Below are 56,660 nucleotides of genomic sequence, written 5' to 3' on the forward strand. Positions count from 1 at the left end.
CGCTTGATGAGGTCTTCGTAGGCGGCGAGGTACTCGCTGAAGCCCATCGTGTCGGCGGCCTTGATCGAGGGCACCACGAGCGAGCGGGTGCCATCGGGCTTCGGAACGTCGATCGCGATACCGAGGTTGATGTGGGCCGGAGCAACAACGCTCGGCTTGCCATCGATCTCGGCGTAGAAGACGTTCTGGCTCGGGGTCTCCTTGATGGCCTGGACCAGGGCCCAGCCGATCAGGTGGGTGAAGGACACCTTGCCACCGCGGGCACGCGCCAGGTGGTTGTTGATGACGATGCGGTTGTCGATCATCAGCTTCGCCGGGATCGTGCGCACGCTGGTCGCGGTGGGCACGGACACCGAGGCGTCCATGTTCTTTGCGAGGGTCTTTGCGAGACCCTTCAGCGGCGTGACAACGTCCTCAGCAGGGGCCGCCTGCTCGGTGGCGGTTTCGGCGTCGGGCTTCTTTGCCGGACGCGGGGCCTGCGCGGGAATCGGATTTGCGTTGGGCTGGTGCGCGGTGGTCTTTGCCACCGGTTGTGCCCCGGTCACCGGAATCGGTGCCGTCGCCGGTGCCGGGGGAACCGTCGCGGTGCTCGCTGATGCAGAGCTAGCCGCTGCGGTCTTTCCCGCGATCTGATCGCGGTGGTAGGCCTCAAGGGTCGGCCACCACGATTCATCCACCGAGTTTTTATCCGTCAGAAATTTTTCGTAAAGCTCTTCGACCAACCACTCGTTGGCACCGAACTCTCCGGACGAACCGTCTCCGGCTCCGACTCCGGTCAACTGGCTTGACACCGCCAGACCACCACTCTCTCCGTGACATTTGCGAATTCAACGCCGTAGGTTGCGACGCTGCATATCTACTGCACAAGCCTAGACCTAATTTTTATGTTCCAGGAATATTCCCGCCGGGTCGTGACGGGAAAATGCCGTTGGTCTCGTTCACCAGACAATTTCCTGCAAATCTCGTGCAGGTTCGAGAGGGTGTTGCTATGCTATTTGGCACAATGGATGACCCTCCTCGATCTCTCATGCCCGGCCACCTTCGACATACGCTCGCCTCCACGGCGGTGAGCTAATTGTCCGAATGGGTGCTGCTGGGCATCGGTTTATTGCTAACGGTAGGCACCGGACTGTTTGTTGCCTCCGAGTTCGCGATGGTAAACCTCGATCGTTCCGATCTTGAGGCCCGCCGCGACCGTGGTGAGCAAAAGCTCACCCGCACGATTGGCGCACTGCGCCACACTTCAACCCATCTTTCAAGCGCACAGCTGGGCATCACGCTCACCACGCTGCTTGCCGGATACACGCTTGAGCCCGGCATTTCTCGCCTGCTCGCGGATCCCTTCCTCAGCTGGGGCATCAGCCCCGATGCGCTCACTCCGATCACCTCGGTGATCGCGATCGTGATCGCCACGCTGATCTCGATGATCATCGGGGAGCTGGTGCCGAAGAACCTGGCGCTCGCCCTGCCGCTGGCCACCGCGAAGGTGGTGATGCCGTTCCAGACGGCCTTCACCGCAATCTTTAGACCAGCTGTACAGGTGCTGAACGGAAGCGCAAACGGCGTGTTGCGCTCGGTCGGGATCGAGCCCAAGGAGGAGCTTTCGGGTGCGCGCACCGCGGAGGAGCTCTCCTCCCTGCTGCGCCGCTCGGCCGGTGCCGGCACGCTCGAGGCCGATACCGCGACGCTGCTGGACCGCACCCTGCGATTCGCCGCTCACGACGCCTCCGACGTGATGACCCCGCGCCTGCGGGTCGTCGCGGCCTCGCGTACCGACCCCGCCCAGGCGGTGCTGGATCTCGCCCGTGAGACCGGCTTCTCCCGCTTCCCGGTGATCGACACCGATATCGACGACATCGTGGGTATCGTGCATCTCAAGCACGCGGTGAGCGTGCCGCGCGAGCGTCGCGCCGATGTGCCGGTTTCGGCGCTTCAGGTCGACGTTCTGCGCGTGCCCGAGACCATCCCGCTGGACTCCCTGCTCGGTGAGCTTCGTGGCCGTGGCCTACAGATGGCCGTGGTGGTGGACGAGTACGGCGGTACGGCCGGCGTCGCGACCCTCGAAGACCTCGTGGAGGAAATCGTCGGTGAGGTATCCGACGAGCACGACCGCACCAGCGCGGGCGTGGTGAACTCGGTGGAGGGCGTGCTCTTCCCGGGCAGCCTACGTCCCGACGAGCTGCGCGAGCGCACCGGAATCGTGGTGCCCGAAGAGGGCCCGTACGAGACCGTCGCCGGCTATCTGATGGCCATGCTCGGGCGTGTTCCGACGATCGGGGATGAGTTTGTCGCCGAACACGGAACCTTCCGGGTGGAGCGCATGGACGGGCACCGCATCGACCGCATTCGCTTCCGCGCGGGGGACGAGCCCGAAGACGCCCAGACCCCGGTGTGGCCGCGCCCCGGCCCGGCCGATCGCGTGCTGGCCGCGGCCGCGGCCGAGTCTGCCTCTGGCGAAACCGGTGCCGGCACGGACGGGACGGCACCCGCCGCGCCCGCCGCGGGCATCACCGATGCCGAGAACCGGCCGCCGCAGACCGGCCCGACCACCGTGTCCGGTGCAGCCGAAACCAACACACCTGATGCCGACCGCGCGTCCACTACCGAGGAGGGGAGCACCCGATGAGTGACTGGGCTGGAATTGCCTGGCTGTTTATTCTGCTGGGTGGAAACGCCTTCTTCGTGGCGGCCGAGTTTGCGGTGATCTCCGCGCGCCGATCGCAGATCGAGCCGCTCGCCGAAAAGGGTAAGCGGAGCGCCATCACGGCCCTGTGGGCGATGGAGCACGCGACGCTCATGCTGGCGGCCTGCCAGCTGGGTATTACCGTGTGTTCGCTGCTGATCCTGAACGTCTCCGAGCCGGCGATCCACCACCTGCTCGGGGTGCCGCTTGGCCTCACCGGCCTGCCGGATGCCGTGGTGGGAACGGTTTCGTTCATCATCACGCTGGTGCTGGTGTCGTACCTGCACGTGGTGTTCGGCGAGATGGTGCCGAAGAACATGTCGTTCTCGGTGCCGGACCGGGCGGTGCTCATTCTCGCGCCGCCGCTGGTATTTATCGCCCGCGTGTTCAAGCCGATCATCTGGGGATTGAACGCGTTTGCTAACCTCATCCTGCGCGCGCTGCGCGTGGTTCCGAAGGACGAGGCCAACTCGACCTTCACCCTGGATGAGGTCGCGACGATCGTCTCGCAGTCCACCCGCGAGGGTGTGCTGACGGACAACTCGGGCGCGCTGACCGCGGCGTTCGAGTTCACCGGTAAGAAGGTGTCCGACGTGGCGATCCCGACCGCAGAGCTGGTGACCCTGCCCGCGGGCGTGACCACCTCACAGCTTGAGCGGGCGGTGGCGAAGAACGGGTTCTCCCGCTACGTCATCACCGGTTCGGGCCCGGGGGAGCAGCACGACCTGCTCGGATACCTGCACCTCAAGGACGTTCTGCGCTTTGATACCGGTGGCGAGGAGGTGTCGCCTGATCAGCCGATCCCGCTGCGCCGTATCCGTCGCCTGATCTCGCTCCCGCAGACCGATGATCTCGAGGATGCGCTGGCGACGATGCGCCGCTCGGGTTCGCACCTGGCTCGCGCAATCGATACCGAGGGGAACACCACCGGTGTGCTGTTCCTCGAGGACATCATCGAGGAACTGGTGGGCGAGGTCCACGACGCGACCCGTCGCGATAGCGGCCGCTAGAACTCCCGGAGATACACGAAACGCCCCCACCGAAAACGGTGGGGGCGTTTCTGGCGTGCGGCCGGCTGCTACCGCGAGCCGAACGGGGCGCGCGCGTACGGGCCGGGCACGTAGTCAATCTCGGCACCGAGGGCGTGCGCTGCCCGCAGCGGGAAGTGCGGGTCGCGCAGGGCCTCGCGGCCGATGAGGATGGCGTCGGCCTGTTCTGCTTCCAGGGTCTCTCCCACCTGCTCGGGGGTGGTGAAGAGACCCACGGCGGCCACCGGAATTCCGGTGGCCTTGCGCAGGGTTTCGGCGAAGGGCACCTGGTAGAGCGGGGCAACCGGGATGCTCTGCTCGGCCACCAGCCCGCCGGTGGAGACGTCGAGGAGGTCGGCCCCGGCCTCGGCGGCGCGACGGCCGATATCGGTGATCAGCTCGGTGTCGAGCCCGCCCTCGGCCCAGTCGGTGGCCGAGAGACGCACAAACAGCGGCAGGTCACCGATGCGGGTGCGCACCTCGCGAATGACGAGCTCAAGCAGCTTGGCGCGGTTCTCGGGGCTGCCGCCGAACGAGTCGGTGCGGGTGTTTGACAGCGGAGAGAGGAACGAGTGCAGCAGGTAGCCGTGGGCGGCGTGTACCTCGATCACCCGGAATCCGGCGTCCACGGCCCGGCGGGCGGCGGCACCGAAGTCGCGCACAACCGCGGCGATCTGAGCGAGACTCATCTCCGTCGGAGCGTCATATCCGGTGAAGGCGATCGCGGAGGGGGCGAGGGTCTCCCAGCCGCCCTCGGCGACCGGCACGGTGCCGGTCTTGTCGGTGCTCCAGGGCGGCTGAGTGGAGGCCTTGCGCCCGGCGTGAGCCAGCTGGATGGCTGGGACGGCACCCTGCGAGGTGATGAATGCGGCGATCGGGGCCCAGGCGGCGGCCTGCTGGTCGTTCCAGATGCCGGTATCGCGCGGGGTAATGCGGCCCTCGGGGGAGACCGCGGTGGCCTCGGCCATGACGATGCCGGCACCGCCGATCGCGAACTGACCGAGGTGTACCGCGTGCCATGCGGTGGGGACACCATCCTGACGCTCGACCGCGTACTGACACATCGGGGCGATCCAGATGCGGTTTCTTGCGGTGACCGAGCGGAGGGTGAGTGGGGAAAACGGGGTGGCCATGCGGTCCCTCTCTAGGCCCGGGACGCGGCGAGTTCGCTCAGGAATTCGCGCAGGTTGCCGGGGGATGTGTACACGTGCCCGATGATGCCGAGCGCGCGGGCGGCGGAGATGTTCTCCTCCTTGTTATCGATGAACACCATTTCGGCCGCATCGATTCCCAGCGCATTCAGCGTGTGAACATAAATGTCGTGATTCGGCTTGATCATGTCGATCTCGCCGCTCACGACGAAGTGGTCGAAATAGGACGAAAGCGGACCGTGACGGAAATAGCCGCCAAAGTCGGCACCGGCGTTGGAGAGGAGTGCGAGGCGGGTGCCGCCCTCGTGTAGCTCGCGGATGATGTCGAACACCGCGGGATCGATCGAGAGCCAGCTGCGGAAGTCGCTGATCCAGATTTCCTGGATACGGGAGTCCGACCAGGAGGTGCCGAGCTCATCGGCGAGCGTACGCCAGTATTCGTGCACGCTCAGCCGCCCCTGATCGAGGGGTGCCCGGTGCCGCCAGTAGGCAGGGAGGAGGGTATCGGCGTCGAGGCCGGTGAGCTCGAGTACGCGCTCAAAATCCGCGGGGTTCTGGGGGAGAGAGATCACATCGCCGTAGTCAAAGACGACGGTGAGGGGGGACAGAGAGAGGCTCATGGGTTTTCCCTTCGTTTGGGCCAGCGTACCCGGGGGCGTGGTGAACCAGGCAAATGACGGGGCGTGGCACCTAGGATAAGGATGTGAACTCCCGACTGACCCCGTACTGGGCCATCTTTGTCCTTGTCCACCTGTGGGCTTTTTGGCTCGCACTGACCTCCTCGGGGTACCCGCTCGGTGACGTCACCATCGTTTACCTGCCGTGGTCGCAGCAGGCCGTCAGCGGTGGCAGCATCGTCGGAATCGACGTGCCCTGGGTGTACCCGGTGCTCGCGCTGCTGCCGATGATCCCGCCGCTCGCCTTTGGGCCCGAGCTGTATGCGGTGGGCTGGCTCGTGATGTGTTCGGTCCTGAACGCGATTGCCTATGCGGTGCTGCTGGGTAACGGGCGTTCGATCGTGCGCAAGCGCGCCGCGGTGTGGTGGATGGCGTTCATCGTGGTCCTCGGGCCGATCGTGATGGGCCGGATCGACGCGGTCACCGTGCCGATGGCGATCATCGCCCTCCTGGTGCTCGCGCGGCACCCGCTGGTGGCCTCGGTAATCCTGAGCATTGCCACCTGGATGAAGATCTGGCCGGCCGCGGCGATCGGTGCGGCGCTGCTGGTGCTGCGTCAGCGCAAGGACGTGCTGATGGGTGGCATTTACACGACCCTCGCGGTGCTGCTGTCGGCGCTGGTGATCGGCGGATTCCCGAGTGTGCTGTCCTTTATCACGCAGCAGACCGGGCGCGGCATTCAGATCGAGGCCCCGGTTGCGGTGCCGTATCTGTGGATCGCCTCGCTCGGCGGCAACGCTGAGCTGTACTACGACCGCGATATTCTCACGTACCAGGTGCGCGGTGATGGCATCGAAATGCTGTCGGCCGTGATGACCCCGCTGCTGGTCCTGACCGTTGCCCTGATCGCGCTGCTCGCCTGGCGTGCCCAGCGCTCGCGTACCGGCACGCTGCGGATCCTGCCCGTTGTGGTGCTCGCCCTCGTGACCGCGATGATCGCCGTCAACAAGGTGGGTTCGCCGCAGTTCATGGTGTGGCTGATCGCCCCGATTGTTTTCGGCCTGGTCATGACCGCCGACCGCTTCCGCTTCCCCGCAATGCTCGCACTGGTGCTCGGCGTACTGACTCAACTGTTCTACCCGTACTTCTATGGCTCCCTGCTGCGCGCCGAAATGTGGGCCGTGGTGGTCATCACCCTGCGCAACATCGGCACCCTCGTACTGCTGGTGTGGTGCGTTCGCGAGCTGTGGCGCCTGGGTGCGCCGCACGTGGTGCCGAGTGCCGAAACCCGCGCCGTGGCCGCTCAGGCCGCGGTGAACACCACCGTCAAGGAGAGCTAACATGCTGGTTGCATTTTCCGTCGCGCCGTCCGGCAGCGACAACGCCGATGCCTCGGTACACGATGCGGTTGCCGCCGCGGTCAAAATCGTCCGTGACTCGGGCCTGCCGAACCACACCGATGCGATGTTCACCACCATCGAGGGCGAGTGGGACGAGGTGTTCGCCGTGATCAAGGCCGCCACCGAGGCGGTGGGTGCCTTTGGCTCGCGGGTTTCGCTGGTCCTGAAGGCCGACATTCGCCCGGGCTACAGCGGTGAGCTGACCGCGAAGCTCATACGGTTGGAAGAGGCACTGGAGCAGTAGCGGGCGAAAAATGACTGAGACGGAATCTACGATGAGAACGTCGGACTTCACGCCAGAACAGTGTGACTCTGGCAGGTTTTCTGGCCTGTCCGCCCTGTTTGCCCGCGATTGAAAACGCGGACTATTACGGTGAGGTAATGCACTTCGTTGCACGCGCGGAAGACGAATCGGAAGCAGAGGCCTCGGCAGACATGGCAATTACGTGTGCTCTCAGGGTCTTGTGAGCGGTTCCATCCGACGAGGAAAACCCTGCGTTTGTCTCCACCGACCGTCGCGATGCATCCATTGCCTATCTGCACGGGAAATAGGCAGCTCAGGACTGCCTCGGACGGGTGAGGAATAGGTGACGCCTCACCGCCCCTAAATCCTACTTATGTAAATAAGTGGGATTTAGAAGCTGCTAAATCCCACATATCTTACTAAAGTGGATTTAGTGCGGTGAGGTTTGGAGGCTATCCGATGGCTGAGTACATTGAGCGTTTGTGGAGTCTGGACGACGAATCCGGGTTTGGGCTGAGTCGGCGCGATCGCCAGCCCGGCCGGTACCGAGCCTATGTACCGGATGAACTCGGCACGCGGCTGCCCGATCTGGGTGGTGCAGCACGCACCGCGGCCGAGGATGCGCTGGTTGTTCTGGGTCGCGCAGATGAGCGGATTGGAGAGCACGGTGGCTTTCTCAATCACCTGCTGATTCGGTCCGAGTCGATTTCTTCCAGCTGGATCGAGGGTAATCGGGTAACCCCGAAGAAACTTGCCATTGCCGAGGTTCTCCAACAGGGACCTCGCGTGGCACTGGACGTGATTGGCAACGTGCGGGCTACCGAGGCTGCAATCCACGAGCTGACCGATCGCAGTCAGCCGATTTCGGTGCGGGACATTGAGACGCTTCAGCACGTAATCGAGCCCCGTCTGTCGATCGGTGTTCGAACCGAGCAAAACTGGGTGGGCGGCACGGGGAGCAGCCCACTGCGTGCGGACTTTGTTCCCGCGCCGGAAACCGAAGTTGAACGCCTTCTTGGCGACCTCGCGGGTTTCATGAGTGAAACCGGGGGAAATCCCGTGGTCCGTGCCGCAATCGCGCACGCGCAGTTTGAGACTATTCATCCGTTTGTGGACGGCAACGGACGTACGGGCCGTGCGCTCATTCACACGGTACTGGCGCGAGCCGATGCTTTGCGCAACGTGCTCATCCCCATCAGCACCGTGTTTGCCGGGGATACCGATGCATATATCGCTGGCCTCAGCGCTTATCGAGCGACCCCGCCCCGTCTTGATGACTGGGTGATCGGGTTTGCCTCCGCGGTTGAGCGTGCGGCGGGCAACGCGGTGGCGCTGGCTGACAGAGTTGAAGCGCTCGACGCTCGGCTCCTCGAGCAGCTCGTTGCGCATCGAACGGCGCGAGGAGTCAACCCTGCGCGGCCTCGAAGCGACGCATTGATGCTGAGGGTGCTGAGCAATCTTGCGCACGAACCAGTACTCACGGGCGATCGAGTGTCCGAGCGATGGGGAGCTTCGCCGAGCGCAGCCCATCGTGCTCTCGTCGCGCTGGCCGACGCCGGAATCCTTGCGCGGGTGAAGGATCAGAAGGGGAGGCTGTTCTGCTACACCGCCGACGCCCACCTGGGCCTGGTCGCTCTCGCTGAGCGTAGTAATCGTATTGGCGGGCACGAGACTGGAGCCCGCAAGCCGAGACTGGGCCCGGATGCCCCCGCGCTCGATCACGTGGGCAGGCTTCACGGCGAATGATGTTTATTAAACATCATCGAGGCCGAGGCCGAGGGCGCGTAGCCCGCGACCGCTTAGTTCTCCCCGAAGCCCGGTTGGGAGGCGGATTCAAAGCGCTGATTGCCGAGTACCGCGAGGAGTGCGAGCTTGCTTTCCGCCTCGGAACGGGGCGCGGCGGTGAGGACGAGAAGCGCCTGTGACTCATCCTCCGTGAACAGCGACTGGCAGTCCACCTCGATCTCCCCGAGTGAGGGGTGAACGAGGGTTTTGTGATCGGTGAACCTGCGCTGAACGCGGTGCTCCTCCCACTTTGCCGCAAACTCCGCGCTCAGGGTGAGGAGTTCACGTACCAGATCTCCGGCCGGGGAGTTCTCGCCGAGGGTGCCGAGCGCCGCGCGCAGAGCGGCCACCAGCGCGTGCCCCTGCCGATCCTGGTCGCGCTCCGGATATCGCGCGCGCTCGGTTTCGGGGTGGGCAAACCAGCGGTAGATCTCGCTGCGCGCCAGTCCCGTATACCCGCTGGTGTCTCCGTAGAGAGCCATCGCCGGGGCATTTTGAACCAGGGTTTCCCCGAGCATGGAGATGATGAGTGCCGGTGTATCACCGAGTCGATCGAGCACGCGCAGCAGCGCCGGGGCAACGTAGTCACCGGTGGCGTAGCGGTCGGGGGCATCGAGGCCTGAGATCCGAAAGAGATAGTCGCGCTCATCGGGTGTGAGTCGCAGGGCTCGGGCCAGCGACGCAAGGATTTGGGCGCTGGGCTGGGTACTCCGTCCCTGTTCCATCCGCGTGTAGTAGTCGGTGGACATCAGCGCGAGTTGGGCGACCTCCTCTCGGCGCAGACCGATTGTGCGTCTCCGCGGGCCGGGGTGCAGGCCTACGTCTGCCGGCCGGAGGTCGTTTCGTCTTCGCGTCAGAAAACCGCTGAGTGCGTCTCGATCCATCGTTTCAGTATGCGCCCATTCGCGGTGCCGTGCCAGGGACTCCGAATCCCCCGATAAGGGCTCCCTGTTGCGTGACGTTAACCGCACGCAGAATCGAATCATGAACATTTCAGGAAACACGATTTTCATCCCCGGTGCGACCAGCGGGATTGGTCTTGCACTGGCTCTCGAGCTCAGCGCGAAGGGAAACACCGTCATTGTGGGCGGGCGCCGTGCCGAGCTTCTCCAGCAGATTGCGGCCGAGCACGCGGCGCTCAAGACGGTCGTCATCGACACCGCAAATGCGGAGAGCGTGGCACACACTTCCGCGCACGTGATCGCGGAGTATCCCGAGGTCAACGTGCTCGTGACCATGGCCGGCATCATGCGGGTGGAGGACTGGACGACCCCGGGCGGCGCACTGGCCTCGGCCGAAGAAATTGTCACCACTAACCTTCTGGGACCGATTCGCCTCATCGCTGCGTTCAGCGAGCACCTGCTCGGGCGTCCCGATGCCACCATCATGACGGTGACCTCGGGTCTCGCCTATACACCCCTGCAGGCAACCCCCACCTATAACGCCACCAAGGCCGGCATTCACATGCTGAGCGAAACCCTTCGTCTTCAGTTTGCGAACACGTCCGTCCGGTTCCTCGAGTTGGTGCCTCCGTCCGTGGCCACCGATCTCCTGCCTGGGCAGCGCGAGAGTGCGTTTGCGATGCCGCTAGAGGATTTCATCACCGAGGTGGTGTCCCTGATCGAGGCGGACCCCGAGGCGCACCAGATTCTGGTTGAACGGGTCGGGTTCCTGCGGTTCAGCGAGGCCCGTGGTGACTATGCGCAGACCGTCGCGACCCTCAACAACCTGGATCCGCACGGAAAGTAGCGGGGCGGCTACCGCGGCTCCCGACGCATCTTGAGGTCGCGTGCCCAGGGCTGCACGGGCACCGGGCCGATCGGGTGGAAGTCGTAGCGCTGGTAGAGGCGCTGGCTATCGGGGGTGCTCGCATCGAGCGTGGCGGCCGCGCCCTCGGCATCGATGGCCTCGAGTGCGTGACGGAGAAGCCTGCTGCCGAGAGATTTTCCGCGGGCGTTTTCATCGACCACGACGGCTTCGAGATGCCAGGTGCGGGTGTCCTCCGCACCTGCGGACGGGATGAACCACACTGCGGCGGCGAGGAGCCGGCCGCTCGCATCCGGCACCACGTCGATGCGCCCCTCGGCGTGCGCCACCCGGACGGCCCGGCCGTAGTAGTACCTCAGCACCAGGGTGCGCGCCCAGGCCCACCGAACGAGCCGACGCCACATGGGGTCCCGTTCGAACACCCGCACCAGAAGCGCGCGGGCCCCACGGCGCAGTGCGCGCGTGTCGGCGGGCACGATCGGGAGTTCGGGAACGGCTGAGGGCATGTGCGGGTGTCACTCCTGACGAGAAGCCTCGGGCACCGACACCCGGGGATGACGTGCGTTAACCTCCATCATCGCGCCCGCAGGCCGCCCGGCCGGGACCGACACGGGCATCGAGTACGCTGGCAGGACCGCACCGTCGCCACCCGATTGGATAGCCATGAGCGAATACAGCACGCATCAGGACGAGGCTCGAGCCACCGGCGCCCAGGTTGCCACCTTCGTTCTCGGCATGATTGCGCTGGGCATCGCCGCACTGTTCTCGAGCTTCATGGGGCGCTTTCTCGCCTACGCCGGCACCGTCCCCGGCCGCGAGTACACCAAGAACCCACCACTCGACGGTGAATTCGTGATGGGCATCGCTGTTTATGGTCCGTTCCTCGTGGTCATTGGTGTGCTGTGCTGGGGCATCTTCCGCCTGGGGCAGGGAAAGTCGGCGGGATGGATCACGCTGATCGGGCTCGCGCTGCTGCCGGTGCTGTTCTACGGTGCCGGAGCGATCATCTCCCTGTAGCGACACCCATTGTCCACGCGGAGGTGGGCGCGTGCTTGCCCATCGGAGCGCGAGCCATGGCTACCGGGCGAGAATTGTGGCCCTTACCAAACTCCGCGTGAAAAATCCCCCTGTTGTTCGAGGCGGCGAATAGATACCATTCGTACAAGATGCTTGCGGGGGCGCACCGACATGACGCGGTGTGAGGAATATGCGGGCATCGATACAGGGGGAACTGAATAACTATGCCTGGAATTTCCAGCGGTACTTATCGACGCCAAAAACGAGGAATACTCCGCAAAACCGCGGCGATGGTCGCGAGTGTGGCCCTCCTGCTCGGGGCGGCGGTGGGGTTTGGATCCGCCGCGGTGGCGGCATCCAATCAGGTCAACATCGACAGCATTACGTTTGTCACCGAAGACGGTGTGCAGATTAACGAGTTCCAGGATGGCACCAAACAGTGGCTGGACATTCAGATGTCCATCCCAGGAGACGCGGTCGTTCCGGTTTCCGGCACGATTCCGCTCCCCGGAGAACTTCGAGGCGAACCCGAGACCATCACGCTCTACGCACCCGATGGCACGCCGAACGGAACCTGTACGGTGAGCAATACGTCCGTGTACTGCGAGCTCGATGACGACTATGTCACCGAGCATCCGCAGAATATGGAGGGATTCTTCAAGTTCGAGGTGACGGTCATTAACGGCAACACCGAGGATGAGAACGTCCGTTTCCCCATCGTTGACAACTTCACAAACGAGGTGACCATTCGCCCGGGTGGGTCTCAGTGCGAGGAGGACTGCGAGCTCGACCCTGAGGACGGCTCAAAGATCGGCTGGTACGACAAAACGGACGACACCATCGGGTGGGAGGTTCGTGTTCCCACCCCGGGATCGGACGGCATGGAGATCGGCGTTCCGGTCACCGTCATCGATGAAATTGATACCTCCATTTACGAGGTTCTGCCGGGCAGCCCCTATGTCGAGTTCTTCGACGTCGTGATCGTGGAGCCGGACGGCCGCGAAGAGCTGAACTTCTATTCACGAAGTTTTCTGCCCGAGGATGAGTTCACCGTCAGCGAAGGTGGCACGCGGGTAGACTTCACCACCGCCGCCGGAAGACGCTACCAAGACTCCAGCCTTCCCGAGGGAGAGCGCGGGCTCAAGGGCCGCGTGTACTGGGTCACCTGGAAGGTTCAAACCCTGGACCACGGTGCGCAGGGCACCTACCGCAACAGCGCGACGATCATCGTGGGTGAAGATGAAGTGCGAACCGAGGTCGAGGGCTCGGTGACCAACCAGAGCGGCAGCGGTGGTGCCGTGGGCACCAACCAGGGCCGACTGGCATTTGAGAAGGAGATCACCGGCACCGCCGAGCGCGATCCGGACCTCCCCACCGCCTATGGCGTGACCTACAAGGCCTGCGATACCACCAAGCCCGGCTATAACCACGCCTCGCACTCCGGACCCGGATGCACGGACGGCACGCTGACGCTGCGCCCCGGGAAAACCACGTGGTCCACGTCCTTCCCCGCGGGCACCCGCGTGGTGGGTGAAGAGGTCACGCCCACCGAGCCCGAGAACGTGGCCTGGGACGGTGAGTTCCAGCTCGTGGATGCGAGCGGAAACCCCATTCCCGGCTCGGAGGGGGACAGCGTCTTTGACGTGACGTTCACCTCCCAAAACGGCAACCTGGGGGCGCTCACCTACTATCGGGTGACCAACGAGGCGAACTATGAGGAGCCCTCGGTCGGTGCGTTCTCAGCCAAAAAGGTTTTGGTGGATGCCAACGGACTGGCACCCTCAGGCCTCGCAGACTTCCGCCTGAACTACACCTACCCCGCGGCGGCCGACGGATCGTTCCCGGCCGGAAACGGGCACCTGCTTCTGCCCGCAAGCGGCGAGACGAAGACCAGCGGTGAGCTCCCCGTGGGCGCCGTCCTGACCCTGACCGAGGCCGCGCCGCCGGCCGTGCCCGGCGGAGTATGGGGTACGGCCAGCGTGGTGCCCTCGACCCTCACCATCACCGCGGACGGCCTGTCGGAAGACCCGGTGAACGTGGTGGTCACCAACACGCTGCTGCCGGCACCCGCTCCCGGTTTTGTCGTGGCCAAGAGCTCGGATCCCGCAAGTGGTGAGAGCGTGGCACCGGGAGACAGAATCACCTACACGGTGACCGGATCAAACACCGGAAACACCCGGCTCAACCCCGTCACCATCACCGATGATCTGGATGATCTGTGGGACTACGTCACCTACAACGATGACGCGTTCGCGACCATCGATGGAAAAACCTCGGCCGGCACGCTCAACACCGACCGGAAAAACGGAACGCTCGGCTGGACCGGTGCGCTGAACGCCGGCGAGACGGTAACCATCACCTACTCGGTGACCGTCAACCCCAACGCCTACGGTGAGGTGCTGGAAAACCGGGTAACCGGTAGCGCACAGCCGCCGGTGGGGCCGCCGATCACGCCGCCGCCCGGGGAGACCGAGCATCCGGTACCCGACCCGGGGTTCACCCTGGGTAAGACCGCAGACCCGCCGCACGGCTCCGAGGTGCACCCGGGCGACACCATCACCTATACGCTGACCGGCGTCAACACGGGCGGAACCCTTCTCGAGCCGGTGGAGATTACCGATGATCTGAGAGGGCTGTCGGAGTACGTCACCTTCAACGACGACGTGTCCGCCACGATCGACGGAACCACCCCCGCGGGAGCGTTTGATCCGGATGCGGGCGAGGGGATCATCAAGTGGACGGGCGCGCTGAAGCCCGGCGAGACGGTCACCATCACGTACTCGGTGACGGTTAACGAAAACGCCACCGGCCACGAGCTGCAAAACTCGGTGACCGGCTCGGCGAAGCCGCCGGGGGTTCCGCCCATCGTTCCGCCGCCCACGGACACCGAACACTCGGTCCCGACCCCGGGGTTTGAGATCTCCAAGGTGGCCGATCCTGCGGACCGCACCGAGGTGCATCCCGGCCAGCTCATCAAGTACACGGTGGTGGGCACCAACACGGGTGAGACCGTACTGGACCCCGTCGAGATCGAGGACGACCTGTCCAAGGTCCTCGAGTTTGCCACGTACAACAACGATCCCAGCGCAACGATTAATGGGACCCCCAATGCGGGTACCTTCACCCCGCTCTCGGAGGACAACAGGCTCCTCTGGACGGGGGCGCTCAACCCGGGGGAGAGCGTCACCATCACCTATTCGGTGACGGTTGCGAGTAACGCCGTGGGGCACAAACTGGAGAACCGCGTGACCGGCTCCGGAACGCCTCCGGGGCTGCCGCCGATCAAGCCCCCACCCGTGGATACCGAGCACCTGGTCCCGACCCCGGGATTTGTCCTCGGCAAAACCTCGGTGCCGCGCTCGGGCGCGGACGTGAACCCCGGGGAGAAGATCACCTTCACGGTGACCGGCCGTAATACCGGTGGTACCGTGCTGGATCCGGTCACAATCCTGGACGAGATGCAGGGCCTTTCGGATTACACCACCTACAATAACGATGCCCAGGCGACGATCAACGGGACGGGCCCCGCGGGAACACTCACGCCCGGCCCCGACGGTGAAACGCTGCTGTGGACCGGTGCGCTGGCCCCGGGCGAGACGGTCACCATCACCTACTCGGTGACGGTGAACGAGAATGCGACGGGGCAGGTACTGGAGAACCACGTGAGTGGTGAAGCCACACCGCCGGGACCGGACCAGCCCCCGATCATTCCGCCGCCGGTGGACACCGAGCACACGGTGCCGACCCCGGGGTTTGATCTGGGGAAGTCCGCTGATCCGGTGAGTGGTACCACCGTTCACCCGGGTGAGACCATCACCTACACGGTGACGGGCAAAAACACCGGTGGTACCGTCCTGAATCCGGTGGTCATCACCGATGATTTGAGCGGGCTCTCGGAGTACGTGACGTACAACGATGACGCCGAGGCGAAGATCAACGGGAAGGGGCCCGCGGGAACCCTGACACACGATCCCGATGCCGCGACTCTGCTGTGGACCGGTCTGCTGGCCGAGGGCGAGACCGTCACGATCACGTACTCGGTGACGGTGAACGCGAATGCGTCGGGTCAGACCCTGAATAACAGCGTGAGCGGTGAGGCAACTCCTCCGGGAGTGCCGCCCATCGTTCCGCCGCCGGGGGAGACCGAGCATCCCATTCCGACCCCGGGGTTTGAACTCGGGAAGTCCGCGAATCCGGTGAGTGGTACCACCGTTCACCCCGGAGAGACCATCACCTACACGGTGACCGGTGTGAACACGGGCGAGACGGTGCTGGACCCGGTGGTCATCACCGATGACATGAGTGGCCTCTCGGAGTACGTGACGTACAACGAGGATGCCGCGGCGACGATCAACGGGACGGACCCCGCGGGGAAGTTAGCGCCCGGTGAGACCGCTGACACGCTGGTCTGGACCGGTGCACTCGCTCCGGGTGAGACCGTGACCATCACCTACTCGGTGACGGTAAAGGCGAACGCCTCGGGTCAGACTCTGGAGAACCGGGTGACCGGTGCGGGAATGCCTCCGGGTCTGCCGCCGATCACGCCGCCGCCGGGCGAGACCGAGCACCCCGTTCCGATCCCCGGGTTTGAGCTGGGCAAGACCTCGGATCCCGCCAGCGGAACACGGGTGAAGCCGGGAGACACCCTCACCTACACGGTGACGGGTAAGAACACGGGCGAAACCGTGCTGGATCCCGTGGTGATCACCGATGATCTGAGCGGTCTGTCGGAGTACGTCACATACAACGACGATGCCGCGGCGACGATCAACGGAAAGGACCCGGCGGGGACTCTGGTTCACGACGGAACCGCTGACACCCTGGTATGGACCGGCGTGCTGGCCCCGGGTGAGACCGTGACCATCACCTACTCGGTGACGGTCAACGCGGACGCATTCGGTCAGGTTCTGAAGAACCACGTGACCGGTTCGGCAACGCCTCCGGGTCTGCCGCCGATCACGCCGCCGCCGGGAGACACCGAACACCCGGTGCCGCCCAAGCCGGATGAGCCGACCTCGCCGTCGCCGTCAGAGCCGCCGACCTCACCGTCGCCGTCTGAGCCGCCGACGACTCCGCCGACCGAGGGACCCACTCAGCCGGGTAGCCCCTCACAGCCGGGTAGCCCGTCGCAGCCGGGCACCCCGACCGGACCGGGAGGGCTGCCGACCACCGGTTCGCAGTTCCCGTTCCTGCCGATGCTGGCCGCGCTCGTGCTGATCGTTCTCGGAACCGGGGCTACCGTGCGCCGGGCTCGAAAGGGAGCATCGAGCTAGCGGAATCAGTCGCCGAACCGGTCGCCGGCGCAACGCTCATCCGAGTGGGGCGTCGGCGACTGGCGTTCGGCGTATGCCTCTGAAGCGCGCGCACAGGAGCTCGAGTGCGGAGGCTAGCCCGTGGTCTCTCGTGCCTGAAGAAGCCGCTCGGTCTGAGCGCTGAGCGAGCTCTCACTGGCTCCCACGTGTTCCTCAACCCACCGGCAATACGATGCGGCCGCGGTGAGGACGCCGGGGATAAAGAGTTCGGGGGCAACCAGCGTCCGGGTCCCATTCACGCTGAACAGGGCCCGTGAGCCGGCCCGCTCGAGACGGATGGGCACGGGTTGGCCGGGGAACAGCCGCTCACCCGCTCCGGCCACCGTGAAATCGGCGATGGTATCGATCAGGGCGCACCAGATACCGGTAACCTCGTCCCAGAGCCGCGGGCCCAGCAGCTCATGCCCAAAATATGTGAGCGAGAGGCTGCCCTCGCTGCCGTACGGGGCGGTCCGGAGACGCCGGTGCCAGAGCTCGGCCGCGCGTGCGGGCTCGGCATACATGCTCACGAGATAGCGGTCGGGGTGGGCGACGAGGTCATCCAGATCCGTGACCGTATCGGTCATCAAAATGAAGGGCTCCGCCCGAACGGCGGCCTCCTCGTTGAGCATGCGCTGCTAGGACGCCAGGCGCTCGACCACCCGCGCCCCTGCCGCCTCGCAGGGCGCGGACATCTCGGCCCACACCGTGTCGAGGGAGAGGCCAAGGACCGCGGCGATCGCGGCGATGGTGGGGAACGCGGGGGTGGCCACCCGCCCGGATTCGATCTTGCGCAGAGTCTCCGGGGAAATCTCGGCGGCGAGCGCCACATCCAGCATCGAGCGCTGGCCGCGGGTGCGGCGCAGCAGCGCGCCGAGGCGTTCGCCTCGAACGATCTCTTCGGGGGTGAGGGGCAGTCTGACCATGAAACCAATACTAGTACCGGTATAGATTTACCGGTATAGTTTGGCCGGTATTGTTATTGGTTTTTGAAGGGCCCGCCATGATTGAGATTCTGACCCCAGCTGAAGTAGACCGCGCCCGCGCCACCGGGGCGCTCGTGGGAACCATCCTGCAGACGTTGAAAGAGCGCGCGGTTGTGGGTATCAATCTGCTCGATATTGATCGCTGGGCGCAGGAGATGATCCTCGACGCCGGGGCGACCTCCTGCTACGTGGACTACGCGCCCTCCTTCGGCAGCGGGCCCTTCGGTCACTACATCTGCACGGCCGTCAATGACGCGGTTCTGCACGGCATGCCCCACGACTATCGCCTCGCCGACGGCGATCTCCTCACCCTCGACCTCGCCGTAATCCTCGACGGGGTGGCCGCCGATGCCGCCATCTCGTTCCTGGTGGGGGAGTCGCGTCCGGCCCAGAGCGTCGCACTGATTGAGGCCACCGAGCGCGCGCTCGCCGCGGGGATTGCCGCCGCGAAGCCCGGCGCGAAAATCGGCGACATTTCGGCCGCTATCGGCACGGTTCTGCGCGGTGCCGGCTACTCAATCAACATGGAGTTCGGCGGCCACGGCATCGGCACCACCATGCATCAGGACCCTCACGTCTCCAACGACGGCCGCCCCGGACGCGGATACACGCTCCGCCCCGGCCTCCTGCTGGCCATCGAACCCTGGGTGATGGCGGATACCGACCGCCTCATCACCGACGCTGACGGCTGGACCCTGCGCAGCGCCACCGGCTCCCGCACCGCCCACACCGAGCACACCATCGCGATCACCGAGACGGGGGCCGAGATCCTGACCGGTGGTCGCTAGCCGCCTGCGCTGGTGGGCACCGCGTAGAATAGATGTCGTGCGCAATCAATAGGGTCGCGCGGAACGGGAGTCGCACATGCCCAGGGTGTCCAGAGCGGAAGCCGAGCGCAATCGAATCGAGATTGAACGGGTGTCCTCGCGTCTCATGCGCGAGCGAGGGCTGAGCGTCAGCGTCGCCGATGTCATGGGGGCGGCCGGGCTCACCCATGGCGGCTTCTATAAGCACTTTGAGTCGAAAGACGATCTCATCGCCGTTTCATGCGCCAATGCTTTCGGGGAGGCGGCGGCGGATTGGAACGCATCGGTGGCTCGATCGGCCGGTGGGGATGACGAGCGCGCCACCCTCATTGCAGATTACCTTGAGGCGTCGAATCGGCAGGATGCGGGGGAGGGGTGCCCCATGGCTGCGCTCGCAACCGATGTTGCGAGGTCGGCGCCGGATGCCCCGGTTCGGGATGCGTTTCGCGAGGGGTTTGAGGGTCTGCTGGACATCTTGACCCGGACCGAACCGGGAGGGGATGCCGGAGTGAGCGCACGAGTCGACGCGCTGGCTGATGTTTCACTGATGGTGGGTGCGCTGGTGCTTGCCCGCGCAACCGCGGGCGATGCGCTCTCGGATGAGATTCTGGCGGCGGCCCGTCGCGCACTGATCGGTGAGAATCTCGGTGACTAGCGTGCCCCGCGCGGCCGCTTGTTTGAGCAAGCGGCCGCACGGGGGTGTTTTACCAGGTGGTGGGCTTGGGGTTGCGCTGGTCGAAGCCCTTCTGGTGCCAGTAGGGATAGATGGGTTCGCGATGACTGACCGCGTCGAGGCGTGAAATCTCCTCCGCTGAGAGCTTCCAGTTGAGAAGGTCGAGGTTCTGGGTGAGTTGTTCCGCATTGCGTGCGCCAATGATGACGTTGGCCACGGTCGGGCGGCTCAGTACCCAGTTCAGTGCAACCTGTGGAATGGTCGTGTCGCGCTCCCGAGCGATCTCCTCGAGCACATCAACGATCGGGTACAGCGCCGCATTGTCTACCGGGGGTCCGTCGTGGGTGCCGCCCTGGGCGATTCGTCCCTCCGTGGGGGTCAGGCCGCGTCGAATCTTGCCGGTGAGCCGGCCCGATCCCAGCGGGCTCCACACCATCGTGCCCAGCCCCTGATCCAGCGCCAGGGGCATCAGTTCCCACTCGTAGTCGCGCCCGACGAGCGAGTAGCTGCCCTGGTAGACAACGTATCGCGCGAGCCCGTATCGCTCGGAGGTCGCGAGTGCCTTCATGACCTGCCAGCCCGAGAAGTTTGACGCCCCGATGTAGGAAATCTTGCCGCTGGAGACGAGATCGTCGAGTGCTCCAAGGGTTTCTTCCACGGGGGTGAGGGCGTCAAAACCGTGCATAAAGTACAGGTCAATGTTGTCCGTTTGTAGGCGGCGAAGGCTCGCCTCCACCGCGCGCACGATGTGATGTCGCGACGAACCGACCTGGTTGGGGTGAGCCCCCATCGAAAACGTGCCCTTTGTGGCAATCAGCGCCTGGTCTCGCTTGCCGCGGAGTGCCTGGCCGAGAATTTCCTCGGAGAGTCCTCCGGAGTAGATGTCCGCGGTGTCAAAGAGTGACACCCCGTGGTCGAGTGCGATGTCTACGATTCGCTGTGCCTCGGCCTGCTGAGTGGTTCCCCAGCGCTCAAAGAATGCGCCGGAGCCGCCAAAGGTTGCGGTTCCCAGGCTCAGGGCGGGGACCATGAGTCCCGATTTTCCCAGCTGTCTGTATTCCATTGTGGTGCTCCTCGGTGTTGTGCGTTAAATAGATGATAACCATCATCTATAAAATCACAAGTGAGAACGGTCGAAGGCGAGCGCCAAAACTGGTTGCGATGAACGTTTGGTAATACGGCTCGAATCGATTTGATTCATGCCGTAAAATGGGTGTAATGTCCCGCACCTATGTTGACCCGGCGAGTATTACTCCGGCCCGGGTTCGCCTCTCCCTCTTCGCACTCGCGATCGGTGCCTTCGGCATCGGTACCACCGAGTTCGTGGCGATGGGCCTCCTTCCCGATATTGCCCGCGACCTCCTGCCGGACGTCTACGCGACCAACCCCGAACTGGCCAACGCCCACGCGGGCTGGATGATCACCCTCTACGCCCTCGGCGTCGTGATCGGTGCCCCCACCATCGCGGCGGGCGTCGCCCGGTTCTCACGTAAGACCGTGCTGTTCTGGCTCGCGGTGGCGTTTACCGTGGGCACCCTGGCGACCGCGGTCCTGCCGAGCTTCGGCTGGATCCTCGCCGCCCGCTTCCTCGCCGGCCTGCCGCACGGCGCCTACTTTGGTATCGCGGCCCTCGTGGCCGCCCGCCTGATGGGGCCGGAAAAGCGTGGCCGAGGCATCACCCTGGTGATGACCGGCCTCACCATCTCGAACGTGATCGGTGTGCCCCTGGCCACCTCGATCGGGCAGAGCATGGGCTGGCGTGCGGCCTTCCTGCTGGTGGCCGCGATCTTCGCGCTCACCGCGGTGGCCGTGGCCCTCGTGATCCCGCGCGTGAAGGGCAACAAGAACCAGACCCTGCGCCGCGAGCTCACCGTGTTCAAGCGGCCGCAGGTGTGGTTCGCGATCGGAACCGGCGCCATCGGCTTCGGCGGTTTCTTCGCCGTCTACTCCTACCTCGCGCCGCTCGGCACCGAGGTGGGTGGCGTGGACGCCGCGCACATCCCCTGGCTGCTCGCCACGATGGGTGTGGGCATGACCATCGGTACCCTCGCCGCCGGACACTTCGTCGACCGCAGCGTGCGCCGCACCCTCTACGGCTACTTCATCATGATGGTGCTCGTGCTGATCGGGCTGTACTTTGCTTCCGGCTGGGCCCCCACGCTGTTCATCTTCATCTTCCTGGTCGGCTTCGCGTCGAGCGGGATCGGCCCGGCGGTGCAGACCCGGCTCATGGACGTGGCCGGGGACGCCCAGTCCATCGCCGCCGCACTCAACCACTCGGCCATGAACATCGGTAACGCGATGGGAGCCTTCCTCGGCGGCCTCGTGATCGGTGCCCAGCTGGGCTATCGCGCGCCGATCTGGGTGGGCGTCTGCCTCACCATCGCGGGCATCCTGATCGTCATGGCCAGCTACCGTGCCCAGCGTCACCTGCCCGCACACGAGCGGGTGTAGACGACGCTTAAAAACAAAACCAGCCGGTTCCCTCGGGAACCGGCTGGTTTTGTGTTTCGAGAACTAGTCGACGATGATGCCGTCGATGATCGCGCGCTTGCGCAGCGCAACCTTGGTGCCCACATCGTGGCCGGCACCGCGGTACTTTTCGCGGATGCGCTTGAGGTAGCTCTTCGCGGTTTCCTCCGAGATGCTCAGTTCAAACGCCACCGACTTCACCGGCTCGCCGGATGCGTACAGCGCCATGACGCGGCGCTCCTGGGCGCTGAGCTTCGGGGCACCGCCCTGGGTGGTGTTGTTCAGTGCGCCCTCAAGTTCGGCGGAGACGAAGTTCTCGCCACGGTAGGCGGCACGAATCGCCTCGACGATCATGCTGGCATCCTCGCTCTTCGCGAGGTACCCCATCGCGCCGGCACCGAGCGCCTCACGCACCACCGCGGGCTCGGAGTAGGTGCTCATCAGCACCGTCCGCACACCCGTGGTGTTCAGCGTCGCGATCTTCAGCGAGATCGGAATGTTGTCCTTGAGATCGAGATCCAGCAGCACCACGTCCACCGGGAACTCCGGGTGGCCGAGCAGGTCCGGCCAGGTAGCCACCGCCGCGACCGGCTTGATGTCCTCGGCCGCCGCACGAATCCACTCCGTCAGAGCAGATAAGAGCATTCGGTGATCGTCGATGATCGCTAACCGAATCTGAGCATTTTCACGGCTCATGGTGTCCTCTCGTCGGGCCCGAAGGGGGTGTATTTCCACGGACGGCGATACGAACCCCCGTTATCGTGTTGCTAACACCATAGCGCCCGACCCGGTCCAAACCGGCCCACGTCGCGGGTTCAATTTCCAAACGTGTCAATCCGTCGACACTAATTATGATTACGAGCGTGATCTGGCCATCGGGGGACGCCTCCTCCTGAAACTCGACCGTTCCGCGTGGATTCGTGTCCCCGTCGGTCACGGCGAGCAACCAGAGCGCCGAGAGCAGACCGTCGCGGCGGTCACGATCCAGCTTCGCGGCCAAACGTTGCGGATCAATAACTTTTAGCTTTCCGGCGAGAACCGCCGACTCGGCAATGGCGTGCACCAGCCAGCTCTGCTGATGCCCGGCAATGAGGTGCGCGCGCAGCTCGGTGGCTAACTCGCCGGCCCGTCTGGCCTGCTCGGCCTCCAGCGGCAGCGTCAGCGTGCCATCCGCCACCCGGGCAAACAGTTCCTCCACCTCGCGGTCCAGAGCCGTCAGCTGAGCCGTGCTGCCAAGGCCCGGGCCATAGCTCGGAAGCTCGATCGTGGACTGCAGCAGCACCCGGTCAAGCGCCTGGGTCACCATTCGCCGATACGTCCCCACGATCGTGATCGCGATCGCCAACGGCACCAGCGCAAACACCATCATCACACCCTCGGGCGGGCTACGATGTGGCTCAAACGCGGTCTGGAAAATCAGCAGGAACGTGAACCCACCCGCGAGCAGCGCGCCGGGCACAATCATCTCCCCGGTGGGCCGCAGCGTCGTCAGCGCCACCAGCACCCCACCCACCGCAACCGCCGCGGTCGGATACACCTGCCGGGCCGAAATATCCCACACCCCGGCAAAATCCAGGGCCGCCGCCGCCAACAGGAACGCGACGATCACGCGGAACGCCACCGGGCCGAGCCGGGCCGAGGTGCGACGCAGGTGCAGCACGATCCCGACCAGCACCGAACCCAGCAGGATCCAGGCAAACCGCGTGGGCAGCGACACCAGGTATCCGGACCAGTACTCCAACAGCCGCAGGTACGACACCACCACGATCACCGCACCGGCCAGGGCGAGGCCCGTGCCGAGATGCACGGTGCTCAGCTTCGCCGCCGAACGCGGCGTGCGCGGGCTCACCGGGCACCCCCGCTCTCCGCGGGAATCTCAGGAGCCTCCCGCGGCACCTCCAGCATGATCGTGGTGCCCGCACCGGGGGCACTAAAAACACGGGCGGTGCCGCCGGCCGAAGTGATCCGGCCGATGATCGACTCGGACATCCCGAGACGATCAGCCCCCGCCGCCCCCGGATCAAACCCGCACCCGCTATCGGTCACCACCACCCGCACCGCGCTCTCCGTCTCGCTGAGGGTCACATCGGCCGCGGACACACCCGAGTGGCGGCGCACGTTCTCGAGGGCCTCCTTGAGCGCGAGCAGCAGCGCCTGGCCAGACTCGGTATACGAGCTAATGCCCGCACTTCCGTGAACGGTCACGCTCAGCCCCGCACGCTCGAAGCGCTCGCGCAGTTGGTTGACCTCCTGATCCGGGGCCGCGGCGGTCGCCGTGGTGAGCAGATAATCGCCCGAGGCCTGCGGGCGCACGTCCTCACCCTTGCGCAGGCGGGCGAGCAGCTCCCGGTCGGCATCGGCCTGGGCGCGCAGGGCATCCTCATCCACGCCGCGGCCGGAGTGCGCGAGCAGGGTCAGCGTCGCGAGGGCGGTGTCGTGCAGAAGTCTGGCGTTGCGGTGGCGGTGAGCCTCGCGCTCGCTACCCTGGCGCTCGGCCAGGTAGGCGTTACCAATGCCGGCAATCCGCCGCATGATCCGCGGGAACGTCTGGTTCAGCCAAATGCCGAAGGCGAGCGATACTGCCCAGGAGCCGAGCACCAGCACGAGCGGCGCGAACATGCCGTGCCCGATCGCGTGCAGCGCCACCGCGAGGTGGGCGAGGGTCCCGAGAAACAGCCCGAGCAGAATCAGCATGTCTCCACGCGTAGACACCAGGATCGTCGCGACCGAGCCGAGACCCCAGCCGGCAATCGCGATCACCGCCGTCGAGGTGGGCAGCGCGGTGATCCCCGTCGGATCATTCCAGAGCACCAGCATCACGGCCTGGCCGAGGCCATACACGGTGAGCACCCGGAACAGGCTCGGGCGGCTCGCGAGCATCACGTGCGCGGCCAGGTGCATCATCACCAACGCCAGGGCGATCCCGAGCCCGGTGGTCGACATTGCGCCCGGTGCAAACACCGCCAGCAGTACCGTCAGCTCGGCGGCGATGGCGAAGGCCAGCGTGGTGCCCGAGAGCAGCCGCGCCCGCTGCCAGAGGAAGCGCGCATTCTCCGCCTCACTCAGCCCGTGGGCGGGGGAGCGGCGCGGGGCACGGCCGAGAAACCGGCCGGGCAGCTCCCGGGCCGGCGGCGGTTCGGTCTCGGGGGCAGCACGCAACCCGAAACCAAACGGTTCGGTGTTGGTCGCGTCCTCGGGCTCCATAGGAGCAGTTTAGGCCTCGGTGGATAACAGCCGTGTGATGGCCGCGCCCACCGCGGGGAACTCGATCAGGAAGCCGTCGTGCCCGTAGATCGAGGTGACAACCGTCGCGCGGTCGCCATCCAGGGCGTTCGGCACCCCGGCGGCGATCCGATGCTGGGTTTCCACCGGGAACAACCGGTCAGAATCGATCCCCAACACCAGGGTGGGGGCGGTTACCCGGGCGAGCGCCGCCTCAACCCCGCCGCGATCACGCCCCACATCGTGCGAGTTCATCGCCTGCAGCAGCGTGAGGTATGAGTTGGCATCGAATCGGCGGGTGAACTTATTGCCGTGGAAGTCCAGATACGACTCCAGCGCGAAGCGTCCGCCATCGCCCAGCGGGCTGATCGACGACTGCCAGATGCGGTCGAAACGGGCGTTGAGCTCATCCGGTGCCCGGTAGCTCAGCATCGCGATGCGGCGCGCCAGGGCGAGGCCCGCATGCGGCCCCTCGCCATCATCGGCATCGTAGTAGCGGCCCTGAGCCCAGCCCGGATCCATCGTGATCGCCTGCAGCTGGGTGAGGTTCGAACCGATCTGGTCGGCACTGATCGCGGCCGGTGCGGCGAGCACCGCCAGGCGGGCCACCCGCTCGGGATGGGTCACGCCCCACTCGATTGCGTGCATGCCGCCCATCGACCCGCCCACCACGGCGTTCCAGCGTTCGATGCCGAGGTGATCGGCGAGGAGCGCCTGCGCGCGCACCTGGTCGCGCACGGTGAGATACGGGAAGCGTTCGCCCCACTCGCGGCCATCCGGCGCGAAGGAGGCCGGCCCGGTCGAGCCCTGGCAGCCGCCCAGAATATTGGGCACCACCACGTGGTAGCGGTCGGTGTCGAGTGCAAGGCCGGGGCCCACCAGCTCGGACCACCAGCCCGCGGTGTAGTGGCCGGGGCCGGCATCGCCGGTCGCGTGGCTGTCGCCGGTGAAGGCGTGAATGACAAGGATCGCGTTATCGCGCTCGGGAGAGAGCTCGCCGAAGGTCTCATACGCAATGCGGACGAACGGCAGGCGTCCGCCACGTTCCGGCTCAAATGCCCCGAGGCCCGCGAACTGACGGTTGCCCGGGTTGTCCCCATCACGCCACGCCCCCGTTGCCGGAGGCTTGCCCATGAGTGCCCGCGCCAGATCCTCGGTGATCATACTCGAGGGCACGGATTCTTCGGGTGTCTGCCAGTCCATGCCACCATTGTGGCCGCTTCCCGGCGTCACCGCGACATTGTGACGGCCTCTCGGCAAATCGGCACGTATTCCCGCCTTTCATCACGCGGGTTATGACGGGTGATGACGCCGATTTTTCGGGCCTCGAGCCGCGAAATACTCCGACTTACGCCATACCGAGGTGGTCGAGATGCGCCGCTCGCACGGGAGATTTGGCGAGTCGAGCTAGACTAAGCGCATGCAGCAGCCCCGATTTATTCGTCGACTGATGGATCCGACCTCCCCGCAGCACGCGCTCGTCGCCGCCGGAGTGCTCGGAGCCCTGACCCTGATTGACCCGGCGAAGCGTTCCCCACTCGGCCGTCTCGCGCTGCGCGCGGGCATCGGCGTGACCTCCGGTGTGCTCACCTGGGTCAGCCTCGGCCGCGAAGACTCCCTCGCCCGAAACCCGCTGGCACGCCTCGGCGTATCGGTGGGGGCCGCGGGCGCCACCATGGCCGCATCCGAACTCGGCGAAAAGCTCGACGCCCGCCTGATGAGCGCGCTGAACACCCGGGGGCTCCGCCACCCGCGTGCGGTGCTCGCCCTCGGCACCGGCGCGATCGCGTTGGCCCAGAGCGTGGCCGATATGCGCGACACCATGACCATCACCGCCGCCGATGAGCACCCCGAACACACGGTGGAACTCGAAACCGGCGTGAGCGACGTGATCGCCGGCATGCTGGAGTTCACCGGAGACCACTCCTCCACGGCCCTGCGCGCTCAGCTCGCCACCGCCCGCGAGATCGTCCCGCTGTTCGGGATCGACTCGGGTGACAGCGTGCACCTCAGCGTCGACGAGCACGCACCCCGCGCGGTGCCGCACACCTTCGTCTTCCCGGTGAAGGCGCGCTTCCGCTCCTACGGTATTCCGGTCGAGGCCAGCCTCGAGATCGAGGGCGGCCGGATGAGCCGCCTGATCACCGAGCTGGTCGAAGATGCCACCGGCGATCACGAGGACCCCGTCTTCGGCGAACCCGAGTGGCCCGCCCGCGCCGACATCAGCTTCGTGCTCGACTCCCCGGAGCCCAGCCCCGTGCAGCTCCCCGCACCCAGTCACGTATAGCGCGCAACACAGACCACGCATAGCGGGTAAAACAGAAGCGGGCCGGAGGTGAAAACCTCCGGCCCGCTCGTGTTTGCGTACGAGACGCGTGCCTACTAGGCGCGGGCGAGCACCAGGGCACGAGCCGCGGCCAGGCCGGCCTCGAGATCGGCCGTGATGTCGTCGATGTTTTCCAGGCCGAGCGAGAGACGCACGAGACCCGGGGTCACACCGGCGGCGAGCTGTGCCTCGGGGCTCAGCTGCGAGTGGGTCGTCGAGGCCGGGTGAATGACCAGCGAGCGCACGTCACCGATGTTGGCGAGGTGCGAGAACAGCGAGAGGTTGTCGACCAGCTCGCGGCCGGCGTCCACGCCACCCTTCAGCTCGAAGGACAGCACCGCACCGACACCCTTGGGGGCGTAGGTGTTGGCGGCGGCATACCAGGGGCTGGAGGGCAGGCCCGAGTAGTTGACCGAGGCCACATCCGGGTGGTTATCGAGCCACTCGGCAATGCGCTGGGCGTTGCTCACGTGGCGCTCGATGCGCAGCGAGAGGGTCTCGATGCCCTGCAGCAGCTGCCAGGCGCTGTTCGGCGAGATCGCGGCACCGATGTCGCGCAGCAGCTGCACGCGGGCCTTGATGATGTAGGCGACGGCGTCGCCAACGGCCTCCGAATAGGTGATGCCGTGGTACGACTCATCCGGGGTGGTGAGGCCGGGGAAACGCTCGGCGTTCTTCGACCACTCGAAGCGGCCGCCGTCGATGATCGCACCGCCGACGACGGTACCGTGACCGCCGAGGAACTTGGTGGCCGAGTGCACCACGATGTCCGCACCGTGCTCGAACGGACGGATCAGGTACGGGGTCGCGATGGTGTTGTCTACGACCAGGGGTACACCGGCGGCGTGCGCGATGTCGGCAACGCCGCGAATGTCGAGCACGTTGATCTGCGGGTTACCGATGGTCTCGGCAAACAGCAGCTTGGTGTTCGGACGGATGGCGCGACGCCACTCCTCGGGGTCGTCCTGGTTGATGACGAAGGTGGTCTCGATGCCGAGCTTCGCGAGGGTGTACTTGAAGAGGTTGAAGGTACCACCGTAGATGGAAGAGGAGGACACAATGTGGTCCCCGGCCTCGGCGATGTTCAGCACGGCGTTGGTGGTGGCGGCCTGACCGGAGGCAACCAGCAGGGCACCCGAGCCACCCTCGAGGGCGGCGAGGCGCTGCTCGACGACGTCCTGCGTGGGGTTCTGGATGCGGGTGTAGATGTTACCGGCCTCGGCCAGGCTAAACAGGTTCTGTGCGTGCTGGGCATCGCGGAACACGTAGCTGGTGGTCTGGTAGATGGGGGTCGCACGCGCACCGGTTACCGGGTCGGGTGCCGCACCGGAGTGGATCTGCTTGGTCTCAAACCGCCAGTTGGCGGCGTTCGCTGCATCGGTCATTGTTGTCCTCACGGGTCGGAAACTGGGGCGATCGGGTGATCAAGATAAAGAAGAGTGAGTTGAGGTTATGCCGAACCCGCGCTCGCCGAAACCCCCGCCGCAACACGGCGTCATGCGCGAGAGGGGGATTCGGTGCGGGATGGCCGCTCCTGGCAAAACACTATCGTGCGGGGATGCCCGAATGGGGTGTGTCCGCCGGATTCGCGCATCCTTTCAGATTCCCCGAGGCGAACGTGCACCCGCCGCTCGTATTTCGCTCGGTTTCACCCGCGGGCGGCGGCGGCGCACCGGGGCCGGAGGTGGGCGTAATCTGGGATCATGACTTCTCAGCGCGTAGTGGTAACCGGTGCCAGTTCGGGAATCGGGGCGGCGACCGTCGCCCTGTTCCGGGAAAAGGGATACGAGGTGCTCGGCGTAGCCCGCCGCGCCGATCGACTGACCGAGCTCGCCCGGCGCACCGGCGCCGACGTGTTCGCGGCCGACCTCACCTCGGATGACGACGTGGCGGCGCTGGCCGAGTACGTCCGGTCAAACGGCGGTGCCCAGATCCTGATCAACAACGCCGGCGGTGCGTTTGGGCTGGCGAGCGTGGAGGAATCCTCCACGGAGGACTGGCTGAACATGTACAACATCAACGTGCTGGGTACCAAGCGCGTGATCTCCGCGCTGCTGCCCACGCTGCGTCGCAGCACCCCGGCCGGCCAGACCGCCTCGATCGTGGGCATCACCTCGATCGCCGGGCACACCGCCTATGAGGGCGGTGGCGGCTACAACGCCGCGAAGTTTGCCGAGCGTGCGCTGCTGGAGGTGCTGCGCCTCGAGCTCTCGGGCGAGCCGATCCGTGTGATCGAGATCGCCCCGGGCATGGTGCACACCGAGGAGTTCTCGCTCGTGCGCTTCGGCGGCGACCAGGCCCGCGCCGACTCGGTGTACGCCGAGGTGCCGAACCCGCTCACCGCGGAGGACATCGCCGAGGCCATCGTGCACGCGGTCGAGCTGCCCGCCCACGTCAACATCGATCACCTCACGGTGAAGCCGGTCGCCCAAGCGGCGCCGTATAAGGTCGCCAAGGGCGATCTGAATATGAAGCGCTAGCGCTAGCCCTCACCACGCACAAACGGCTGCCTTCCCTCGGGAAGACAGCCGTTTGTGCGTTTCGCCTAGCGGGCGTCGACCGGCTCGGGCTCGGGAGCATCGGAGAACGACAGCTTCGGCACGAACAGCAGCAGGAACACCGCGACGGCGGCCGAGAGACCGCACACCGCCCACACCGTCATATAGCCGGCGAGGGAGGAGGCCCCGGCGGTGACCGTCGAGGTGGCCCCGCCGATGAGGACGATGCCGAAGATCGCCGAGGAGAACGATCCACCGATGGTCTTTGAGGTGCTGGTCATCGCCGAGGCGATGCCGGTGCGTCCCGGGGGAGCGGCGGCGGCCGCGGCGGCGGGCAGCGCCCCCACGAGGGCGCCGGATCCGATGCCCGCGATCATCATGCAGGCCAGCACCTCCCAGACCTCGAGGTGGAAGGGAATGAGCAGCAGGTAGCCGAGCGCCACCGACACCGCCGAGGCGATCAGGGCGATGCGCGGGGTGGCCCGTTTGGAGACGATGGGGAACAGGATCGCGCCCACGATCATCGAGATCAGGTACGCACCGATCAGCAGCGAGAGCTGCCCCGCCGCGAGGCCCAACCCGTAGCCGTTCTCCCGTGGCGTACCCGCGTAGGTGCTGAGCGGCACCTGGGCACCGAGCACGCTGATACCGACGAGACCCGCGGTGAGCTGCACCGGCCACATCCGCGGTTCCCGCATCAGGCGGAGGTCGATCGCCGGGTCCTTCTGCCGAAGCTCGTAGCGGGCAAACGGCCAGAAGCCGATGATGCCGAGCGCAATCGGCACCCACACCCACCAGGTTTCGATGCCGTTGAGGCGCAGCAGCGAGAGTCCACCGGTGATGAACGCGATGTTGATGCTCAGTAGGACAAACCCGGTCAAATCCAGGGTTCTCTTTTCGGGCAGCGGCTGAGACTCGCGCACCCCGAAGAGAATGACAAAAAACACCAGCGTCACGGCGATGGCTGGAACCGCGAGGGTCTGGGCGACGTTACCGCCGAGCGCCTCGAAGATGCGCCCGCCGCCGAGGGCACCCATGATCGCGCCGAGCTCGAGTGCCACCACGAGGAGGCCCGCGGCCCGCCGGGTGTCGCCCGCGGCACGCCCGCTGCGTCGCCCGCGATCAAAAATCAACGCGATCTCGAGCGGCAGCCAGACCGAGAAAAACCCCTGGATGGCCCAGGCCACCAGGAACAGCCAGAAGGTGTCGGAAAAGACCAGCATCCAGCTGCCCAGCGCGGTAAAAACGGTGGCAATCAGCAGGATCCGCTTATGCCCGAACATGTCGCCGAGTTTGGCCATAATCGGCACCACGATTGCGGTCAGGAGCAGCTGCGAGGCCTCGAACCAGTTGAAGTCGGCGTCGTGGATACCCAGGTGTTTGACGATGTCTGGAACCAGGGGAATGTAGTACCCCTGGATGATGCCGCTACAGATTTCGACCAGCACAAGAAACCCGATCAGCGACGCGGTCACGCCGAGGGTGCGGTTACCCCGACGAATATTACTTCCCGGTAATTCGGCCATGTCGAAATAGTAGGGGTAAAGTCGAGGGTTCATGCCGCGGCATGCCCGGCGAGGTTCCGAGATCCTCCCCGGCCAAAGCTACGGTTGAAGGACGCAAACCACCGTGTGCGTCACACCCACGAACTGGAGACACAAAACCATGGGAATCTATCTGACCGGCGGACTCACCGTGCCGACGGCAGGAACCGCCGCCACCGGAACGCTCTGCGCAGCACTCTGGGGCCGATTCATCGCCGACGTCCGGACCCAGTCCGGCGAGGACACCCGCATCGTGGTGCTCGCCGTGGGCGTCGCCGCAGCCGAGCAGGCCCGCGCTCTCGTGGAGGCCGCTCACCGCGAGGGTGACGCACGCTTTAGCGTGGTCACCACCGAGGATACCTTTGACCTCCCGGCTATCGCCGGCGCTAGCGCCATCGTGGTGGTGGATGGCGAGCCTGAGGCCGTGCGCGCCGCGCTCGCTCCGATCGATGGCGAGATCCGTCGCCGCGTCGCCGCCGACGCCCCCTACCTGGGCATCGGTGCCGGTGCGATCATCGCCGCCGAAAAGGCGCTCGTGGGCGGCTGGCGTATCGGGGGAGTTCCGGTCAGCCCGGAGGAGTACTCCTTCGGCATTGACGAGGTGAGAGTATCCCAGGGCCTCGGTCTGCTGGATCTCAGCGTCGTGACCGCGCCCGCCGCCACCGGCAGCCTCGGCCGCCTGGTCGCCGCCACCGAGGGTGCCCTGGTGCCCGGCGGCATCGGCATCGACCGCGAAACCGCGCTGATCATCGCCGATGGTCGCCTCGAGGTCGTGGGTGCGGGAAGCCTCTGGCAGGTCATCGGGGCCGAGCACGGTGTGACCGTGTCGACCCGCGGCGCGTGAGCCCTTCCTCCCACCCCGGCGGGGATTCGCTCCCCGCCACCCTGGATTCCGCGGCCGAGCGCGGGCTGCTGCACCCCGAGTGGGCCGCAGCGCTCGCGCCGGCCGCGGAGGCCTACGCGCGGGCGGCCGAGTATCTGGCCGCCGAACCCGACTTCCTCCCGGCACCCCCACTCGTCCTGCGCGCATTTGCGCATCCGCCCGCCCGCACCCGGGTGCTGATTGTGGGGCAGGACCCCTATCCCACGCCGGGTCACGCCGAGGGCCTCGCCTTCTCCGCGGCCCCGGAGGTCTCCCCGCTGCCGCGCAGCGTCGCCAACATGTTCCGTGAGCTGGCGAGCGATCTGGACATCACCCCGCCCGCCTCCGCGGATCTCTCGGCCTGGGAAGAGCGCGGTGTGCTGCTGCTGAACCGCGTGCTCACCGTCGCGCCGGGCAGCGCGGGCTCCCATCGCCGAATCGGCTGGGAGGCGCTCACCGAGCGCGCGATCACGGTGCTGAACGAGCTGCCTGAACCGCCGGTGGCCCTGCTCTGGGGCAACGATGCGCGGGCGCTCGCGCCGCTCTTGGATCGCTGCACGGTGATCGAGGGTGTACACCCCAGCCCGCTCTCGGCCTCGCGCGGTTTCTTCGGCTCGCGGCCGTTCTCCGCGGTGAACGCGGCGCTGGCCGCTGCGGGGCGCGAACCGATGGACTGGTCGCTGCACGGGGACACCCTGTTCTAAGATTTCCCCATGATCTCGCTTCGACCCGTGCGCGCGAGCGATGCCCCCGGCATCGCCGCCATTTACGACCACTACGTCGCCACCACCACGATCACCTTCGACGAGGTGCCCCGGCCGGTGGCCGATTGGGAGGCACGCATCGCGAAGGCTGTGAATGCGGGCCTGCCCTTCCTGGTGGCGGTTGATGGGGAGAGCGTGCTCGGCTACGCGCTGGTGTCGCCCTGGAGCGATAAGTCGGCCTTCCGCTTCACCGTCGAGCACTCGATCTACCTCGCGCCGGCCGCCGCCGGGCAGGGGCTCGGCTCACTGCTGCTGGGGGCGCTCCTGGACGCCTCGACAGCCGCGGGCCTGCGCCAGATGGTGGCCGTGATCACCGATGAGGGCACCGAGGCCTCCCTCGCGCTGCACCGCCGATTCGGCTTCACCGATGCGGGCGCGCTCGCCCGCGTGGGCTTCAAGTTTGACCGATGGGTGGGCGTGCGATTCTTCCAGCGTGAGCTCGGCGAGGGCACCGCGCCGGTCGTGTAACCCTCGGGAATGCGCGGCGGGACTTGTGCCAGCCCGGGAGTCGTGAAAGCCTAGGCATCACTAGCCCGGCTCGTCCCGGACTCCGCGGACGGTCGATGCTCACACGAATGGAGCGCCCGAATGCCCCTGTTTTCTCGCCGACAGCAGCCCGTTGCACCCCGCCCAAAAAAGCCCACCCTGTGGACCGACGGCTTCGGCCGAGTCGCGACCCGCAGCATCCAGATCATCGCCGTGTTGGCGCTCGTCGCGGCCGTGCTGTTCCTCGTTGGGCAGGTCAGCGTCATCCTGATCGCCGTTATTCTGGCGCTTATTCTCTCCGCGGCGATCTCGCCGTTTGTCTCCTGGATGCGCCGCCGTGGCCTGCACACGATGCTGGCCACCTGGATCGCGCTCCTTAGCATCATCATCGTGGTGGGCGCGATCGCCTGGCTCATCGTCTGGGCGGTGCAGAGCCAGTGGGAAGACCTCGCGGACTCCGCCTCCGAGGGCCTCGGTGCGCTACAGGGATACCTCAAGGACCTGCCGTTCACCATCACCGATGATCAGCTCGATGACTTCAAGGACACCATCACCGGCTTCCTGACCAGCGCCCAGTTCGGCAGCGGGGCGCTCGCAGGGGTCTCGGCCGCGGGAAGCTTCTTCACCGGCCTGGTGCTCATGATCGTGGTGCTGTTCTTCTTCCTGAAGGACGGCCCGAAGATCTGGGAGTTCCTGCTGCGTCCCTTCGTGGGCGAGGCCTACGATCGTGCGCGCCGGGTCGGGGATAAGACCATCCAGGTGCTCGGCGAGTACCTGCGCGGCACTGCCGCGGTGGCCGCGGTGGACGCGATCGGTATCGGCATCGGTCTGGCAATCGTGGGCGTACCGCTGGCTCTGCCGCTCGCTGTCGTGGTGTTCATTATGGCGTTTATCCCCATCGTGGGAGCCACCCTCGCCGGTGCCATCGCCGCCCTGGTCGCCCTGGTGGCGAACGGCCCGATCGCCGCGGTGATCGTGATCGGTATCGTGATCCTCGTCAACCAGCTCGAGGGAAACCTACTGCAGCCGGTGCTGATGGCGCGCTCGCTGAAGCTGCACGCCCTGGTCATTCTGCTCGCGCTGACCGCGGGCACCCTGCTGGCCGGCATCATCGGTGCCGTGCTCGCGGTGCCGATCGCGGCCGTGGCCTGGGGCATCGTCTCGGTCTGGAACGGGGAGAACACCCCGGCGCTGCCGGCCCAGCAGAAGCGGCCGGAGGAGGTTTAGAGCGGAGCGGTTTAGCGCGGCTCGGTTGGGTCCGGAGCCGCTAGCACTCGGAGAGTGTGCCCAGAGCGCCGAGGGTCGCCAGTGCGGCGCTGACGGTTGCCGAGAAGTCGTGCTCCTCGCCCGCGGCCCAGCGCAGGAGCGCATCAAACACCACCGTGCGAATGGCCAGGGCCAGCACGCGGGCGCGGTGCGCATCGCCGAGTCGGGTGGTGAGGAAGGCCTCGAGCTCGGTCCAGAACGTGGCGAGCTTGGTGGGGCCCTGAGCGAGCAGATCCGCATGGCCGGCGATGAGGCGCAGGCGGGCGCGGGTCACCCCCTCGCGGTGATCGAGCGCGTGTAGGGAGTCCACCACGGCGTCCGTCAGGACGGAATAGGTGAGCGTCCCGACCGGGAGGGCGGCGAGGATGCCGTGCAGCCGCGCCTCAACGGGAGCCGACCCGTGCCAGACGAGGTCGCCCTTCGCTGGGAAGTAGCGAAACAGGCTGCGCCGGCTGATCCCGGCCTCCTCGGCCACCCGATCCATGCTGATGGCGTCATATCCGTGTGTCTGAAACAGCGCGATCGCGGCATCGGCAATGGCGGCCGGGTCGATGTGACTGGGCCGGCCGCGTGCGGGCTGGGAATCGGACATGTCCCCATCGTACCCACCCTGGCTATTAATGGCACTCAGTGTCATAATATGTTTAAGGCAATGACGCACACACGGAAAGGCAGCGATCATGACCACTGAACGATTTGCAGGCAAGACGGTTATCGTGACGGGAGCGGGTTCGGGAATCGGGCGCGCGAGTGCCCTCCGATTCGCCCGAGAGGGTGCGCGTGTGATCGCGGCCGAGGTGTCTGCACCGCGTCTGGACGCGCTCGTGGCGGAAAACCCGGACCTCGATATCGTCCCCGTGGTGGGCGACATTACGGCCGAATCCGGTGTGGAGGCCATCGTGGCAGCCGCGAATGGCCGCGTCGACTCGCTCGCCAACGTCGCTGGGATCATGGACGGCTTCCTCGCGGGCGGCGAGGTGGATGACGCCACCTGGGATCGCGTGTTTGCGGTCAACGTCACCGCGGTGATGCGCCTGAGCCGCGCCGTTCTGCCGTTGATGGTTGAAGCGGGCGGTGGCACGATCGTCAACGTGGCCTCCGAGGCCGCGCTGCGCGGTGCCACCTCGGGTGCGGCCTACACGGCGTCAAAGCACGCGGTGGTGGGGCTCACCAAGAACACCGCGGTGCTCTACGCCAAGGACGGCATCCGCGTCAACGCGGTCGCACCGGGTGCGGTGGCCACCAACATTGAGGCGCCGTTCCACTCGGAGCGTGCGGCCGCGGTGCTCGGGCCGATCATGCAGTCGGTTGTGCCCGCACCGGCGAGCTCCGAGGAACTCGCCGCCGCCATCACCTGGCTGGCCAGCGGCGACAGCGCCAACATCAACGGCGTGATCCTGGCCTCCGATGGTGGCTGGTCCGCGATCTAGTTCCGCGATCTAGTTCCGCAACGACGGGCCCGGCCGAGTGCAAACTCGGCCGGGCCCGTCGCGTTTGCTGCGGGGAAGTGTCTAGCGCGGTGCCGTGAGCCCGCCGAGAGTGAGGGCGATCCCGAAGCTGAACCCAGTACTCTCGCCCTCTGGATCGGTGATGGCAGCCGCAGGAGCCAACCTCAAATCAGTCTGAAAGCGCGAGCAATTCCCTGGGCATAGCTTTTCCGGCGGGAGGCTTATGACGATGCGGGTCGATCGTCGCCCGGGCTCCAGGCGGTGGCGGGGGTGATCGCCTGGGCGATGCGCGTGCTGATCGCGCCGAGTTGGCGCACCTGCTGTTCGGTGAGCGATTCGAACACGAGTCTCTCGACGAGGGCGTGGTGCGCCGGCGTCGACCGCAGGACGAGTTCGTGCCCCGCATCCGTCAATACGGCCAGGGTCACGCGCCCGTCAGTCGGGTCGATTTCTCGGCGGACCCAGCCCTTCTTCTCCAGTCGGGAGATCGCGCGCGACAGCCGTGAGAGAGTGCTGCTCGCGTAGCCCGCGAGTGTGCTCAGGCGCTGCGTTCGCTCGGGTGCGGTGTCGAGCGCGTACAGCAGGCCGTGCTCGAAGTGGGTCAGTCCACTGTCTCGCTGCAGTTGTGCATCGAGCGCTGTGGGAAGACGCTCGAGCAGAGTCGCGACCGACGCCCATACTTCGAGCTGGCCCGCACTCAGCCCGGGCTCGTTGGAGGAGTGTTGCATGACACCAGGTTATGGCACGGCCCTGCGTCGCTCACTCGCCACGCCGATTAACTTGCCTGGGAAAGTAAATCCACATAGTGTTACTTGCTCAGGCAAGTGAATTGCCTGCGTTGAATAGTCTGATAGGGAGCGACACATGGAATTACAGCTGCGCGGTAAGACGGCGTTTGTGAGCGGATCGACGCAGGGGATCGGCTTCGCCATCGCGTCCGGTCTGGCCGCCGAAGGGGCGCGAGTGATCGTGAATGGAAGGTCCTCCGATCGTGTTGAGGATGCCGTGAGGAAGCTCCGCTCCGAGTACCCGGACTCCGACCACACCGGATTGAGCGCGGACTTCGCTGCGCCCGACGAGGTGGATCGCCTGCTGGACGAGCTCAAGGATGTGGACATCCTCGTCAACAACGTTGGACTCTTCGGGCTCGCCGAGTTCGAGTCGGTCTCCGACGCCGAGTGGATGCGGTATTTCGACGTCAATGTGATGAGTGGCGTGCGCCTCTCGCGTCATCTGCTGGGCGGCATGCTGCAGCGCGGATGGGGGCGCATGCTGTTCATCAGCAGCGAGTCCGGGGTGAACGTGCCGGCGGACATGGTGCACTATGGCGTAACCAAGGCGGCGATGATTGCGCTGGGCAATGGGCTGGCCAAGCTCACTCGCGGCACCGGCGTGACGGTAAACACGGTGCTGGGCGGCCCCACCTACTCAGATGGCGTCGCGGCAACTGTCGAGTCGCTTGCGGGGTCGCAGTCCGCCTCCGTGGAAGAGGTCAAGGGGGCGATCATCGGCCAGAACAGAACAACCCTCCTGGAGCGGTTCATTGCGCCATCCGAGATTGCGAGCATGGTGACGTATCTCGCCAGCCCGCGGTCATCGGCCACCAATGGAGCGGCGATTCGGGTCGACGGAGGTGTGCTCACCGCGATGCTGTGAGCCGCGAGGGCCGGCTAGGCTGCCGCATCTGGCTCTAGCGCAGGGCCGCGAGTCCGCCCAGAATGAGGTCGATCCCGAAGCCGAACTCGGCGCTCTCGCTCTCCGGGGTGCCCGTGGGTGTCGCGGCGCCGAGTGAGCCGGCCTGCGCGCGCTGCTGCTCGTGCGAGACCTGGCCGAGGATGAAGTGCAGGAGCACCCCGGACACCCGCTGGGCGGTCTCCGGATCGGTGCCCGCATCCGTCAGGGCGGCGGTCAGTTCGCGTCCGGGGGCCTCGGCCCCGAGACCCAGTGCGAGGGTGCTCGCCACCACCTCGGCACCGTCGCGGTAGGCGAGCAGGCGCTCGCGCAGCGCGAGGCACAGGGTGCGTACGCGGGTGGTGCCCGGCGTTTCGGCGGCGGCGCTTCCCGGCACGTCCACGATGAGGTCGGCCAGGTGTGCGAGCAGGCTCTGCTTGTTCTCGTAGTGCCAGTAGAGCGCGCTGGGCTGCACCTCGAGGGACTGCGCGAGGCGGCGCATCGTGAGATCGCCCAGGCCGTAGGAGTTCAGGATGTCGAGGGCGGCGTCGGCCACATCCTCGCGGGAGTGACGGGTCGGCGCGGACCGGGGGTTGCGTGAACTCGTCATGGTCATACTATACTCAGTGAGCACCACTTGAACAGTGTTCAGGAGAACGCCGTTCAGGAATGACTTTTGGAAGGAACACCATGACCGCTCGCCCCTCGTTCGGAGGCGCCGACCTCGCGCGCATCGCCGTCTTTGCCGCCCTCATCGCCGTGCTGGGCACGCTCCCCGCCATCGGCGGCGGTGTCCCGATCACCGCGCAGACCCTCGGCGTGATGCTCGCCGGAACGGTCCTCGGGCCCTGGCGTGGCGCGGCGGCCATCCTGGTACTTGAACTGCTGGTGCTTGCGGGCCTCCCGCTGCTGGCCGGCGGCCGCGGCGGCGCCGGGGTGTTTGTGAGCCCGAGCGTGGGCTACCTGATCGGCTGGATCGCCGGCGTGATCGTGATCGGCCTGATCGTTCGCGCCGACCGCCGTCGCCCCACCATCCTGCGCACCTCGGTGGGCGTTGTCCTCGGCGGTATCGTCACCATCTACGCGTTCGGCATCCCCTTCCAGGCGGGCATCACCGGCCTGACCCTCGGCCAGACCGCGCTCTCGAGCCTCGTCTTCCTGCCCGGCGACCTGATCAAGGCCGCGATCACCGTCGCCCTGACCCTCGCACTGTGGCGTGCCTACCCGCGGGCGTTCGGTCAGAGCTCGCGTCGCCCGTCGGCTACGGTTGGTTCCGTGAACACTTCCGCGGCAGACGCCCCCGCCACCACCGAACCCCGGGGCTAGTTCGTGGCGGGAACCATCGATTTTGACCGGGTCGGCGTGCGCTTTGGCGAGTTTGATGCGCTGCGCGACGTCTCGGTCACCCTCACCCAGGCGCGCATCGGCGTTATCGGGCTGAACGGCTCGGGGAAGTCCACGTTCGCGCGGATGCTCAACGCGCTCGTGCTGCCGGGCGAGGGCGAGGTGCGCGTCCACGGACTGGATCCCAGTGCCGACGCGGCGAAGGTACGGCAGATCGCCGGGTTTGTGTTCGCCAACCCGGACGCCCAGATCATCATGCCCACCGTGGCCGAGGACGTCGCGTTCTCGCTGCGCGGGCGCGGGGTGCCGAAGCCCGAGATCGCGGATCGCGTGGCCCGGGAGCTTGAGGTCTTTGGTCTCTCGGCCCTGGCCGACGCCCCCGCCCACGAGCTCTCGGGAGGGCAGAAGCAACTGCTCGCGCTGTGTGCCGTGCTGATCACCCGCCCCGAGCTCGTGATCGCCGACGAACCCACCGCGCTGCTCGACGCTCGCAACCGCCGGCTCATCATCGACCACCTCTTTTCCGAGCGGGTCCCGCAGCTGGTGCTGATCACCCACGATCTTGACCTCGCATCGCGCTGCGACGTGGTGCTCCGCTTCGAAAACGGACGCCTGCTCGAGCACGGTGACCCGGCGGATATCGTGGCGCGCTACGCCGAGGCCTACGCGTGATCTCGCTCTACCGACCGGGAAACAGCCCGCTGCACCGCCTCCCCGCGGGGCGAAAGCTCCTCCTGATCGGTGCGCTGATCCTGGCGATCTCGATCTACCCGCACACCCTCTGGACCCTGGGGGCCTCGGCTGCGATCGTGGTGGCGGCGTTCCTGATCGCCGGACAGGGGCTGCGTGGGCTCTGGCGTCAGACCCGCGTGGTACTCCCGCTGATCGTGTTCACCGCGGTGTTTCAGCTCATATTTTTACCGTGGATGTCCGCCACCATCACCACGGTGCGCATCCTGCTGGTCATCCTGCTGGCTGCGCTGATCAGCCTGACCACGCAAACCTCGGCGATGCTCGACGCAATCGAGCGCGCGCTCACCCCGCTGTCCCGCATCGGGGTGCGCGCCGATCGGATCGCGCTCCTGCTCGCCCTCACCATCACGGTCATCCCGGTCATCATCTCCTTCGCCCGGGACATCATCACCGCCCACCGGGCCCGCGGGGTGCGCCCCGGCCCGCGCACCTTCGTGGTGCCGCTGCTCGTTCAGACCATGCGCTTCGCGGACGAGCTGGGGGAGGCACTGAACGCCCGAGGCGTGCGCTCCTAGGGCACGGCCGCCCTCATCCCCGGGCTGCGCCGGAGCGCAATCCGGAATAGGGTGGGGTAATGGCTGAGCTGCACGAACTTACCGCCCGTGAACAGAGCTTCCTCCTGCGAACGGGTGCCCTGCGCCCGAGTGAGCTGGTGGAACACTACCTGGAGCGTATTGAGGAGCACGGCGCATCCATCGGCGCGTTTATCGTGGTGGATGCCGATGGTGCGCGCGAGCGCGCCGCGTCGCTGGAGGCCGCGGGCCATCCGCTGTCCACCCCCACGGGGTCGTTCAGTCTGAGCGATCCCGAGCACTTCCGCATCGAGTCTCCCGGGGACGCCCCGGACCAGATCCTCTGGGGTCTCCCGCTCGCCGATAAGGATCTTGAGGCGCGCGCGGGCCTGCCCACGAGCTACGGCTCGCGGGTGTTTGCCGGCGTAGTTTCCGAGCAGAGCGACGAGATCGTGGAGACGGTGGATGCCGCCGGCGCGATCAGCCTCGGCAAGACCAACACCCCCGAGTTTGGCCAGCACGGCTTCACCGACAACCTCGTGGCCGGCCCCGCACGAAACCCCTGGGATCGCACGCTGCATGCGGGCGGGTCGAGTGGTGGCGCGGCCGCCGCCGTGGCCGCACGCCTGCTGCCGTTTGCCCCGGGATCGGATGGCGGCGGATCGATCCGCATCCCCGCCGCGGCCACCGGCCTCGTCGGCATCAAGCCCTCGCGGGGGCGCGTCCCGGGCGGTTCAGGCATCGGCGCCGTGGGCGGGCTCGGCGTGGCCGGCCCCCTCGCCCGCACCGTGGGCGACGCCGCACTGCTCCTGGAGGGCATGATCGGCACTCCGGCACCGGGCCGCTACTCGCTGCGCGCCCCCGAGCTGGAGCCCGGAGCCCTGCTGCGTGCCGCAGACAACCCGCACGGTCGCTTCCGCATCGCGATCCTGCGCGATTCCCCGTGGGCGGATGAGTATCCGATCGCGCTGGACGACTCCGGCGAACTTGCCCTCGCCGAGGGCATCGAACACCTGCGCGCCCTCGGCCACGTGCTCACCGAGATTCCGCTCGAGCGCAGCGCCGGCTATTCGAGCGCTTTCCGTACGCTGTGGCGCAGTTTCCCCGCGGCGGCACCGCTGCCCGAGGGCGGCGAGGCGCTGCTGGAGCCGGTGACCGCGCAGCTACGCGAGGCCGGGAAGCACGTTCCCGCCACCGATCTGATCGCCGCCCTGGGCTTCTTCGCCCGGTTTGAGCGTGACGTGATCGAGCAGTTCTCCGGATACGATGCGATCCTCACCCCGGCTCTCGGCCAGAGCCCGCGCCCGCTCGACTGGTACAGCCTCACCGACCCGGATCTCAGCTTCGAACAGCAGGTGCTGTACTCCCCGTGGACCTCGTTTGTAAACGCCACCGGTCTGCCTGGAATCGCCCTGCCCGTGAGTCAGGACGCAGCCGGGCTTCCCGCGGGCATTCAGCTCATCGGTCGCCCCGGCGATGAGCTCACGCTGCTGAGCCTCGGTGCCCAGCTGGAAAAGCGCATCGGCTGGCACGAACGGGTGCCCGCAGACTTCGCCTAGGGCGAGGAAAACCTCGCCGGGATTTTTGTCCCCCACGGCGCCTCGTGACGCTCCCGAACGGAGTCGCACGAGGCGCTCTGCGTTTGACGAACCTCGCCCGCCCTCGCGCCCCGGGGCGGGAGTACCGAGGTCGAAGAACCCCGATTGAGGAGTGCGAGTACGTTGTCCCCCGAGTATCTGCGGGGCCGTGCTCGCGGGCACCCGACGGCCAATTTTTGTGAACGATGAACAAAGAAATTCGGCTCAATGCCTCGAAATTATATGAGAAAACCCTAAAAAGATAGCTCTAGATTCCCCGATCGAAACAGTGCTACGTTGAGTGAACTTTGATGGGGGAACACACCGAGGGTGGTTGTATCAATGGGGGATCTGGCTCACGCCGGCGTCTATTTGGCGCGCAATTTTGACAGCAACAGACAATTCTTACCGGGTTTGTATCGGGAACGGACCCACGGGGAGAACACTCGATGAGCGCGCATCCGGCTCACGCCGGCGGCGTCGAGAATGAGCCGTCGGCGGAGACCGTCGAGACCGCGATCATTCAGGCGACGGAAACGCGTGAGTCCGAGGCACCGCACGGTCGACACGGTGCCCACCCGGACAACATCCTGACGCTCACCGACGTCAGCGTGCGGGCCTCCTGGGGGCACATCTATGGGCCGGTGAATTTCTCGGTCAAGCGTGGCGGAACCACGGTCTTGGTGGGCAACGGGGGCCGCGGGCGCACCGCTCTGCTCCTCACCCTGGCCGGTCGCATGCGGGCTTCGAGCGGCACCGTGGTGTCGTTCGGTGAGGAAAACAACCCCGGGCACCTGTTCAAAAACGCCGCCCTGGGATGGATCGACGAGGTGGACGACGTGGTGCAGGCCATCCGCGTGCGCGACATCGTGACCGAGCAGCTGCGCTGGGGCGCGCCCTGGTACCGCTGGGTTCGGCCTGCGCGCCAGGAGGACCTCGAACGGATGTGCCTTCCGGTCTTTGGCGACCTGGCCCTGCCGGGGATCGACGACATGGTCGAGGAACTCCCCGAGCTCACCGCCGCGCTGTTCCGCATCGCCGCCGCCAACGTGCGCCGGCCCCCGCTCCTCGTGGTGGGTGGAGTGGACAACCTCTCGAGCGATCGCGCATCGGAAAAGCTTCTGGAACGTCTGATCGTGCTGGGGAAGGAACAGACGGTGATCACCGCGGACATCAACGGACGCCGCGGTTCGGTGATCGCCGATGACTACGTCGAGGTATCCAACCTCACCAATCAGCAGTTTGTGAGCCTGGTGCTCGAGGAAGTCGAGGAGACACGGTGATCGCAGCATTCTCTCCGGGAAGCGATTTCAAGCGGTACTATCGCGGCACGATGCCGCGGCTGGCCTTCGTTGTCATCCTGATCATGCCGCTGATGTACGGTGCCCTGTATCTGTGGGCTTTCTGGAATCCGTTTGGCAATGTGGATAAGGTTCCCGTGGCCATCGTGAACCTCGACACCGGATCGGATCAGGGCAAGGAGCGCGTTCACGCGGGCCCGGACGTGGTCAAGGGCCTGATCGCCTCCAAGCAGCTCAACCTCATCGAGGTCAGCGAGGACGAGGCGAAAACCGGCCTGTCGCACGGCAAATACGACTTCACCATCACGATCCCCGCGGACTTCTCCGAGTCCATCACCTCGGTGGCGGGAAACAATCCGCGCCCGGCCAACCTGATTTTCACCTACGACGAGTCGAACAACTACCTGTCCACGGTGATCGGCCAGGACGCCGCCCAGGAGGTCATCAACCAGGTCAGTGCCCAGGTGGGCAGCCAGGTATTTGAAACCGCGCTGGACGGCGCAAAGGGCGCGATTCCCAAGCTGATCGAGGCCGCCAAGAGCGTCGATGAGCTCAACGCCGGCATGCAGCAGGCCAATGACGGCGCGCAGAAGCTCTCAACCAACCTCGTGACCGCGAAGGACGGCAGCGACAAGCTGGCCGGTGCGGTGGACGAAATCGTCGGAGGGCTCGATGGCATCATCGGGAAGGCCGAGGGGCTGGTGAGCGGTTCGGGTCTGACCGGTGCGGAGATTCGTACCGTGGTGCAGCGCATCGACACCGGGGTGAACACCGCCGCCGGGCTGATGAACGATGCCGCCGCCGCGCAGCAGAAGGCCGCCACCGATCTGGATGCGGTGATCGCCGATCTCCGCGCCAAGGGGGAGGGCGGGCTCGCCGACCAGATCCAGGGGGTGCGCAACGGTATTGCGAACAACGCCCAGATCAGCAAGGTCAATACGGTCATTGAGGACGTCCGCAAGGACACGAACCAGCTCGCGACCCAGATCAACAACCCCGGAACCCAGTTCAACGTGGTCCTGCAGGCCATCGAGAACGACCAGGTGATCGCCGACCTCAACAAGGCTCGTAGCGGTGCCGATCAGCTCCGCAGCGGTGCAGATCAGCTGCGCACCGGCCTCGGAGAGCTCAGCGCCGGCGCGGCAACCCTCGCCGAGGGTACCCCGAAGCTGGCCGCGGGCACCGAGAAGCTCGCCGACGCCGCCAAGACCGGCCTGACCCTGATCCCCAAGTGGGGTAAGGACCAGGAACACAGCGTCATTCAGACGCTCGCCCAGCCGGTAACCCTGGTGGAGAAGACCGAGAACGAGGCGAAGACCTTCGCCTACGGGTTCGCCCCCTTCTTCCTCGGTCTCGCCCTGTTTGTGGGAAGCATCATCGCCTGGATGCTGTTCACCCCGCTGCAGGCCCGCCCGCTCGCGCAGGGTCTCGGGTCGTTCCGCACGGTGCTCGCCTCGTTCATGCCCACCCTCGCGGTGGGCGGAATCCAGGGCACCATTCTGTTCCTGGTGATCTACTTCGGGCTGGGGCTGACGCCACAGTATCCGGTGGCGACGCTCGCCTTCATGTGGCTCATGTCCGCCATGTTCCTCTCGATGATCCAGATGCTCAATGCGCTCTTCGGGGCGGCGGTGGGCCGCGTCGCGACCCTCGCCCTGCTGATGGTCATGCTGACCTCCGCCGGCGGCATCTATCCGGTTCCGACCACCAGTCCGCTGTTCCAGTGGATCCACCCCTTCGATCCGATGACCTACACGGTGACGGGACTCAGGCAGCTCATCATGGGCGGTATCGACTATCGCCTCGGCATCGCGCTCGCCGTGATCGCCGGTCTGACGATCGTGTTCCTCGCCGCCTCCACCTGGGCTGCCCGAAGAAACCGGCAGTACAACATGGACCGGCTCTACCCACCCATCGAGGTGTAGGCGGTTTCGCCACCCCGTTTTTTCCGACTCTTTTGTTGCGACAGTTTGTCAAACCAGAAAGGACTGACCATGTCAGAGCTGTACCGAAACGCCGCCGAGCGCGAGGATGCCTCGCAGATCGCGATCAACCCGGTGTTTGCCCGTCCGGGTGAGGCCACCGTGCTGCCCCGATTTGAACTCCCGACCGACCAGATGTCGAGTGACACCGCGTATCAGCTGGTACACGACGAGGCGATGCTGGATGGAAACTCCCGTCTGAACCTGGCGACCTTCGTGTCCACCTGGATGGATGACAACGCCGGCAAGCTGTACGTCGAAGCTGCCGATAAGAACATGATCGACAAGGACGAGTACCCGGCAACCGCGGCCATTGAGGACCGCTGCTGGCGCATCCTCGGGAACCTCTGGCACGTGCCCGACCCGCACAACACCATCGGTACCTCGACCATCGGCTCCTCCGAGGCCTGCATGCTCGGTGGCCTGGCACTCAAGCGCCTGTGGCAGGAGCATCGCCGCGCCGAGGGCAAGTCGACCGAGAGGCCCAACCTGATCCTCTCCGCCGGCGTGCAGGTGGTCTGGGAGAAGTTCTGTAACTACTGGGACGTTGAGGCACGCTATGTGCCCGTCACCGAGGACCACCTGGTTCTTGACGGCTATGAGCTGGAAAAGTACGTCGATGAGAACACCATCGGTGTGGTCGCAATCCTCGGCCAGACCTACACCGGCCTGTACGAGCCGGTGAAGGAGATCGCCGCGAAGCTCGACGAGATTCAGGCCTCGACCGGGCTGGATGTGCGCATCCACGTGGACGGTGCCTCGGGCGCGATGGTGGCGCCGTTCTGCCAGCCCGACCTGGAGTGGGACTTCCAGGTCGAGCGCGTCAACTCGATCAGCACCTCGGGCCACAAGTACGGACTCGTTTACCCCGGTGTGGGCTGGGTCGTGTGGCGTGACAAGCAGGTCTGCCCGGAGAGCCTGATCTTCCACGTCAGCTACCTCGGCGGCGACATGCCCACCCTGGCGCTGAACTTCTCTCGCCCCGGCGCCCAGGTTCTCCTGCAGTACTACCAGTTCCTGCGTCTGGGCCGCGAGGGATACCGCGCCGTGCAGCAGAACTCGATCGATGTGGCCACCTACCTCTCCTCGGAGATCGAGAAGCTCGAGCCGTTCTCCCTGGTGAGCCGCGGCGACACGATTCCGGTGTTTGCGTGGAAGCTCAATAAGGGAGACCGCAACTGGGACCTCTACGACCTGGCCGATCGCCTGCGCATGCGCGGCTGGCTGGTTCCGGCATACCCGATGCCCGATGACCTCGGCGACCTCGTGGTGCAGCGCATCGTGGTGCGTCTGGGGCTCAGCAAGGATCTCGCCGAGCTACTACTCGCCGCGCTGAAGGAGGAGGTCGTGTTCCTGGAGAACCTGGACGCCCCGATCCCGCGCGAGAAGACCCGCACCTCGTTCGCCCACTAGGGCAGGACGCTGCCCCGTACCTGAGGCCCGAGCGAGAAGACACGCACCTCGTTCGCCCACTAGGTTTCCACGCCCTCCGCGCATGAGCGCCGGCGGCCCCGCAGAGAAAGCATCACGGATGACCCAGAGCAGTAGTCAGTTTTCCGCGGCAACACCGCGTTCGATTCCCTTCCTCGTTCCCACGCTGAGCAGGCAGAGCGTCCTGTTCATGATCGGTTCGGCACTGTTTGTGCTGGGCAGTGCCATCAACATCTGGCATCTGGGGAACGCGGCGGCATCAAACCTGGCCTGCTTTATCGGGGCAATCTTCTTTACCGCGGCCGGCCTGTACCAGCTGGTGCTGAGTGGGGACGCCGTGGTGAGGGTCGACTATGCGCCGGGGAAGATGTTCCGCGCCGAATGGGTGGCCGCGGCCACGCAGAGCTTCGGCACGATCATGTTCAACATCAGCACGTCGGCCGCCCTCCAGGCGAAGTCCGTGGACGCCGAAAAGCACCTGGTGTGGAATCCGGACGCCGGGGGATCGGTGGCCTTTCTCATCAGTGCCGTGTTTGTGTATGTCGCCTACTACCGTTCCCGGGGCACGCTGTGGGAGCCGCGTCGCTCCGGGTTCTGGGCGGCTCACATCAACATGATCGGGTGTCTGGCGTTTGCGGTCTCCGCGGTGGGATCGTTCGTGCTGAACAACGGGGCATCAAAGGACTCCGATCTGGCCAACTGGGGCACCCTGATCGGTGCGGTGTGTTTCTTCCTGGCCTCGATGATTTCCCTGCCCGCACTCGGCTGGAACCGGCGCACCGCGGCCGCCGATGCCCGCTAGAGCCCACGTTTTACCCACCTGTTTTTGCTGTACAACCGGCACCACTTCGGTGCCCACTCTGAAAGGTTCGTGAATAAATATGTGCACACGAGTTGTTTGGCCTGACGCTAACGGAGCTGTGATTGTTGGCCGCAATATGGATTTCCACCTGGATCTGCTCACCAACCTGTGGAAGCTACCCCGCGGGATTGAGCGCAACGACGGGGTGAACGGCACCCTGACCTGGACCGCAAAGTATGGCAGCGTGGTGGCAACCGCGTTTGACCTGGTTGCCTGCGACGGCATGAACGAGGAGGGTTTTGCCGGGCACATTCTGTGGCTTGCCGAGTCCGACTATGGGAAGGCGAGCGAGGGTGATGTCCAGCTCAGCCAGGCGGTCTGGCTGCAGTACTACCTGGACAACTTCAAGACCGTGGCCGAGGCCGTGGAGTGGACCGAGAAGACCCAGGTGCGCATCGCCGAGCTGTTGGATCCGACCAGCGGCAAGCCACCCACACTGCACCTGGCGCTCAACGACGCCAGCGGCGACTCGGCCATCATCGAGTACACCGATGGCACCCCGAAGGTCTACCACAGCAAGGAGTACCGGGTGATGACCAATTCACCCACGTACGATAAGCAGCTGGAGCTGGCGGCCACGGTCGAGGGCCTCGGCGGAGACGCCCCGCTGGGCGGTACCACCCTGGCCTCCGATCGCTTCGCCCGCGCCTCCTACTATGTGGGCCGCCAGGAGCAGCCGAAGACGCAGCTCGAGGCCATCGCGGCGATGTTCAGCATCATTCGCAATGCCGCACAGCCCTTCCGCCAGCCCGATCCGGGAAAGCCCGATGCCTCGCAGACCATCTGGCAGGTGGTGCTGGATCTGACCAACCGCCGCTACGTGTTTGAATCGACCACCCGTCCCAACGTGGTCTGGGTCGACTTTGACAAGCTGAGCTTCGCCGAGGGAACCGAGGAGCTACGCCTCGACCTCGTGGGCAAGCTCGCCCTCGAGGGTGGCCTCGCCGGCGATGTGAGCCACCACTTCCACCAGGTGGGGCCGCTGACCGACCTGGGGCTCAACCTGGCGACGCGCTTTGTCGAGGTTGCCGCGCAGAAGCAGGATGAGTTTGCGGGCCTGCTGAAGGAAGTGCATCAGCTCGCCGGCGCGCTGAAGAAGTAGCGTTACGCGCAAGCGGGGCCCCACCGACCGGTGGGGCCCCGTTTCGTGTGTGCCGCCTGAACTAGGCGCTCTCGGCCGAGCGCTGAGCCCCGCGTTCGATCGTCTCGGTGGACTGCGCATCCTCCTCGGCGTTCTCCGCCCGGGCCAGGATCACGACCCCGATGAAGGCGGCGGCACCGGCCAGGATAAAGCCTACAAACGAGATGACGGGCGCTCCGGCGGCCTCGTGCAGGATGGTAATACCCAGGACCACGGCCACGGCCGGGTCCACCACGGTGAGACCGGCGATCACGACGTCCGGCGGGTTACAGGTGTGCGAGTACTGCACAAAGTAGATGGAGAGCGCCGAGGCCACCCCGATGCCGAGGACGCAGATCAGGGTGAGGACGCTGCCCGAGTCAAACACCATTCGGTGACCGGCAAACATGGTTTCCACCCGCAGGATGACGGTCTTTCCCAGCGTGGCCACGAATCCCGAGAAGATGCCACCCAGCACGACGTAGAAGATGGGTGCCTTGGCGGTGCCACGGGTGCCGAAGCGAATCGCGGCGGCAATCGCGAGGACCGCGGCCAGCGTGATGAGAATGGCGGAGAGCTGCCCATCACTGATCGGCTTTTGCTTGCTCACGAGCGCCGCAATGATCACGTATGCGATCACGCCGATCAGGGAGATGGCGATCCCGAGGAGCACCCGCCGTGGCAGCGGCTTCCTGCGTACCCGCGCGTTGAGTACCGCGGAGAACACCAGCGCGGTCACCCCGATGGGCTGCACCAGAATGAGGGGCGCAAACGCCAGGCTGCCCATCTGGAGAAGGATCGCGACACCGAACAACGCGCTTCCGGCGATCCAGATCGGGGTCCGCAGCAGCGCGAGGAACGGCGTCTTGTTTTCTCCGCTGGCCTCGGCGGCCGCGGAGACCAGGTTGACGCCGCGACTCTGCCAGAGATTCCCCACCGCCAACACGGCCGCGCTCACCAGCGCCAGTAAAACTCCGAACAGTGGTGCAGAACCAACGACCATTGCTTTTCCCCCGTCGCACATGGATATCGGCCCAATTGTTGCATGCAGGTTACGCGCAGCCAAGACCCAGTCTGAGGGGGTGGGTTCGCGCGGATCGGTCCGACTGGCTACTGTGGAGAAATGACCGAGACCCCCGCCGACGCCTCCGCGCCGAAGAACACCGAAGTTTCCACCGACCCCAAGCGTGAGGTACTGAGCTGGGACGGTTTTGGTGACGCGACCCGCGACCTCGCCGCCCAGGTGGTGCAGAGCGGTTTCCAGCCGGAGTTTGTGGTTGCCATCGCCCGCGGCGGCCTGCTGCTGGCCGGCTCGATCGCCTACGCCCTGGGCGTGAAAAACTGTGGTTCGATCAACGTTGAGTTTTACACCGACGTGCACCTGACCCTGCCTGAGCCCATCCTGCTGCCGCCGATGCTCGACGGTCCGGCCCTCGCCGGCAGCCGCGTGCTGCTCGTGGACGACGTCTCGGACTCGGGCCGCACCCTCGAACTCGTGGAGCGTATGCTGCAGGGCGACGGCGCCGAGGTGCGCACGGTGACCCTGTACTCAAAGCCGCGCACCATTCTTGAGCCCGACTACGTCTGGAAGCAGACCGACAGCTGGATCACCTTCCCGTGGTCGGCGCTGCCCCCGGTGGACCAGGCCGAGGCCGATCGCCGCTTCCCCGTCTCGGGAAACTAGGTCACCCGGTTTCCTGGCCGAGACGAATGACCGGCCGCACGGCCGGCATCGCCGAGTGAGTACACGGAAAGGGCCCCGCCTCGAGGCTTCGAGACGGGGCCCTTCCCCGTTCGGCGGGTTCGCCGCGCGGGGGAATGCGCGTTGCTGCGAGGTGCCCACCGGGCTCGGGGGCGTGTGACCGCTAGGCGCGGCGGCGACGCAGGATGAAACCGGTACCGAGGGCGAGACCTGCGCCCGCGATCAGCCCGATACCGCCGACCGATGCGCCGGTGCGTGCCAGGCCTCCGCTTCCACCGGCTCCACTGCCAGAGCTCCCCGGAGCGCTCGATGCGCTCGGACCGCTGGTGGGCGACATGCTCGGGTCAACGCTTGGCTCGATACTGGGCTCGGGCGTGGGCACCGGTGTCGGGTCAATGCTCGGCTTGACGCTCGGCTCGATGCTGGGCTCAACGCTCGGTTCCGGGCTGGGGCTCGGCTTTTCGCTGGGCTCCGGGCTGGGCGTCGGCGTGGGCTCGACGATCCCGGTGTCCTCGGCCAGCACACTCAGCGCGAACTCCCGGGTGTCCGTACCAAATGCGTCGGTTACGGTAACCGAGACCCGGTAGTCTCCCGCTGTGGTCGGGGTTCCGGAGATCACGCCGGTGGCGGAGTCCAGGATGAGACCGGCGGGGAGCCCGGCGGCGTCGACCACGCTCGAGTCCGACCAGACGAGGTCCGGCTGGCCGGTTGCGGTGACCGTCACCGGCTCGTACTCGGCGTTTTCGAGGCCGTCTGGAAGCGCCCCGTCGAGGGTGATCACGGGTGCCGGGCCGACGGCGGTTGCGGGCTTGCTCGCGCCGGAGATCCCCCAGAAGTCGTCGTGGAAGCGCAGGCGATACGAGTCCCTGACGTTTTCGGCGGTGACGGTGACGGTGTAGTTGTTGCCCACGGCGCCGGGAATATCGGTCCAGTTTTCGCCGTCCGACGAGCGCTGCCAGATAACGCCGCCGCCGTTCCCGCGCTTGACTCCGGTCACCGCGCTGCTGAAGGTCACCTCGGTGTCGATGGCCTCGATGCGGACGTCCTGTGGGTCGCTCACCGCGGGGCGCTTGATCAGGGTGACCGTCGAGCCCTCCTCACCGGTGTAGCCGCGATCTGCGGTGAGAAGATCACCGGTCACGGGGTTCTCGGTAATGCTCGAGGCACCCACGGGCGTGGTGCGGTAGCTCTCCGAGCGTTCACCGGTGGTGAAGTCGGCGGCCATCACCATCTCCCACCCCATCGAGGGGGAGTAGGCGCGGCCGAGCGCATCTGAGGCCACCACGTCCGACATCGTGTTTCCCACCGAGATGCGCTGGAGGGCCTCCCCGGTTTTCGGATCAAACATGCTCACTCGGCTGCCGCCCTCCGCCACGTACAGGTGGGCGGGGTTGGTATCGAAGTAGAACCCGGAGTACGACCAGATGTCGGGGGTTTTCAGATCAAGCGTGACCTCGAGAGTTTTCGCATCCATCGTCGTGTAGACCGCGCCGGTGAGTCCCTGCCCGGAACGGCCGACGATGAAGGTCGACTCGTCATCGGTCAGGATCCCAAAGTTGGAGTTGTTGGTGGGCAGCTTTGTGGTGGCGAGAACCTCGCCGGTGGCGGTGTCTACCCGATTGATGGCACCCTCGACGGCGACGGTGTAGTAGGAGGAGCCGTCACGGGTGAGCTCGGCGTAGTCGGCCCAGCCGATGCGGTTGGTGTGGATCGCGGTTACCGTGCGGGTGGTGAGGTCAAAGACGGCCACACCCGCGGTGGTTGTCGGGGTGGCGTCAACGACCGCGACCCCGCGGGTGCCGTCGGCGCTCAGCGTGATCGAGGAGAGCCCTCGCCCCATGCCCACGGGGATCGAGCCCACCGTCTTACGGGCGGCGAGATCCACGATGTGGAGCTTGGGCGAATCGAGCGCCGCCACGTAGGCGAGTTTTCCATCCGGCGAGATTGCGACGTAGTTGGGCAGGACGTCATCTTCAATGACGATCGACTCGCCCAGATCGCTCACCAGCTCGGGGGTCTCCGTGCGGGGAGCGGGGGCGACGGTGCCCTCAGCGGTCACCGGGTTGGGATTGTGGTCGGGCAGCGGCTTGGCCGGCGCGCTCTCCGAGGCGCCGGGCTTTCCCGGCGGCAGCGCGGCCTGAGCCGCGGCGGCACCGCCGGCGGTCAGGCCAATCGTGAGTAGTGTGCCGAGGCCGATGGCGGTGGCACGCCGAAAGGTACGTGATTTCATGGGCGTTCTCCCTGTTGCCGCGAGCGCGCAAAGAACGTAGGGGGAGCGCTCGCGTTACGATCCACCGCGGATGGGTCCAGTCAGCCGGCCGGTGGAAGTAACCCGTTTGGGGTACATAACAAACGTAATTTAAAAGGGAAAAACTATTACGGGTTCTGCCGAAAATGAATGATTCGCTGTCGCATGTTGAGTGAAAACGCAGGTGGGCAAGTATTTTTGTTTTTAAGGCACGGCGAGATTCTTCAGGTGTGGTGCCGTTGAAGTGCGCGGAACCACTCCGCTCCATCCCCTTGAGACTGCGAGAAGCGCACAAAGCCCCGCCACGATTCTCGTGGCGGGGCTTTGTGTGTGCGGTGCTAGTCGCGGAAGGTTTCGATCTTCGCGCCGAGCGAGATCAGGCGCTCCTGCAGCTGCTCGTATCCGCGTGAGATGATGTCGACGTTACGCAGTACGCTGGTGCCCTTGGCGGCGAGCATCGCCAGCAGGATCACCACGGCCGGACGCAGCGCCGGCGGGCAGGACACCTCGGCGCCGGACCAGTGGGTCGGGCCGGAGACGTCGAGGCGGTGCGGGTCGCGCAGGCGCACGTTGGCACCGAGGCGGGTGAGGTCGGTGAGGTGGATCGCCCGGCCCTCGTAGACCCAGTCGTGGATCAGGGTGTCGCCGGTGGCGCAGGCGGCGATGACCACAAAGAAGGGCAGGTTGTCGATGTTGAGGCCGGGGAAGGGCATCGGGTGGATCTTGTCGATCGGGGCGCGCAGCTCCGAGGGATACACGGTGATGTCCACCAGGCGAGTCTTGCCGTTGGCGGCGTCATACTCGTCGGTCATCGAGTAGCGCAGACCCATCTCCGACAGGGTCGCCATCTCGATCTCCATGAACTCGATCGGGACCCGGGTCACGGTGATTTCCGAGCCGGTCACGATACCCGCGGTGAGCAGGCTCATGGCCTCCACCGGGTCCTCGCTCGGCCAGTAGTCCACATCGGCGTTGACGTTTGCGTTGCCGTGGATGGTGAGGGTGGTCGAGCCGATGCCCTCCACCTCGATGCCGAGCTCCTGGAGGTAGAAGCAGAGGTCCTGCACCATGTAGTTGGGGCTGGCATTGCGGATCACGGTCACTCCGTCGCGCACGGCGGCGGCCATGATCGCGTTCTCGGTCACGGTGTCGCCGCGCTCGGTCAGCACGACCTTGACCCGCTCGGGTACGTCGTGGCTGACGGTGGCGCGGTACCAGCCGGTGGTCGCCTCCACCTCGAGCCCGAAGGGGCGCAGGGCGATGAGGTGCGGTTCCACGGTGCGGGTGCCGAGATCGCAGCCGCCGGCGTAGGGGAGGGAGAAGTTGTCGAAGCGGCCGAGCAACGGGCCGAGGAACATCAGCACCGAGCGGGTGCGACGGCCGGCATCGGCGTCGATCTCGGCGAGGTTCAGGTTCTCGGGTACCTTGATCTCGACGCTGTTGTCATCGCCGTACCAGGTGACCTGCACGCCCATGCTGCGCAGTACATCGATGATGCGGTCGACCTCGACGATGCGGGCCACTCGGTGCAGGCGGGTGGTGCCGCGGTTGATCAGGGCGGCACAGAGCAGCGCCACGGCGCCGTTCTTGCTGGAGTTCACGGCGATCGAGCCGTGCAGCTTGTGGCCGCCCTCCACGCGAATGTGCGAGGGGCGGGGGCGGTCGCCGAAGGTCACGAGCTCGCTCTTCAGAGCCACGCTCAGGCGAGCGAGGAGCTCGATGGAGATGTTCTGGCTGCCCTGTTCGATCCGGTTGATCGCGGATTGGCTGGTGCCCACGCGCTCGGCCAACTGGGCCTGGGTGAGCGATCGGTCCTGGCGGGCCGAACGGATGAGTGCACCCACCTGCCGCATGGGTTCCGCGGCGGTGATGTCTACGGGGGAGGTATCTGTCGAAAGAGCCATGACCCGATGCTATACCGGATTTGAGATAAAAGGCATTTCATTTGGAGTGAAATCGCCAATCTGAGAGTTTCCTCAACTCGGATGTGGTGTTGGAATAAATACGATCATTCGTGCGAGCCCCACAGATTGCGCGTGTTGCATCCTCCGCGCTACGCTAACCAACATGGCTCACGCACGCTCCGCCCACAGCGCTCAGGTATCTGCACCTGCGCCGGCGCGACGCCGTGCCCGCCGCGACGAGCGACGTCGTAGCTTCTTTGACGCCTCCAACGAGCGACGATAGGCGACGCCCCCTAATTGTTTTTCTGGTGAAAACCAGAGAAACCGGGCGTTGCCGGAATCCGGAAAACCACCCGTACACTCGTCGTCCTAAGGTAGTCTCATGACTTTTTCTGTCGCCGTCGCCGGAGCATCCGGTTACGCCGGGGGAGAGCTGCTGCGCTTGCTCGCCAGCCACCCCGAGTTCGAAATCACCACCGTCACCGCCCACTCAAACGCGGGTCAGCCCGTTGCCGCGGTGCACCCGCACCTGCGCTCACTCGCCGAGAAGGTGTTTGTCGCAACCAACGCACAACACCTCGCCGGCCACGACATCGTGTTCCTCGCGCTGCCGCACGGTGCCTCCGGCGCGCTCACCGCACAGCTTGACCCCGACACCCTCGTGGTGGACTGCGGTGCCGACCACCGTCTCGAATCCGAGGAGGACTGGGCCGCGTTCTACGGCGGCGACTTCTTCGGGGCCTGGACCTACGGTGTGCCCGAGCTCCTGATCGGTTCGGGTAAGCAGCGCGAAAAGCTGGTGGGAACCAAGCGGATAGCCGCCCCCGGCTGCAACGCGTCGACCGTGGAACTCTCCCTCGCCCCGGGTATCGCCGCCGGCGTGATCGAGTCGCTGGATATCGTGACCGTGCTCGCCGTGGGCCCCTCGGGTGCCGGTAAGGCGCTCAAGACCAACCTGCTGGCCGCCGAAATCCTCGGCACCGCCAACCCCTACGCGGTGGGTGGCACGCACCGCCACATTCCCGAGATCATTCAGGGTCTGCGCTGGGCCGGCGCCGAGCGGGCCACGGTGTCCTTCACCCCTGTCCTGGTGCCGATGTCCCGGGGAATCCTCGCCACCACCACCGCCAAGATCGTGCCGGGCACCACCGCCGAGCAGATCCGCGCGGCCTGGGAGGGCGCGTACGCCGACGAGACCTTTGTGCACCTGCTGCCCGAGGGCGTCTTCCCCCGCACCGCCGACGTCCTGGGAGCCAACACCGCGCTGATGGGCCTGGCAATCGACGAGGCCGCGGGCCGCGTCATCATCGTGACCGCCGTAGACAACCTGGCCAAGGGCACCGCGGGTGCCGCCATCCAGTCCGCGAACATTGCCCTCGGCCTGCCCGAGGCCACCGGCCTTCCCATCGACGGGGTCGCCCCGTAATGGCCGCCACCACTCTTTCCTCGATCACCACCCCTCAAGGAGCACTATGAGCGTCACCACCCCCTCGGGATTCATCGCCGCGGGTGTTCCCGCCGGCCTCAAGTCCACCGGCAAGCCGGACCTCGCCCTCGTGGTCAACACCGGCCCGGAGAAGAATGCGGCCGCCGTGTTCACCAGCAACCGTGCCCTGGCCAACCCGATCATCTGGTCCAAGGAGGTCATCAAGGATGGCCGCGTGGACGCCATCGTTCTGAACTCCGGCGGTGCCAACTGCTTCACCGGCCAGCAGGGGTTCCAGACCACCCACGCCACCGCCGAGGCCGTGGCGAACGGGCTGGGCATCTCGGCCACCGACGTTCTGGTGTGCTCGACCGGCCTGATCGGTGAGCAGCTCGACCTCGGCAAGCTCACCGCCGGTGTGGAGGCCGCGACCGCCACCCTCGATGAAAACGGTGGCGAGCACGCAGCCGCCGCGATCATGACCACCGACA

51 protein-coding genes (2 of these 51 cut by a window edge) are annotated in these 56,660 nt (G+C 65.9%); 31 read left to right on the forward strand and 20 right to left on the reverse strand.

What is annotated here, in order from left to right:
• Positions 1-791, reverse strand: partial view of a multifunctional oxoglutarate decarboxylase/oxoglutarate dehydrogenase thiamine pyrophosphate-binding subunit/dihydrolipoyllysine-residue succinyltransferase subunit gene (locus tag D9V32_RS07980; protein ID WP_121648370.1) — the beginning only. Its footprint begins 2,929 nt before the window's first position; 791 of the gene's 3,720 nt are visible here — the first part of the coding sequence; its start codon is at positions 789-791; its stop codon lies beyond the left edge, outside the window.
• A 284-nt stretch (positions 792-1,075) separates the two neighbouring features.
• Here D9V32_RS07980 and D9V32_RS07985 point away from each other — a divergent pair, with 284 nt between their 5' ends.
• Entirely contained in the window at positions 1,076-2,626 is a 1,551-nt protein-coding gene (locus tag D9V32_RS07985; protein ID WP_121648371.1) for a hemolysin family protein, read from the forward strand.
• On the forward strand, positions 2,623-3,693 hold the full coding sequence (locus tag D9V32_RS07990; protein ID WP_121648372.1) for a hemolysin family protein: 1,071 nt from the start codon (positions 2,623-2,625) through the stop codon (positions 3,691-3,693). Before D9V32_RS07985 ends, D9V32_RS07990 begins: the two co-directional genes overlap by 4 nt.
• 68 nt (positions 3,694-3,761) lie before the next feature.
• On the opposite strand, the gene D9V32_RS07995 is transcribed toward D9V32_RS07990, so the two are convergent.
• On the reverse strand, positions 3,762-4,844 hold the full coding sequence (locus D9V32_RS07995) for an NADH:flavin oxidoreductase/NADH oxidase (RefSeq protein WP_121648373.1): 1,083 nt from the start codon (positions 4,842-4,844) through the stop codon (positions 3,762-3,764).
• 11 nt (positions 4,845-4,855) lie between these two features.
• Complete coding sequence (locus D9V32_RS08000; RefSeq protein ID WP_121648374.1) at positions 4,856-5,482, reverse strand: HAD family hydrolase; 627 nt, start codon at positions 5,480-5,482, stop codon at positions 4,856-4,858.
• Positions 5,483-5,565: 83 nt separating this feature from the next.
• Here D9V32_RS08000 and D9V32_RS08005 point away from each other — a divergent pair, with 83 nt between their 5' ends.
• The 3 genes from D9V32_RS08005 to D9V32_RS08015 all read left to right on the forward strand — a co-directional run bounded on the left by D9V32_RS08005 (position 5,566) and on the right by D9V32_RS08015 (position 8,869).
• Complete coding sequence (locus tag D9V32_RS08005; RefSeq protein ID WP_121648375.1) at positions 5,566-6,819, forward strand: glycosyltransferase family 87 protein; 1,254 nt, start codon at positions 5,566-5,568, stop codon at positions 6,817-6,819.
• Between the two features lies 1 nt (position 6,820).
• On the forward strand, positions 6,821-7,123 hold the full coding sequence (locus D9V32_RS08010; protein WP_121648376.1) for a thiamine-binding protein: 303 nt from the start codon (positions 6,821-6,823) through the stop codon (positions 7,121-7,123).
• A 459-nt stretch (positions 7,124-7,582) separates the two neighbouring features.
• The gene (locus tag D9V32_RS08015) at positions 7,583-8,869 is read left to right on the forward strand and encodes a Fic family protein (protein WP_121648377.1); all 1,287 of its coding nucleotides are present in this window, start codon (positions 7,583-7,585) and stop codon (positions 8,867-8,869) included.
• 53 nt (positions 8,870-8,922) lie between these two features.
• Here D9V32_RS08015 and D9V32_RS08020 read toward each other — a convergent pair whose 3' ends face one another.
• Positions 8,923-9,792 (reverse strand): helix-turn-helix transcriptional regulator, encoded by an 870-nt coding sequence (locus D9V32_RS08020; RefSeq protein WP_121648378.1) that lies wholly within the window; start codon positions 9,790-9,792, stop codon positions 8,923-8,925.
• Positions 9,793-9,892: 100 nt separating this feature from the next.
• Between D9V32_RS08020 and D9V32_RS08025 the strand changes: the two genes are divergently transcribed.
• Entirely contained in the window at positions 9,893-10,657 is a 765-nt protein-coding gene (locus D9V32_RS08025) for an SDR family oxidoreductase (protein ID WP_121648453.1), read from the forward strand.
• 8 nt (positions 10,658-10,665) lie between these two features.
• Here the strand turns inward: D9V32_RS08025 and D9V32_RS08030 are convergent, their stop codons facing one another.
• The gene (locus tag D9V32_RS08030) at positions 10,666-11,181 is read right to left on the reverse strand and encodes a GNAT family N-acetyltransferase (protein ID WP_121648379.1); all 516 of its coding nucleotides are present in this window, start codon (positions 11,179-11,181) and stop codon (positions 10,666-10,668) included.
• A gap of 157 nt (positions 11,182-11,338) precedes the next feature.
• Between D9V32_RS08030 and D9V32_RS08035 the strand changes: the two genes are divergently transcribed.
• Both D9V32_RS08035 and D9V32_RS08040 read left to right on the forward strand, forming a co-directional pair.
• Positions 11,339-11,692 carry a hypothetical protein gene (locus D9V32_RS08035; RefSeq protein ID WP_121648380.1) on the forward strand — a complete coding sequence of 118 codons (354 nt, stop codon included), beginning with the start codon at positions 11,339-11,341 and terminating at the stop codon, positions 11,690-11,692.
• Positions 11,693-11,982: 290 nt separating this feature from the next.
• Positions 11,983-16,965, forward strand: a complete 4,983-nt coding sequence (locus D9V32_RS08040; RefSeq protein ID WP_183086233.1) for a DUF7927 domain-containing protein — start codon at positions 11,983-11,985, stop codon at positions 16,963-16,965.
• A 113-nt stretch (positions 16,966-17,078) separates the two neighbouring features.
• Here the strand turns inward: D9V32_RS08040 and D9V32_RS08045 are convergent, their stop codons facing one another.
• Positions 17,079-17,570: a hypothetical protein gene (locus tag D9V32_RS08045; RefSeq protein ID WP_147440431.1), complete on the reverse strand. Its 492-nt coding sequence runs from the start codon at positions 17,568-17,570 to the stop codon at positions 17,079-17,081.
• A 51-nt stretch (positions 17,571-17,621) separates the two neighbouring features.
• Entirely contained in the window at positions 17,622-17,909 is a 288-nt protein-coding gene (locus tag D9V32_RS08050) for a helix-turn-helix domain-containing protein (RefSeq protein ID WP_121648383.1), read from the reverse strand.
• A gap of 77 nt (positions 17,910-17,986) precedes the next feature.
• Here D9V32_RS08050 and map point away from each other — a divergent pair, with 77 nt between their 5' ends.
• Together map and D9V32_RS08060 are read left to right on the forward strand one after the other, a co-directional pair.
• Positions 17,987-18,757 (forward strand): type I methionyl aminopeptidase, encoded by a 771-nt coding sequence (gene map, locus D9V32_RS08055; RefSeq protein WP_121648384.1) that lies wholly within the window; start codon positions 17,987-17,989, stop codon positions 18,755-18,757.
• A 76-nt stretch (positions 18,758-18,833) separates the two neighbouring features.
• On the forward strand, positions 18,834-19,430 hold the full coding sequence (locus D9V32_RS08060; protein WP_121648385.1) for a TetR/AcrR family transcriptional regulator: 597 nt from the start codon (positions 18,834-18,836) through the stop codon (positions 19,428-19,430).
• A 49-nt stretch (positions 19,431-19,479) separates the two neighbouring features.
• Here D9V32_RS08060 and D9V32_RS08065 read toward each other — a convergent pair whose 3' ends face one another.
• The gene (locus tag D9V32_RS08065; protein ID WP_121648386.1) at positions 19,480-20,511 is read right to left on the reverse strand and encodes an aldo/keto reductase; all 1,032 of its coding nucleotides are present in this window, start codon (positions 20,509-20,511) and stop codon (positions 19,480-19,482) included.
• Positions 20,512-20,666: 155 nt separating this feature from the next.
• Here D9V32_RS08065 and D9V32_RS08070 point away from each other — a divergent pair, with 155 nt between their 5' ends.
• A complete protein-coding gene (locus tag D9V32_RS08070) occupies positions 20,667-21,902 on the forward strand; it encodes an MFS transporter (protein WP_121648387.1) in 1,236 nt (411 codons plus the stop codon).
• Positions 21,903-21,965: 63 nt separating this feature from the next.
• Here D9V32_RS08070 and D9V32_RS08075 read toward each other — a convergent pair whose 3' ends face one another.
• From D9V32_RS08075 to metX, 4 genes are read right to left on the reverse strand one after another with little or no spacing between them, the layout of a single operon-like run.
• Positions 21,966-22,616 carry a response regulator transcription factor gene (locus D9V32_RS08075; RefSeq protein ID WP_121648388.1) on the reverse strand — a complete coding sequence of 217 codons (651 nt, stop codon included), beginning with the start codon at positions 22,614-22,616 and terminating at the stop codon, positions 21,966-21,968.
• A complete protein-coding gene (locus D9V32_RS08080; RefSeq protein WP_121648389.1) occupies positions 22,606-23,769 on the reverse strand; it encodes a hypothetical protein in 1,164 nt (387 codons plus the stop codon). Before D9V32_RS08080 ends, D9V32_RS08075 begins: the two co-directional genes overlap by 11 nt.
• Complete coding sequence (locus D9V32_RS08085; protein ID WP_121648390.1) at positions 23,766-25,124, reverse strand: sensor histidine kinase; 1,359 nt, start codon at positions 25,122-25,124, stop codon at positions 23,766-23,768. Before D9V32_RS08085 ends, D9V32_RS08080 begins: the two co-directional genes overlap by 4 nt.
• 9 nt (positions 25,125-25,133) lie before the next feature.
• Positions 25,134-26,345, reverse strand: a complete 1,212-nt coding sequence (metX, locus tag D9V32_RS08090; protein ID WP_121648391.1) for a homoserine O-acetyltransferase MetX — start codon at positions 26,343-26,345, stop codon at positions 25,134-25,136.
• Positions 26,346-26,562: 217 nt separating this feature from the next.
• Here metX and D9V32_RS08095 point away from each other — a divergent pair, with 217 nt between their 5' ends.
• Positions 26,563-27,429, forward strand: a complete 867-nt coding sequence (locus D9V32_RS08095) for a hypothetical protein (protein WP_147440432.1) — start codon at positions 26,563-26,565, stop codon at positions 27,427-27,429.
• A 95-nt stretch (positions 27,430-27,524) separates the two neighbouring features.
• Here the strand turns inward: D9V32_RS08095 and D9V32_RS08100 are convergent, their stop codons facing one another.
• Complete coding sequence (locus D9V32_RS08100) at positions 27,525-28,853, reverse strand: bifunctional o-acetylhomoserine/o-acetylserine sulfhydrylase (protein WP_121648393.1); 1,329 nt, start codon at positions 28,851-28,853, stop codon at positions 27,525-27,527.
• A 318-nt stretch (positions 28,854-29,171) separates the two neighbouring features.
• On the opposite strand from D9V32_RS08100, the gene D9V32_RS08105 reads away from it, so the two are divergent.
• Positions 29,172-29,948, forward strand: coding sequence for an SDR family oxidoreductase (locus D9V32_RS08105; RefSeq protein ID WP_121648394.1), 777 nt, complete (start codon positions 29,172-29,174; stop codon positions 29,946-29,948).
• Positions 29,949-30,013: 65 nt separating this feature from the next.
• Here the strand turns inward: D9V32_RS08105 and D9V32_RS08110 are convergent, their stop codons facing one another.
• Complete coding sequence (locus tag D9V32_RS08110) at positions 30,014-31,492, reverse strand: MFS transporter (protein WP_121648454.1); 1,479 nt, start codon at positions 31,490-31,492, stop codon at positions 30,014-30,016.
• A gap of 139 nt (positions 31,493-31,631) precedes the next feature.
• Between D9V32_RS08110 and D9V32_RS08115 the strand changes: the two genes are divergently transcribed.
• The 4 genes from D9V32_RS08115 (at position 31,632) to D9V32_RS08130 (ending at position 34,849) form a co-directional block, all read left to right on the forward strand.
• On the forward strand, positions 31,632-32,354 hold the full coding sequence (locus D9V32_RS08115) for a type 1 glutamine amidotransferase family protein (RefSeq protein ID WP_121648395.1): 723 nt from the start codon (positions 31,632-31,634) through the stop codon (positions 32,352-32,354).
• A complete protein-coding gene (locus tag D9V32_RS08120) occupies positions 32,351-33,076 on the forward strand; it encodes a uracil-DNA glycosylase (RefSeq protein ID WP_245982177.1) in 726 nt (241 codons plus the stop codon). The genes D9V32_RS08115 and D9V32_RS08120 overlap by 4 nt, the downstream gene beginning before the upstream one ends.
• 9 nt (positions 33,077-33,085) lie before the next feature.
• Positions 33,086-33,604, forward strand: a complete 519-nt coding sequence (locus D9V32_RS08125) for a GNAT family N-acetyltransferase (RefSeq protein WP_121648396.1) — start codon at positions 33,086-33,088, stop codon at positions 33,602-33,604.
• 120 nt (positions 33,605-33,724) lie between these two features.
• Positions 33,725-34,849 carry an AI-2E family transporter gene (locus D9V32_RS08130; RefSeq protein ID WP_121648397.1) on the forward strand — a complete coding sequence of 375 codons (1,125 nt, stop codon included), beginning with the start codon at positions 33,725-33,727 and terminating at the stop codon, positions 34,847-34,849.
• Between the two features lie 40 nt (positions 34,850-34,889).
• Here the strand turns inward: D9V32_RS08130 and D9V32_RS08135 are convergent, their stop codons facing one another.
• Positions 34,890-35,480: a TetR/AcrR family transcriptional regulator gene (locus D9V32_RS08135; protein WP_183086234.1), complete on the reverse strand. Its 591-nt coding sequence runs from the start codon at positions 35,478-35,480 to the stop codon at positions 34,890-34,892.
• Positions 35,481-35,568: 88 nt separating this feature from the next.
• On the opposite strand from D9V32_RS08135, the gene D9V32_RS08140 reads away from it, so the two are divergent.
• Positions 35,569-36,318 carry an SDR family NAD(P)-dependent oxidoreductase gene (locus D9V32_RS08140; protein ID WP_121648399.1) on the forward strand — a complete coding sequence of 250 codons (750 nt, stop codon included), beginning with the start codon at positions 35,569-35,571 and terminating at the stop codon, positions 36,316-36,318.
• Positions 36,319-36,557: 239 nt separating this feature from the next.
• Here the strand turns inward: D9V32_RS08140 and D9V32_RS08145 are convergent, their stop codons facing one another.
• Positions 36,558-37,064, reverse strand: coding sequence for a MarR family winged helix-turn-helix transcriptional regulator (locus D9V32_RS08145; protein WP_121648400.1), 507 nt, complete (start codon positions 37,062-37,064; stop codon positions 36,558-36,560).
• A gap of 136 nt (positions 37,065-37,200) precedes the next feature.
• On the opposite strand from D9V32_RS08145, the gene D9V32_RS08150 reads away from it, so the two are divergent.
• Positions 37,201-37,992: an SDR family NAD(P)-dependent oxidoreductase gene (locus D9V32_RS08150; RefSeq protein WP_121648401.1), complete on the forward strand. Its 792-nt coding sequence runs from the start codon at positions 37,201-37,203 to the stop codon at positions 37,990-37,992.
• Between the two features lie 34 nt (positions 37,993-38,026).
• Here the strand turns inward: D9V32_RS08150 and D9V32_RS08155 are convergent, their stop codons facing one another.
• The gene (locus D9V32_RS08155) at positions 38,027-38,617 is read right to left on the reverse strand and encodes a TetR family transcriptional regulator (RefSeq protein WP_121648456.1); all 591 of its coding nucleotides are present in this window, start codon (positions 38,615-38,617) and stop codon (positions 38,027-38,029) included.
• 80 nt (positions 38,618-38,697) lie between these two features.
• On the opposite strand from D9V32_RS08155, the gene D9V32_RS08160 reads away from it, so the two are divergent.
• The 9 genes from D9V32_RS08160 (at position 38,698) to D9V32_RS08200 (ending at position 48,871) form a co-directional block, all read left to right on the forward strand.
• Complete coding sequence (locus tag D9V32_RS08160; protein ID WP_245982179.1) at positions 38,698-39,333, forward strand: biotin transporter BioY; 636 nt, start codon at positions 38,698-38,700, stop codon at positions 39,331-39,333.
• Positions 39,334-39,336: 3 nt separating this feature from the next.
• Complete coding sequence (locus tag D9V32_RS08165) at positions 39,337-40,023, forward strand: energy-coupling factor ABC transporter ATP-binding protein (RefSeq protein WP_121648403.1); 687 nt, start codon at positions 39,337-39,339, stop codon at positions 40,021-40,023.
• Positions 40,020-40,619 (forward strand): energy-coupling factor transporter transmembrane component T family protein, encoded by a 600-nt coding sequence (locus D9V32_RS08170; RefSeq protein ID WP_121648404.1) that lies wholly within the window; start codon positions 40,020-40,022, stop codon positions 40,617-40,619. The genes D9V32_RS08165 and D9V32_RS08170 overlap by 4 nt, the downstream gene beginning before the upstream one ends.
• Positions 40,620-40,678: 59 nt before the next feature.
• Positions 40,679-42,175 (forward strand): amidase, encoded by a 1,497-nt coding sequence (locus D9V32_RS08175; RefSeq protein ID WP_121648405.1) that lies wholly within the window; start codon positions 40,679-40,681, stop codon positions 42,173-42,175.
• Positions 42,176-42,642: 467 nt separating this feature from the next.
• Positions 42,643-43,476, forward strand: coding sequence for an ATP-binding cassette domain-containing protein (locus tag D9V32_RS08180; RefSeq protein WP_121648406.1), 834 nt, complete (start codon positions 42,643-42,645; stop codon positions 43,474-43,476).
• On the forward strand, positions 43,473-45,419 hold the full coding sequence (locus D9V32_RS08185) for a YhgE/Pip domain-containing protein (protein WP_121648407.1): 1,947 nt from the start codon (positions 43,473-43,475) through the stop codon (positions 45,417-45,419). The genes D9V32_RS08180 and D9V32_RS08185 overlap by 4 nt, the downstream gene beginning before the upstream one ends.
• 69 nt (positions 45,420-45,488) lie before the next feature.
• Positions 45,489-46,889 (forward strand): glutamate decarboxylase, encoded by a 1,401-nt coding sequence (gene gad / locus D9V32_RS08190; RefSeq protein WP_121648408.1) that lies wholly within the window; start codon positions 45,489-45,491, stop codon positions 46,887-46,889.
• A 118-nt stretch (positions 46,890-47,007) separates the two neighbouring features.
• A complete protein-coding gene (locus D9V32_RS08195; protein WP_121648409.1) occupies positions 47,008-47,709 on the forward strand; it encodes a hypothetical protein in 702 nt (233 codons plus the stop codon).
• A gap of 79 nt (positions 47,710-47,788) precedes the next feature.
• Positions 47,789-48,871: a linear amide C-N hydrolase gene (locus tag D9V32_RS08200; protein ID WP_121648410.1), complete on the forward strand. Its 1,083-nt coding sequence runs from the start codon at positions 47,789-47,791 to the stop codon at positions 48,869-48,871.
• A gap of 61 nt (positions 48,872-48,932) precedes the next feature.
• Here D9V32_RS08200 and D9V32_RS08205 read toward each other — a convergent pair whose 3' ends face one another.
• A complete protein-coding gene (locus D9V32_RS08205) occupies positions 48,933-49,892 on the reverse strand; it encodes a DMT family transporter (RefSeq protein ID WP_183086235.1) in 960 nt (319 codons plus the stop codon).
• Positions 49,893-50,012: 120 nt separating this feature from the next.
• Between D9V32_RS08205 and D9V32_RS08210 the strand changes: the two genes are divergently transcribed.
• Positions 50,013-50,573, forward strand: coding sequence for a phosphoribosyltransferase (locus D9V32_RS08210; protein WP_121648412.1), 561 nt, complete (start codon positions 50,013-50,015; stop codon positions 50,571-50,573).
• 181 nt (positions 50,574-50,754) lie between these two features.
• Here the strand turns inward: D9V32_RS08210 and D9V32_RS08215 are convergent, their stop codons facing one another.
• A complete protein-coding gene (locus D9V32_RS08215) occupies positions 50,755-52,821 on the reverse strand; it encodes a putative Ig domain-containing protein (RefSeq protein WP_121648413.1) in 2,067 nt (688 codons plus the stop codon).
• A 356-nt stretch (positions 52,822-53,177) separates the two neighbouring features.
• On the reverse strand, positions 53,178-54,743 hold the full coding sequence (locus tag D9V32_RS08220; RefSeq protein WP_051701921.1) for a helix-turn-helix domain-containing protein: 1,566 nt from the start codon (positions 54,741-54,743) through the stop codon (positions 53,178-53,180).
• A 382-nt stretch (positions 54,744-55,125) separates the two neighbouring features.
• On the opposite strand from D9V32_RS08220, the gene argC reads away from it, so the two are divergent.
• Together argC and argJ are read left to right on the forward strand one after the other, a co-directional pair.
• The gene (argC, locus tag D9V32_RS08225; protein WP_121648414.1) at positions 55,126-56,169 is read left to right on the forward strand and encodes an N-acetyl-gamma-glutamyl-phosphate reductase; all 1,044 of its coding nucleotides are present in this window, start codon (positions 55,126-55,128) and stop codon (positions 56,167-56,169) included.
• Between the two features lie 46 nt (positions 56,170-56,215).
• Positions 56,216-56,660: the beginning of a bifunctional glutamate N-acetyltransferase/amino-acid acetyltransferase ArgJ gene (argJ, locus tag D9V32_RS08230; protein ID WP_121648415.1), read on the forward strand. 707 nt of this gene lie beyond the right edge of the window; only the first 445 of its 1,152 coding nucleotides appear in the window; its start codon is at positions 56,216-56,218; its stop codon lies off the right edge, out of view.

The sequence above is a fragment of the Mycetocola tolaasinivorans genome, from assembly GCF_003667565.1.
Classification (GTDB): domain Bacteria; phylum Actinomycetota; class Actinomycetes; order Actinomycetales; family Microbacteriaceae; genus Mycetocola; species Mycetocola tolaasinivorans.

Coding starts and splice junctions, on each gene's coding strand:
- D9V32_RS08110 (WP_121648454.1), bottom strand. CDS start 31,492: ATGGCCGAATTACCGGGAAGTAATATTCGTCGGGGTAACCGCACCCTC.
- D9V32_RS08045 (WP_147440431.1), bottom strand. CDS start 17,570: ATGACCGATACGGTCACGGATCTGGATGACCTCGTCGCCCACCCCGAC.
- D9V32_RS08000 (WP_121648374.1), bottom strand. CDS start 5,482: ATGAGCCTCTCTCTGTCCCCCCTCACCGTCGTCTTTGACTACGGCGAT.
- D9V32_RS08175 (WP_121648405.1), top strand. CDS start 40,679: ATGGCTGAGCTGCACGAACTTACCGCCCGTGAACAGAGCTTCCTCCTG.
- map (WP_121648384.1), top strand. CDS start 17,987: ATGATTGAGATTCTGACCCCAGCTGAAGTAGACCGCGCCCGCGCCACC.
- D9V32_RS08205 (WP_183086235.1), bottom strand. CDS start 49,892: ATGGTCGTTGGTTCTGCACCACTGTTCGGAGTTTTACTGGCGCTGGTG.
- D9V32_RS08020 (WP_121648378.1), bottom strand. CDS start 9,792: ATGGATCGAGACGCACTCAGCGGTTTTCTGACGCGAAGACGAAACGAC.
- D9V32_RS08155 (WP_121648456.1), bottom strand. CDS start 38,617: ATGACGAGTTCACGCAACCCCCGGTCCGCGCCGACCCGTCACTCCCGC.
- D9V32_RS08070 (WP_121648387.1), top strand. CDS start 20,667: ATGTCCCGCACCTATGTTGACCCGGCGAGTATTACTCCGGCCCGGGTT.
- D9V32_RS08105 (WP_121648394.1), top strand. CDS start 29,172: ATGACTTCTCAGCGCGTAGTGGTAACCGGTGCCAGTTCGGGAATCGGG.
- D9V32_RS08095 (WP_147440432.1), top strand. CDS start 26,563: ATGCAGCAGCCCCGATTTATTCGTCGACTGATGGATCCGACCTCCCCG.
- D9V32_RS08065 (WP_121648386.1), bottom strand. CDS start 20,511: ATGGAATACAGACAGCTGGGAAAATCGGGACTCATGGTCCCCGCCCTG.
- D9V32_RS08135 (WP_183086234.1), bottom strand. CDS start 35,480: ATGTCCGATTCCCAGCCCGCACGCGGCCGGCCCAGTCACATCGACCCG.
- D9V32_RS08010 (WP_121648376.1), top strand. CDS start 6,821: ATGCTGGTTGCATTTTCCGTCGCGCCGTCCGGCAGCGACAACGCCGAT.
- D9V32_RS08040 (WP_183086233.1), top strand. CDS start 11,983: ATGGTCGCGAGTGTGGCCCTCCTGCTCGGGGCGGCGGTGGGGTTTGGA.
- metX (WP_121648391.1), bottom strand. CDS start 26,345: ATGGACTGGCAGACACCCGAAGAATCCGTGCCCTCGAGTATGATCACC.
- D9V32_RS08115 (WP_121648395.1), top strand. CDS start 31,632: ATGGGAATCTATCTGACCGGCGGACTCACCGTGCCGACGGCAGGAACC.
- D9V32_RS08220 (WP_051701921.1), bottom strand. CDS start 54,743: ATGGCTCTTTCGACAGATACCTCCCCCGTAGACATCACCGCCGCGGAA.
- D9V32_RS08160 (WP_245982179.1), top strand. CDS start 38,698: ATGACCGCTCGCCCCTCGTTCGGAGGCGCCGACCTCGCGCGCATCGCC.
- D9V32_RS08145 (WP_121648400.1), bottom strand. CDS start 37,064: ATGCAACACTCCTCCAACGAGCCCGGGCTGAGTGCGGGCCAGCTCGAA.
- D9V32_RS08060 (WP_121648385.1), top strand. CDS start 18,834: ATGCCCAGGGTGTCCAGAGCGGAAGCCGAGCGCAATCGAATCGAGATT.
- argC (WP_121648414.1), top strand. CDS start 55,126: ATGACTTTTTCTGTCGCCGTCGCCGGAGCATCCGGTTACGCCGGGGGA.
- D9V32_RS08200 (WP_121648410.1), top strand. CDS start 47,789: ATGTGCACACGAGTTGTTTGGCCTGACGCTAACGGAGCTGTGATTGTT.
- D9V32_RS08210 (WP_121648412.1), top strand. CDS start 50,013: ATGACCGAGACCCCCGCCGACGCCTCCGCGCCGAAGAACACCGAAGTT.
- D9V32_RS08075 (WP_121648388.1), bottom strand. CDS start 22,616: ATGAGCCGTGAAAATGCTCAGATTCGGTTAGCGATCATCGACGATCAC.
- D9V32_RS08150 (WP_121648401.1), top strand. CDS start 37,201: ATGGAATTACAGCTGCGCGGTAAGACGGCGTTTGTGAGCGGATCGACG.
- D9V32_RS08215 (WP_121648413.1), bottom strand. CDS start 52,821: ATGAAATCACGTACCTTTCGGCGTGCCACCGCCATCGGCCTCGGCACA.
- D9V32_RS08030 (WP_121648379.1), bottom strand. CDS start 11,181: ATGCCCTCAGCCGTTCCCGAACTCCCGATCGTGCCCGCCGACACGCGC.
- D9V32_RS08085 (WP_121648390.1), bottom strand. CDS start 25,124: ATGGAGCCCGAGGACGCGACCAACACCGAACCGTTTGGTTTCGGGTTG.
- D9V32_RS08125 (WP_121648396.1), top strand. CDS start 33,086: ATGATCTCGCTTCGACCCGTGCGCGCGAGCGATGCCCCCGGCATCGCC.
- D9V32_RS08035 (WP_121648380.1), top strand. CDS start 11,339: ATGAGCGAATACAGCACGCATCAGGACGAGGCTCGAGCCACCGGCGCC.
- D9V32_RS08180 (WP_121648406.1), top strand. CDS start 42,643: ATGAGCGCGCATCCGGCTCACGCCGGCGGCGTCGAGAATGAGCCGTCG.
- D9V32_RS08015 (WP_121648377.1), top strand. CDS start 7,583: ATGGCTGAGTACATTGAGCGTTTGTGGAGTCTGGACGACGAATCCGGG.
- D9V32_RS08195 (WP_121648409.1), top strand. CDS start 47,008: ATGACCCAGAGCAGTAGTCAGTTTTCCGCGGCAACACCGCGTTCGATT.
- D9V32_RS07990 (WP_121648372.1), top strand. CDS start 2,623: ATGAGTGACTGGGCTGGAATTGCCTGGCTGTTTATTCTGCTGGGTGGA.
- D9V32_RS08025 (WP_121648453.1), top strand. CDS start 9,893: ATGAACATTTCAGGAAACACGATTTTCATCCCCGGTGCGACCAGCGGG.
- D9V32_RS07995 (WP_121648373.1), bottom strand. CDS start 4,844: ATGGCCACCCCGTTTTCCCCACTCACCCTCCGCTCGGTCACCGCAAGA.
- D9V32_RS08130 (WP_121648397.1), top strand. CDS start 33,725: ATGCCCCTGTTTTCTCGCCGACAGCAGCCCGTTGCACCCCGCCCAAAA.
- D9V32_RS08100 (WP_121648393.1), bottom strand. CDS start 28,853: ATGACCGATGCAGCGAACGCCGCCAACTGGCGGTTTGAGACCAAGCAG.
- D9V32_RS08050 (WP_121648383.1), bottom strand. CDS start 17,909: ATGGTCAGACTGCCCCTCACCCCCGAAGAGATCGTTCGAGGCGAACGC.
- D9V32_RS08140 (WP_121648399.1), top strand. CDS start 35,569: ATGACCACTGAACGATTTGCAGGCAAGACGGTTATCGTGACGGGAGCG.
- gad (WP_121648408.1), top strand. CDS start 45,489: ATGTCAGAGCTGTACCGAAACGCCGCCGAGCGCGAGGATGCCTCGCAG.